This window comes from Cylindrospermum stagnale PCC 7417 (assembly GCF_000317535.1).
Lineage (GTDB): Bacteria > Cyanobacteriota > Cyanobacteriia > Cyanobacteriales > Nostocaceae > Cylindrospermum > Cylindrospermum stagnale.
The window spans coordinates 3,747,501-3,805,171 of the sequence record NC_019757.1 but is presented as its reverse complement, the minus strand read 5'-3'; the positions used below and the strand labels follow the sequence as shown (position 1 = coordinate 3,805,171).

Sequence of the window (57,671 nt, the reverse complement as noted above, 5' to 3'; positions counted from 1 at the left end):
GTTGAGCCAGTCTTCATACCAATCATAAAAACTCAAAGGCTGCTCCTCGTCGCTATCTGGCTGAAAATCCTGATGATCGGCGTCATGAAAATAATGACAAAAATTCCCAGAAGCGGGATATATACCACTATCATTAGTCCGGTCATCTATCCAGATTTTTCCCTGTTGTTCTCCGGTAATAACTAACAGAGCATACATTCCACAGCCATAATTAGCCATAGTGAGAGTTCCCTGGATAAATTTATTGTCTAAGTAAGCATCATTATTAGTTACCGTACCCGCTGGATTTTTAATGATCAAATCCAAATCATTCCATGCTTCTGTCAGCAGAAATGGTTGAGAGAGAATCTCGTAGTTTACTTGATATGGTGTGGTGGCAATTCCATTAGCAGATAAAAGTCCAGGGATGCTGTACAGCCCGTATCCTGGTCCAGCCCCACCATTACCAACTTCTAACAAAAAGTGACAATATTCACTGGGCAGGGTGATATGATGCCTTGCTTCAAAAACTTGAATATCTGCGTCTTGTAAACAAGGTTTGAGGTGATATTGATGTGATTCTGAGCCAAAAACCTCAAAAGTAGCATCTAAAATAGCTAATTGAGTTAACTTCTTCTTTAATTGCAAAACTTTACTCATTATCCCGCTCCCGATTTTCAAGTAGCACAGCTATTCCCAGACAGGGAACGCTTTCTTTGTCTATGCTGAGGCTGATACCAGAGGTAGTATTAAGGAAATGATGAATTAAGCTTTGCTCGTAATGACTCTGGCTGAAACTCCAAATAACACGAATTCTAGCAATCCTTTTCTCACCCTCAACTACGAAAGTGCCTTGGAATCTCTAGGCCACGACTACTATGACGAAGTTGCAGCGGCGGAATTTCCCCAACACATCTTGCGTTGGCGCAATGATGCACTGCTACCCCGTTTGGGACTAAATCCCCAAATAGTCAAAGACGAAGATTTTATTACAGCTTTTGGTCAATTTAAGGGGCGCAAACCCTTGTTAGCACTGCGTTACCACGGCTATCAATTTGGTGAATATAACTCGCAGTTGGGCGATGGTAGAGGCTTTCTTTACGGGCAAGTACGGGCCAGTGACGGACAATTGTACGACTTTGGCACCAAAGGTTCTGGTAGAACCCCTTACTCCCGTGGTGGTGATGGTATGCTCACACTCAAAGGCGGAGTGCGGGAAGTTCTCGCAGCAGAAGCGCTGCACTACCTGGGGGTACGTACCTCCCGTTGTCTAACGATGATTGAAACAGGTTTATCTCTCTGGCGAGGCGATGAACCTTCTCCTACCCGTTCATCTGTGATGGTACGGATGGGCAGTTCCCACATTCGCTTTGGTACTTTTGAGCGACTGCACTTTTTTCAGCGTCCAGATTTAACCAAAAAGCTGTTAGACCATGTAATTGAGCAGTATTACCGACACTTAGTTGCTGACAAAGATAAATATGCCCTGTTTTATGCAGAATTAGTCAAACGAGTAGCGGAACTAGTAGCGCAATGGATGGCAGCTGGCTTTTGTCATGCAGTCCTCAATACTGACAATATGTCAATTACGGGGGAAAGTTTTGACTATGGCCCTTATGCTTTTATCCCTACTTATGATCCCTACTTTACTGCTGCATATTTCGACTATTATAGACGCTATTGTTACAGCCAGCAACCGAGTATTTGCCAATTGAATTTAGAAATGCTCCAAGAACCATTAAAGGCGGTGATTGATCAGAGCAATTTAGAGGCAGGATTAGCTAGCTTTGGGGAATATTATCAGGCTGAATATCGAAGTCTGATGTTGAAGAAGTTGGGGTTTGAGCAGTTGCCATATCCAGAAGCTGATGAGCTTTTGCAGATGACGATCGCCTTTTTGCAAAATAGCCAAGTTGGTTATCATCAATTCTTTTATGAGATGGCTCGCACTTTTTCCCACAAATGGCGAGATGAACCAGCTTTTGTGATGAATGATTCAGATATTGTGCCAGGATTAGGATCTTCAACAGGTTTTGATAATTGGTGCGTACTTTACCATAAAATTCTCAATAATTTTGACCTAGCAGACATGGAAAAAATTGCCAAAAATCTGGCTGTCTATAATCCAAAAACAGCGTTATTAAGACCTGTAATTGAATCAACTTGGGAATCAATTGCCGAGTCGGATAATTGGCAACCTTTTTATGATTTGGTTCAGAAACTTCAGTCAGGATATTAGTCAAAAATTATCAGTACGCGAATAATCAATTATTTGTTATCCAGCAATAATTTATTATACTTCTTACAAAAATCCTGGTTGATTATTTGTAACTACAGAGGCAATACTGCTCGGTTAAGTCTAAAAAATAAAAACCTGTAGGTTGGGTTTCGTTCCTCAACCCAACATTTTCAAGTATTTGTCGGGTTTCGCTCTCGCCTCAACCCAACCTACGAATATTCTTAACCGAGCAGTATTGACTACAGAGGTAGACGCCAGCCAGAAGTCTCAGATCAGGGTACGTAATACCAATTCTGTATAAAGATGCGCTCAATTTAAAGATAAACGTAGACGCGGAGCGGCGTGCCGCAGGCTACCACTCCAGCCGCAGAGGACACAGAGAAGGAGAAGACAAAGTTAGGAAATTCCGCGCAGCCTCATAAAGAAATGGTATAAGTAATAACTGATAAACACAGCCTGAATTCTCTGTATTCATCAGGGCTTACGCATTATCACGGTTTTACAGCGGTTTGGGATTGCGTCGGAAGCCTCGCAAGGAAAGAAATGCGTTAGTTGTGCGTAAGTCCTGCTGATCTGTGGTTCCATTTTTCTCAAATCGCTTATCTGCAACCTCATCAATTGAAATTTTCAGCTACAATCCGGTTTCTCCCTTGCGCTTTGGCAGCATAGAGCGCTTTGTCAGCGATCGCAATTAAGGTATCTGGGCTAATATCAAGATTGGGGACAATAGTTGTAACTCCTATACTCAAGGTTACATATTCATCAACTCTAGATTGAGCATGGGGAATCTGGAGGTTATGTACTTCTTTTCTAATTACCTCTGCTACATACATAGCCCCGTTAGAATTGGTATTTGAGAGAATTACGGCAAATTCTTCTCCTCCATAACGAGCCACTAAATCAGCCGGATGCTTAACCGACAATGCAATTGTTTTAGCAACCTGCTGTAAACAATGATCTCCTGCTAAATGACCATAGGTATCGTTATATTTTTTGAAAAAATCAACATCGCATAATAGTAAAGATAGAGGTAACTTTTCCCGGAAAAGTTGCTGCCATTCAAGACCAAAAAATTCATCAAATTTCCGCCGATTGGCGACTCCTGTCAAGCCATCTAAGAGTGCAAAGAGATTTAGCTGGTGATTGGCTAAAACTAAAGCTTCTTCAGCGCGTTTGCGTTCACATATTTCTTGCTGTAACTGTTGGTTTTGGATGATGAGTTGCTGCTGTTGCTGGCGAATAATCAATTGATTCTTCACCCTTGCTAATACTTCTGACTCTTGAAAAGGTTTTGTGATGTAGTCTACTCCACCAATCTCAAATGCCATAACTTTATCTGTAGTTTGATCTAGAGCACTAATAAAAATTATGGGAATATTGGCAGTTTCTGCTTGAGATTTCAGTTGCCGACAAACTTCATAACCATTAATTTCAGGCATATTAATATCAAGCAAAATTAAGTCAGGAGGTTCTAGCTTTGCTGCCTGGATTGCCATTTTTCCAGAAACAGTTTTTCTAACGTTGAATCCTTGTAACTCTAGCATCTTGGATAGCAAGCGTAGATTGTCTGGGGTATCATCAACAAGCAAAATCAGATTAGATTTATTACTGTTTTTAGATATAGACATACTGAATACTATGGCAAGGAAGTAAGATTAATAATAGTTCCCACATGGAAGTTTTCAACTAAATTTTTTAAGGCATCTGCAAGTTGATGCTGATCTTCGGGTATTTGAGCAAAAAGCTCGTAGAGTTTTGTATCGTCAATTATCAGCGCTGCTTCATGGACTTGAGAAATCCAAGCGGTCGGCATAACCTGCAAATCTGATAAAGTCAATTGTTGATATTGGATTTTAGCTTCAGGCAGCTTTTGTTGATTATTTTCTGCATAGATGTAGCGCAAACTTAGATAGTGTGCCATTTTATCAAACAAAATAGTTTCTTCAAAAGGTTTAGTAACGAAATCATCACAGCCAATTTCTAAGATAGCTTTTCTGTCTTCTTCAAAAGCACTCGCAGTCAGAGCAATAATCTTTAGGTCTTTTCTTTGGGTAATGGCTCGAATTCGCTGAGTTGCTTCACGTCCATCCATCACGGGCATTTGTATATCCATCCAAATGAAGTGCGGTTCCCACTCTTGGCAAATATCAATTGCTTCTAAACCATTTTCCGCAGCACGCACCTCAAACCCAACAGACTTGAGCAGTTTGACGATTAACTGCCGATTTTCTGGGACATCTTCAACCACCAAGATACGGTAGTTAGGTTGCCCTGGTTGCAAACCAATGACTCGTCTTGTAGGTTGTGTGGGATGAAGAACATCAACTGTGTCAACTTGGGTGAGTTGAACTTGACAAGTAAAGGTTGAACCATGACCTAAGATGCTTCTAACTGTAACGTCACCTCCCATGAGTCTGGCAAATTGGCGGCTAATAGCTAGTCCAAGACCTGTACCCTGCATAAACTGTCGCCCACTTTTAGCTTGTACAAATGCTTCAAAGATTAATCCCAAATCATCAATAGCAATCCCAGGCCCGGTATCTTCAAGTTCAAATTCGACAACTATCTTGCCTTGGTCAGTTGCTAAAGATGAAGAAGTGCTGGGATAAGATACTCTGAGAGCTATGTAACCAACAATGGTAAATTTGACTGCATTTCCTATCAGATTAATGAGTATTTGTCGTAACTTGCCCTCATCACCACAAACAAACTGGCTCACGTTTTCAGCAATTTCAGTCACTAAACTCAGCCCCTTATCTGAAGCTTTCAGTGCTAACATTTCCTGAATAGAATAAATTAGACGATGCAAGTCAAAATAGCTTTCGTTCAGGGTTAGTTGACCAGCCTCAATTTTAGACATTTCCAAAACATCACTAATTAAAATCAGCAAATGCTCACCACTACGATTAATGATGTCTAAATTCTCTTGATCTTCTGGAGATAAAGAGCCATTACGGGTTATCAGCTGAGTGAATCCCAAGATAGCATTCAGGGGAGTTCTTAATTCATGACTCATTTTGGCAAGAAAATGGCTTTTGGCGCGGTTGGCAATTTCTGCCTGTTGAGCTGCCTCCTGTAGAGCCATTTGAGAAAACTCTAGTGCTGCCAACATGAGATTATTCCTCATTTCTTGTGCAACTTCAATTGCAAATGGTTGCCAGGGAAGTGATTTCTCTTGAACAGTTTCTTTCCAGAGTTCAAATGATTTCCGTGGAGTTAGACGCAGGTTATTGTCTGAGGTAATAGATGTCGGCTTATTAGGATTACCTGCCCAATGAACAATTTGAATTTGCTCTGGTCGAAACCAGATGATATGGTAAGACCGCTGGTTGAGAATAATTGAAATTGCGAGAATACCGCTGGCTATATCTTGGAAATTTCTGGCATTTGGGTAAAGTTGAGGTAGAGAATCTGTGTAATAAATCTCCTGTTGATTTTGGTTTTGTAGCCAGGTAACTAGCTCCTGAGTATCTGATTCAGAGGGAGTATTACCGATTAATATTAGTTGTCCTTCTAATAAGATGGCAGCACCAGTAGAGCGAACTAAATTCAAGACGCTGGATTCATTACGCTGGAATACATTACCGATGTAGTCTAATTTATTACCTAAATTTTGACTTAGCTGTACCTGAATTAATTTGACTTGTTGGCGGTAAAAGTTCAACAAGCTTTCCTGCTGATGAAGTAACTCAAGAGATGCAAACTGACCGATAAATTCACAAGTTTTGCGAATGTCATAATCAATATACTTGGGAGTGTAATGGTGGCAAGCAATCAAACCCCAAAGTCTGTTTTCATTGATTAGTGAAATGGACATTGAAGCAGCAACGCCCATATTTTGCAAGTACTCAACATGCAATGGTGATATACTCCTCAGTAATGCACCACTTAAGTCAAGAGGTCTATCTGTTAGGGGGTGATTTGTGGGAATTATTTTTACGGGCTGATAATTAATATCTGGAATAACTCGCAGCAAATTTTCATAGTAAAATTTTCTGGCTTGAGTCGGAATGTCAGTGGCAGGATAATGCAATCCTAGGTAACTTTCTAGATTACTTTGCTTATCTTCTGCAATCACAACTCCACTGTAGTCTGCTTCAAACCTGTAGAGCATCACCCGGTCAAACTGGGTTATATTTTTAACTTCTTGGGCAATAATGTGAAATAGTTTATCCAAATTGGATGCATTGCTGATGCTAGAAACTGCTTTTTCCAATTGATGATATTTTTCTAGACATAGACTTGTTTCTGTAGATGAATGAGGTTCCAGTTCCAGAATTAAAACATCATGAGAGCGATGTAACATTCCTAGAAAAGAATGAGGGCTTTTACTAGCCTCAGTTTTAATTTCAAATAAGTGGACAAAAGCCAAGTTATCTTGTGTCAAGGCATCAGTAATAAACTTTATTTGCTCGTGAGATAATAGGCAGGTTAAGTTTTGACCAAGTAAAAATTCTGCTGGAATGCCAAATAATTGATTTGTGTTTTCACTAACTTGTAAGATTTTGAGATGGGGTTCTTGTAAAGCCAGGAGTAGACCATGTGGCTGGATATGACCAGGAATATGGATTTGCTCTTGGTCACAGTTACTAATATCAATTAGTTCTGATATAGTAACTTCTGTGTTTTCCATATTTAAGTATTTTTGTTTTTTTAAAGTTATGTCTAATTTTACTCTTCTATTTATCAGGTGCGATGGCTATAGACTGCACCAAAAGTATGATCGGGATGAATTTCGATAACTAAATCAACGAATGTCGAAGATTTGGCTAAGGGGTTAATGAATAGTTCTGGGTGTAGCGATCGCCAAAAATAATTGACAAATTCTTCCACTGCCAATTCGGTCATTCCCGGTTTGCCAGCCGCAATCATCTGCCGTTCAGCCTGTTTGCGCCACTCTAAAGAACAGCGGTAATCTGTTGGGTAAAGTAAAATTAAGCTGTCTAAGCGCTCCCACAGGGGCAAATAATTTCTGAGTTGAAGATTCAGATCACGGGCAAATTGCCGATTCTCTGGGGTGATAATTGGTGGTGGTGCGATCGCAAATGCCTCTGGATCAATTGGTTGCACACCGACAAACCAACCTTCAAAGAGGACAATATCTACATCTGTAATTATTTCCGGAGTTGTGCGATCGCCTGCGCCTCCATAGGCAGATTTATCAAACCGGGGGACAATCACCGGATTCTCACCCCGACGGATGTGATCTAGGACATTTAAGCCTAAGTCGATATCGTGAGTACCTGGTGGGCCACGCCAAATCAAGCGGGGATCTTGCGCTTTTAAAATTAGGCGATCGCGATAAGTTTTGTATAAGTCATCCAAAGACAAACTCAGACTGCGGTATCCCAACTCTTGGAGAATCAAGCCCAGAACCTGAGACATAGTGGTTTTACCAGTACCTTGTCCGCCTAAAATCCCCTGAATTAAAGGTCTTTCTAAATTTTGGCGCTCTTTTGCTATTTTGATCCCCAAAGGCAGCCATAAGTCCCACAACACCTGCAACATCGTTTGGGGTTGCACCTGGAGGGTAGTTTCACAAAATTGGCTAAATACTGGGAGAACAGATTTGAGTAGGTGCGATCGCTTTTCGATCACCTCAGCCACATTTTCCGGTGTGATGCCAAAAGCTTGGGCCCTGAAAGTATCCGCCAGTGCTGCCTCGCATGCCCACATCTGCCAGGATTCATCTGTTGTATCCGTCGTCAAGTTAATCATCTATGCGCCCCTGTGGTGAGAGATCACGAACCCAGCTTAAAGGCTTCGATAAACAAGCTGTAGATGAAACCAACTTTCAGCAAGTTTAATGATTCTACCCAAAGCGATCGCCTAGCCAAAAAGCCACGACTATAAAATATCCTGCTGGTAACCTCGGTTAATAGGACTAAAAACCCAGCTACCACAATGTCCAATTCTGCCTTTTGTCCAGCGGTGGTAGACACTGCTGTGCCTAGAAAAAAACCAAATAAAAAACTAATTACCAGCAGCGAAAGCCGTCGCCAAGGATTGATAAACCATTGCCCCAATTGCCTAGCAATGGTGTCAAACAAGTTGTTAAGACGAGTATTTTGCATTTTGGGGACTTCTGGCGAAAAGTCAAGATATGTTGAAATATTCCCATATTCAGGATATCGGTTTTAGCATAAGCTTGTTTGATGGTGTCCCAAATTTTCAGTATTTATCAAATTTTATACAACATATCGTCTTGAGAGCAGTACAGATCCCCAAAAGATTTTCGTCCCTAGGGTGGTAACTCATGGCGTAGCAGAGTTATCTTAAAGATGAGGGGTGAAGTACCAAGGATGAACTATAGTTTTTAGATTAATTTGGAGGTTGCTAAAAGAATGCTTTGTTGGCGGGAATACCTGGCTGGTAAAAATTTCTTTTGGTGATTCTACAAATAAATTATTTCCTACATTTATTTTCTCAGGAAAAATGATACTTATGATACATTTTCCCGCCTGATTTTCAGAGAGTCTAAAAATGGGCAACTTTCTTTAATTACCATTTTGGGATCAGCGGCTAAGATTTGGTCAAGCCTAAACAAATAATTATTTCTAAAATCTATCCTTATGAAATCTTCCCTGTTTCGTAACTTTGCGGTTACTGCTTGTTCATTGGGACTGTTGGGATCACTTGTGGGATGCCTTGGTATGAGCGTATCCTTTGAGTCCACAAACCCAGAGGGATCTTCACCAACATCTACAGAGTCACACGAATTGCAGAGAAAAACCGACTCACCTGTTACACCAGCAAATGCAATTTCCGCTAGCGCCTCCACCCCGATTAACCAAGTAGATCTCAGTACGAGAAAGAATTCTCCTGCCTTGTTGGCATATCGTTTTGACTCAGCTGATAAAGCCAAAACTCAAGGAACTTTGCGAATGAGCAACCGAACAAATCAGCCTGTGAGGCTGGCACTATTGGCAAGACAGCCAGCAGTCAAGGGTGGTGACTCTCAAAAAACTCATAATGATATCCCAGCCCATTGGGATTTTGCTCCCCAAGAAGGTAGTCAAAAGGGGCTGGTTCTCTCTCTGCCTCAAGGTAATTTAAAGCTGTCCAAGGGAGATATTTTAGTGGCCTTTGCTCAGGATGGAACGCGTCGCTATTGGGGCCCTTATGTTGTCGGGGAAACTCCATCACCAGCAAGGAACCCCCAAAACCAAGAATGGCAACTGGTACTGAATCCATAGTGAGGACGGAGGACTTGGGACAAGGGAAGGAGCAGGAGAGAAAAATTAATTTTTTTACCAATTACCCAATCCCCAGGTGTGCGTAAATCCTGAGAACAAAATAGAACAACCAAACGACTATTGACTAGTGACTGTTGATTGTTGACTATTGTGAGAAGGACGCGATTAATTGTGTCTCTACGTATCGATTCATGAGGCTGAAATTGAGTGTTCTCCGTGCTGTTGAGCAGTGGTTCAACAATTTAGGAAAGCGTCCAGCCCTTGCTGTGACTGTGTCGATTCTGTGCTTGGTGCTGATTGGCTCTTTAGCTTTTGGGTGGAATTTGGGCAGCATTGGCTTGATTGATGAAACAGAGCCACTGTTTGCAGAAGCTTCCCGGCAAATGTTTGTCACCGGTGATTGGATCACCCCATATTTTAATGGTGAAACTCGTTTTGACAAACCTGCTTTAATTTATTGGTGCCAAGCGATCGCCTATGCAATGATTGGGGTAAATGAATGGGCAGTGCGTCTACCCTCGGCAATAGCGGCAATGGGTGTGATTAGCTTGGCTTTTTACACGGTACAGTGGCATCTGGCACAGAAAGATGAATTAGAGCAAGTGACAAATTCGACTCGTCGCTATTTAACAGCTTTAGTTGCAGCTGCTGTAATGGCACTCAGTCCCTTAATGATTATTTGGGGAAGAACCGGTGTCTCAGATATGCTGCTCACCGGATGTATCGGATCAGCTTTGTTATGCTTCTTTCTGGGGTACGCACAAAAGAAAGGGTCTGGGGACAAGAGAGGACAAGAGAGACAAGGAGAAAATTCTTCCTTGTATGCTCTCAATAGCCAATCCCCATTTCCTAATAAATGGTATTTAGCAAGTTATGTGCTAATAGCTGGGGCAATTTTGACCAAAGGGCCAGTGGGGATTGTCTTGCCTGGACTAATTATTGCTGCGTTTTTGCTGTATTTGGGGAAGGTGCGAGAAGTCTTGCAGGAAATGCGCCTTCTGGTAGGGATACTGATTATTTTAGGTTTATCAGTGCCTTGGTATGCGTTAGTGATATGGCGCAATGGCTGGAATTTTATTAACGCCTTTTTTGGTTATCACAACCTGGAACGTTTTACAGAAGTAGTTAATGGTCACAAAGGCCCTTGGTATTTTTACTTTTTGGTGGTGCTGCTGGGCTTTGCGCCATACTCGGTTTATTTACCAGCAGCAATGGTGAGGCTAAAATTTTGGCAGCGATCGCACTGGCGTACTCAAGAACGCTCTCAACAATTAGGTTTATTTGCTTGGTTCTGGTTTGTGATTGTGTTTGGCTTTTTTAGCATTGCAGTCACCAAACTCCCCAGCTATGTGTTGCCTTTAATGCCAGCCGCAGCTATTTTGGCGGCGCTATTATGGAGTAGCCTGTTGCCAGATAGGGAGACTTCTTTCACCCCATCTCCCCATCCCCCCATTTCTTCCTCTCTGTTCCGAGTAACTGGCTGGGTGAATGTCGCTTTTTTATCAGTTTTGTCAGTGGCACTGTTTCACCTACCCGAAATATTAGGCAGTGATCCTGCTGTACCCAACTTAGACGAATTGATTCAACAGTCGGGTTTAACAACATGGGGAGGTGTAATTTGGCTACTTTGTGCGATCGCGATCGCGGCTCTCCTACTGAGCCATCGCTGGCGTCCGATCATCAGCATTAATTTGCTGGGGTTTGTGGCATTTTTGATGATTGTTTTAATGCCAGCTATATTTTTGATGGATCGGGAGCGTCAGTTACCTTTAAGGGAATTATCTGCGATCGCCGCCCAAGAAAAACAACCAAATGAAGAATTGGTCATGGTTGGCTTCAAAAAGCCCAGTGTGGCTTTTTACAGCCGTGGTCGGGTAAATTACATAAAATTATCTCAAGAAGCAGTAGCCCATATTCAACGCCAGTCCGCCAAGAAATTACAGCCTCCATCGTTGCTGATTCTGACCGAGCAGAAAAGGTTGCTACAAATGGACTTACCTCCAGATAATTACAAGAGTTTAGGCACCAAGGGCGCTTATCAGCTGATTCGCGTTCCTTTGAAGAAAATCAAACCTAAAAACTTGGATATATCTTCATCAAGTTAGGGTAATTGGTAATTGGTAATTGGTAATTGGTAAAAAAATTAATTCTTCTCCCCAATCCCCCCAGTTCCCAATCCCTATTAACATTTTTCATGTTGGGATTTAACAACTAAAGCTTGACTAATCTGGTGTAGCAGATCTTCCATTGATATAGAACGGGGTAATACCTGGATAGCGATACCGCCGTGAGCTGCCGCTAAACTTCCGACAACAGTTTCTATAGACTCAAACCCATTTTTTCTAGACGAATCTATGTCCTGATGAGCAACCTGATTTAATCGCTGGTCAAGTACCAAAATTGGTGGCAAATTGAGAGGTAAATCTCCCAATGCTTTCAGTGCTTTTCGCACCTCTTTAGGTATGGCAGATTCTCCCAAGTAAATCAGCAGTAAGTCAACGCTTTGATGGCGAATCTGTTGTAGCACTTCTGCCCAGCAGCGACCCATCGCCGCTTTGAAGCCAGCAGTTTGTAAGTACTGAATTAAAGCTTGGAACCACTCAGATCCCCGTTCAGAGGATTTTTTTTCTGCCTGATGACCGCTTACCGATTTGCGTCTTACCTGTGGTAAATCGCGCAGCATCGTCAAATCCACCACTAAGATGCTGGGAGGGCAACAGATACCAGAGGCAATTTGCAGCACCGACAGTAAAGCATCTGTTTTTCCATTATGACTGCTGTTATCTCTGCCAAAAGGAGTTAAGTAAGGAAACACCGACAGTCCTGGTATCTGGGAAGCTGCCAAGGTGGTGGCGACATCGCAAGTTACCAGCGGTAGAGCTACCAAGCGGGGATACTTAGCCAACTGTTGCAGGTAAGTTTGAGCAGTGGAAGTTTCCACATCCAGCAAAACTACATCAAACTGCCACACCCGCGCCAAGAGTTCAGCTTGATCTAAATCATCTACTTCAATCACCCGATGTTCTCGAAGTGAAGGGTGGGGGTTAACCGATGCCAACTCCGGATTCACCAACCGGAGAATTCGCAGTGGGATTTTAGTTACATTAATTTCGTTACAGTCTGACCCCAGCTGCTGAACTTCTAATGTTGCCGCACATAACTTTTCTAACAGCGGTGTCAATACCTGATGCTCTACTGGTAAGTTCAAAAAGCCATCGGCCTGATTAGCATAAGCTTGCTCCTTTTCAGCACCCGTTGCTGTCACAATTACAGGAATGTGGCGAGTAGCGACATCAGACTTCAGTAAAGTCAGCACATCCCAACCTGATAGCAGAGGTAGCAACGGATTCAAGAAAATGGCTTTTGGTTGCAAGCGACGGGCTTTTTCTACAGCCTCTGTTCCCGAACGAGCAATCACTACCCGATAACCTAAACCTTTGAGGTGTTCGGTCAAGTCTTCAATATATCGGGCTACTGCCTCTACTACTAACACTAACCGCTGTGAGCTAGTGGGATGATGCTGTGATGGTGTACCGAGATGCCCAGATGATGAGGTAGAAAGTTCCCTGCTGCTGGTAAGGTTCTCCCAGTCTTCTGAGTTTGACCCTTCTGGCGAGCCGTTACCTGTTTTCGGAGGACTGGGCGGCAGGAGTAGCGTAAACTGGCTGCCTTTAGCTTCACGAGACAAGAAGCTGACATCTCCACCGTGGAGGCGAGCCAGGGCCCTGGTTAATACCAGCCCCAGACCAGTGCCCTCAAACTGCCGGGTGAGGGGATTTTCTAGTTGTTGGAATTTTTGAAAGATTAAGTGTTGCTGGTGTTCGGGAATGCCAATACCTGTATCCCACACTGTAAAGGCAATCCACCCTTCCCAACGACTTACCCGCAGCCCAATTTCTCCAGATATTTCTGTAAACTTAAAAGCGTTGGAAAGCAGATGTACCAGCATCTGGCGCAAGCGCAATTCATCCGCCACCATCTGGTCTAAACCTGGTTCAATGGCGAGGTTAAATTGGTGAGATCTTGAGGGTGTACTTTGATCAAGTCCTGCATGGGAGGCAATGCTTGTTTTATTCTGGAGCGTTTTTACTTCCGATAGGGCGCGTTCACACACAGCGCGAATTTTGACCGGAGCTAGCATTAGATCCATCTGTCCGGTTTCCATCCTGGTCAAATCCAAAATGTCATTGACCACACTCATCAAGTGGCGTCCACTTTGATGAATTAATCCGGCATAACGGGCCTGACGCTCGTTGAGTTCTCCCAACTGCTGATCTACAAGTAACCGCGACAAACCCAAAACCGCGGTTAGGGGTGTCTTCAGTTCGTGACTAATACAAGCTAAAAATTCATCTTTTAAACGATTCAGTTGAATCAGATCAGCATTTTTGGCTGCCAGTTCTTTGCAAAGCTGCTGCTGCTCGGTAACGTCAGTCGCTAACACCAACCACAGATCCTCGGTGCTGATTACTGGTTCCTGAGACCTCAGGGTAATTTCTGAATTAGAACTCAAGACTTTCAATTCAGGACTATCTAATGGGATTTTGGCAAACTGCCAGACTCTCTCTTGACCATTTTGCACTTCGACGACGCAGGTACAAGTGCCCAGACGACTATCCAAAAAGCAGCGAGATGCAGTATTTATCGGTAATGGCGACTCTTGAAAGTTGTTCACGACCGGTGGCAAGCCTGTTTGCAGCATTGCTTCACTGCTCACCGACCAGGTATTTTCTCCTGGATGCTGTTGCATCGCCTTGGGTGTATCCTCGTCTTCATTACCTCTGCCATTAGGATGAACTTTGACGGCTTTTTGGCTGGAGTATTCTGGTTGTTTAGCGTTAGCAGGGGCAAGTATGGCCTCTACCTCTTGCCTCACACCTTCTGGATCTTTCAGTACTCCCAATTGTTGCCACCAAGCTGGATTTTGTGTTACCACTTCGCCAGTACTTGTTTGTAGCATCAAAGGCCAAGGCAGTCTTTCTAACAACTGCACCAATGGCTTGTGTCTTACGGGCTGAGGTTCTTTTGGCGATGGGCTAAGGTGGGGCGTAGGTGAACGCATTCTGGAGTGTGTTTTCTCGCCAGCATCATACTCTGTGGCAGTCCCCTGAGGGGAGCGCTGGGCGGTTGAGGCAATTGCTACTTTTTCTTTAGTCAATAATCGCAACAGGCGTGAGCTATCTACTAGCCCCAAAAATTTCTTCTCTGAGTCAATCAGTGCCCAATCTAAATTTCGGTTTTTTTGGGTTTGTTGGTAACGCAACAACAAGCAAAATTTCTCCAGCCGTTCAGCAGCTGGTATTGTTTGTATTGGCTCAACAAGGGCTACGCCCACGGTTGACAGTGGCTGTTGTAAATTGAAAACCTTGTCACCATCGGCGGCTGCCAATAATTTTTGGATTAAACGGGCAGAGTGCAACAACCCGATGGGGCATTGTTGTTGATTAACCACTACCAAGCGATCGCACTGCTCTTGCTCAAAAATCTCCAGCACCACTGCCAGAGTACTTGTTTCTAAGCAGCTGGGCACCGTTGCTAGAAAGTCATAAAGTGGGTACTGTAGCATTGACATAAGGCTTCGGGGGTCATTCTTCCTGTGGGAACCTCCAGCATCACCATCGGCCAAAATGCTGATGGTTTTTGCGCCTGAAGCAATCTCCTCTCAGAAGACTCATATAAGCGATTCTGGTGACAATTTCAACGCCATTGAAACAATGGGCTTTACCTTCACGGACACTTGGTTGCGTCCAATCATTTTCAGAGTGGCAGTGTTTCCCTTTGCCACTCCTCATTTTGAGCGACTATCCTCACCAGTGTCCTACTGGTATTGAAACTCCTCATCGATAGCGACAGCTAAAACAATTATGGCTCCAAAGATTCGCTTTAGAACCTTGAGGAATTATAATGATTTAGAATGCGACAACACTTTAAGTTCGTTTAAGTATCTTATCAAGGAGCGAAATAAAAAAATCTATATTCAGATAGATATACATAATGTAAATTTTAAATTAGCTACTACACCCTATGACCGCCATTTGCGTCATCAACGACCATACAAGTCTTAGCACTCATTCACTGCACCAGGTTGTTGAGTAGCCAGCACTAACCTTTGGCGAGCGAGCCTTAAACACCCAGTCTTGATCTAAAACCGTTTGCCACACTACATCAGCCCACCAGTCTTGGACTGGGTGATTTTCGGAGACATATAAGCAATAGATGTTATTACCCATATTGATTCTGCAACCGGATGTTAAAAAAAAATTAAATCACTCAACGGGCCTGGCCGCAGCACAAAGCTTGATCGGGCAAATGTGGAACCTAATTGATGCTACTATTTACCGATTGCACTACATGCTTGTTGCTACCGCCACACCTGCCAAAATCGGCTATTCACCGAAGTGGGTACCACCAAAACCACATCAACAACTGACTGATAAATATGCCTATGTATTGGCATGTTACAAGCCGAAAAACCAGCAGTATTTTCAGCAGATGAGTCAGATGGAGCGGCAAGAATTGTTGCATAAAATAAAATCAGACTACCGAGATATTCTTATAAATTACTTTACAACAGACAAAACATTAAAAGAAAAAATTGATAAATTTATCAACGCCCTATTTTATGCTAATATTCCTGTGCCGCAAATCATAGAAGTTCATATGGAAGTGATTGACGAATTTTCCAAACAGCTAAGATTAGAAGGAAGAAGCGATGAATCATTACTTGATTACCGTTTGACATTGATAGATATTCTGGCACATCTGTGCGAAATATATAGATCTTCGATTTCTAAATAAATAGAATTCTTTGAAGTTAAAATCGGCGCCAATTGCCGTTGTTAATTTTTTTTAATAGCCCAGCAAACCTTGTATTTATACGTTTACATCTAGCCTGTACCTTATATGAATAAAGCCAGAAAGACCTATGTTCTCAAGCTTTATGTAGCTGGGAACACACCCAACTCAGTACGGGCATTAAAAACACTCAAAAACATTTTAGAGCAAGAATTTCAAGGTGTTTATGCTTTAAAAGTAATAGATGTCCTGAAAAGCCCACAACTAGCAGAAGAAGATAAAATATTGGCTACGCCGACGTTATCTAAAATTTTGCCCCCACCAGTTCGCAAAATTATCGGTGATCTTTCAGACAGAGAAAGAGTATTGATAGGATTAGATTTACTTTATGAAGAATTGAGTGAAGAAGAAGGGCAAGAGTAAAATATTTAGTTAGCCAAATTGATTACAAAGTTTAGTAATAGAGAAACTGGGTTAAATACCCATTTGAGATCAAGCAATGAGTGAAAAAGACCAACCAGAGCCAAACAAAACACCGATTGGGGGTGTAGAAAAAATCCGCACAATGATAGAGGGCTTTGACGACATTAGTCATGGTGGTTTACCGATTGGCAGAACTACCTTAGTCAGCGGTACCTCTGGAACAGGCAAAACTTTATTATCTCTTCAGTTTCTCTATAACGGGATCACCTGCTTTGATGAAGCAGGTGTATTTGTTACCTTCGAGGAATCACCCAGTGACATTATTAAAAATGCCAATATTTTTGGGTGGAATTTGCACCGCCTCATTGAGGAAGGTAAATTATTTATTCTGGATGCATCCCCCGATCCTGAAGGTCAAGATATCGTTGGTAACTTTGACCTTTCGGCCCTGATTGAGCGCTTACAATATGCCATTCGCAAATATAAAGCAAAACGAGTCTCTATTGACTCCATAACCGCAGTATTTCAGCAATACGAAGCTATGGGAGTAGTGCGGCGGGAGATTTTTCGTTTGGTAGCACGTCTCAAACAACTGAGTGTGACAACTATCATTACGACCGAACGTAGTGAAGAATATGGACCAGTCGCTTCTTTTGGGGTGGAGGAATTTGTTTCTGATAATGTCGTCATTGTTCGCAACGTTTTAGAAGGAGAACGCCGTCGGCGCACAATTGAAATTCTCAAATTGCGCGGGACAACTCATATGAAAGGTGAGTATCCTTTTACAATTACCAATGCAGGAGTCAACATCTTCCCCTTGGGAGCGATGCGTTTAACCCAAAGGTCATCCAATGTGCGGGTGTCTTCGGGAGTCAAAACCCTAGATGGAATGTGTGGAGGTGGTTTCTTTAAAGATTCGATTATTTTAGCCACAGGCGCCACTGGTACTGGTAAAACCCTATTAGTCAGCAAGTTTATTCAAGATGGTTGCCTCAGTGGCGAACGGGCGATATTATTTGCTTATGAAGAATCTCGGGCTCAACTATCCCGCAACGCCTCTTCCTGGGGGATTGATTTTGAGGAGTTAGAAGATCAAGGGTTACTCAAAATAATTTGTACCTATCCCGAATCCACTGGTTTAGAAGACCACTTACAAATTATTAAGTCAGAAATTGCTGCCTTTAAGCCAGCTCGTATTGCCATTGACTCCCTCTCAGCTCTAGCTAGAGGTGTGAGTAATAATGCATTTCGGCAGTTTGTGATTGGTGTCACAGGTTATGCGAAACAAGAAGAGATCACTGGTTTCTTTACCAACACAACTGACCAATTTATGGGATCACATTCGATTACGGATTCTCATATTTCCACGATTACTGACACAATTTTGATGTTACAATACGTAGAAATTCGTGGGGAAATGTCGCGGGCTATTAATGTATTCAAAATGCGGGGATCGTGGCATGATAAAGGCATCCGTGAGTACAATATAACAGCGGATGGTCCCGATATTAAAGATTCATTCCGTAACTACGAGCGGATTATCAGTGGTGCTCCTACCCGCGTTAGTATAGATGAAAAGGCGGAACTTTCTCGCATTGTCAAACGTTTTGAAGATAAACAGAGTTCCGATTCTTAAATTTAGTGTAGTACTATATTCTTTCCTAAATTTAGGATTGTGCTATATTCTGTGGTGAAGACAAGTATTCTGCCGCTAGATTGATTTTCGTGTGAGGAGATGCGGTGAAAGGACAGCAATTATTCCATAGCTTCTTACCAGGTGTGACTGCAGCGGTATTAACGACTCAGCCCGCTTGGGCTAGTACTGTAAAAGTAAGTGGGGTACAGCTGGCGTCTTCTCCTACTGTCTCGACTTCTGCTTTTGGTCGAACATTGGCTGCGGAAACCATGAATCCGCAACAGTTTAATACTACAGGCGATAATTCTTCAGCCCTAGTAACTGTTCCTGGTTTGACTAAACTCAGCGTGAACCCTGTTAGCAATCTCAGTTTTCCAGAGATTATGACTGGAAATACTGCTGTACCAACAGAACAAGTATCGAGGAAAGACGAAGGTAGATTTTCCAGCTTGCCACTTACCGCAGATCCTTCCCACATAATAGATGGGAATCGTTCTGTTGAGAGCCAGCAAAAACAAAGTAAATTACCCAGTTATGGGCAGAAATTAGAGAGTTCTAGATCAATTATCTCTTCTGTCCCGAAAGAAACTTCGCGAATGTCTTCTTCACAGCAGCCAGTAGTCCAGAAGCAAAAACCTGATAAACAGTTGCAGACAGTTTTACCAAATTCTGTTACGGGTGCAGGAATAGCAAAGCTTTTGGCGTCGCACAGATGCCTACAGAACGAGAGTCCAAAGCTAACTACTTCTTCTGCTTCTTTGCTCCTAGCTTCAAGGGCCTGCTCACAACAAAATGTCACCGGAAAGAAGCTGGCCCAAAGTAGTACCCCAACGAGATCAGAAAACGTAACGCCTGCACCTGCTGGTTCTGTGACAATTCCGACGACATCAGGAAATGTAACGCCTGCACCTACTGGTTCTGTGCCAATTCCTGAGAATTTAAATCCTAGCCCCAATCCTTTGCAATTTCCTACTAAAACAGAGGAAGTGACGCTTCAGGGAAATCAGCCGATTACTTTGGCCCAGGCTTTGGAGTTGGCAAAGCGGAACAATCGTGATCTCCAGGTGTCAATCTTGGAGCTAGAACGCACTCAAGCGGCTTTACGGGAAGCACAAGCTGCTTTGTTTCCTTCTTTTGACCTAAATACCAATATCTCTCATGGTCGGAGTGCTGGGAATACGCTAACAGCCAAGCAAGCAGATACTACAGCACCTGACAATACGACTTTCACAGGTCAAGCAGAACTGTCGTATAACATCTATACTTCTGGGAGACGAGAAGCAACCATTAAACAGGCTGAAGAGCAGGTTCGTTTCAATGAGTTGGCTGTAGAGAGTAGGTCTGAGGATATCCGCCTGAATGTCGCCAGAGAATACTACGATCTGCAACAAGCAGATGAGCAAGTACGCATAACCCAGTCGGCTGTAGAGAATGCCCAGGCTAGTCTGCGAGATGCACAAGCGCTAGAGCGAGCTGGGGTGGGTACTCGGTTCGATGTGTTGCGATCGCAGGTGAATTTAGCAAATTCCCAACAAGAACTAACTAATGCTCTTGGACAACAGCAAATTGCCCGTCGTCGTTTAGCAACTCGGTTGAGTTTGCCGCAGTCGGTGAATATCAGTGCGGCAGATCCTGTGCAATTAGCTGGTCTTTGGAACCAGTCGCTGGAACAAAGTATTGTGCTAGCTTATCAAAACCGCCCGGAACTACAACAGCAGTTGGCGCAGCGCAACATTAACGAGCAACAGCGAAGGCAGGCACTTGCGGCCCTAGGGCCGCAAGTGAGTTTGGTTGCCAACTACGACTTGCTAGACCAGTTTGATGATGGGTTCAACGTGAGCGACGGTTATTCGGTGGGAGTTAGGGCAACCCTGAATTTGTTTGATGGGGGAGCAGCAAAAGCCAGAGCGTCTCAGGCCAGAGCTAATATTGCGATCGCCGAAACTCAATTTTCCGAGCAGCGTAACCAAATCCGCTTTCAGGTGGAACAAGCCTTTTCTAACCAGCTATCTAATTTAGAGAATGTGCAAACCTCTAATACAGCCCTAGAACAGGCTAGGGAAGCTCTACGTTTAGCGCGTTTGCGATTTCAAGCTGGTGTAGGTACTCAAACCGATGTCATTAACGCAGAAAACGACTTAACAAGATCTGAAGGTAATCGCATTCGGGCTATTTTGGATTACAACCGTGCCTTGACTGATTTACAACGATATGTGACATCAAGGGCATTAAATAAGTAAAAAAACCTTCTCATCTCTACCTGATGTATCTGCCGACTGAGGGATAACCGCTCCTATGCACCCTTGTCCAGTAGACACTAAACATCAGCACGGGTAGATTTGAGAAAGTTTGCTTTTTCAGAATTCCTTCCTTACAGCAGTATTTCTGCTCAAAAGCTCAAATAAGCCTCATTTGGCAGTAATTACACTGCTAAATGGGGCTTTTTGGTCAAAAAAATCTATATTAGATTCGGTCTGGCTCTAACAGCGTTGTTATTTAGCCATGACAGGTCAAACAGTTGAATCAAAATTGAACTAACATAACTGAGTGTTCAACCGCTCTGCTTGTCAAAAACTCATGACTACAGTGACATCGAAAGAAATTGCACAGTTTCGCTCTCAATTAGCAGATGATCCTCAAGCGATGGAAGCGCTGGACTTGATTGAGGACTGTGAGGGAGACTTAGAAGATGCAGCAATGACGCTAGCCATTCGGGCAGGACAGCAACCAGAACGAGCAAATTCAGAGTGGTTAGATGCTTTGGCGAGAAAATGGCGTGCCATCATTTGTGAAGACGAATATCGGCAAGACTTGTTGAATAACTCAATTCTGGGGATGATGGCAAACCTCAAAAGAATGCCGACGTTTCCCAAAATTTTAGCAACACCAGTTTTAATATATATCCTCAAACAAGGTGTGAACAATTTCTGTGAGCCGCTGGATTCGCTCAAGTGAATCCCCAGAGAGGCGACAGTTGGGTATTCTGACTAAAGACTCCAAGGAGCCAGACTGATTCGACCAGGGCTGATACGCTGATAATAAAGCCAAAAAATCTATCAGATAACTATTGTTAAATTAATGAATTACCTTGTTGCCGTATTACCAGACCGCATCCAAGCCGAAGCTGCGTACCTAGCCTTAGAAAGAGAAGGCATCAAAAGTACTATCCTCGGTAGGGGGTACAAAACCGCTGACGAGTTCGGCTTGATTGACCCAAAAGAGCAAGCCAAAAAGCAAGCCCGGCTAATGTCATACTGGCTGGTACCATTTGGCTTTTTTGCCGGGTTTACTTTCAGCGTCATTACTGGTTTGAATACCTTTGCTTGGGCGGGGGAAATTGGCGATCACATCATTGGGGGGCTGCTAGGCGCTGCTAGCGGTGCTATGGGTAGTCTGTTTGTTGGTGGTGGCGTTGGCTTAGTCGTGGGTGGTGGTGATGCTTTACCCTACCGCAACCGTTTGGATCTGGGTAAATACTTAATTGTGGTTCAGGGTACTGAAACTGTCTCTCGGCAAGCTACTCGCATTTTGCGTCAGTTTGAGCCAGAAAATATCCAGGGTTATGCCGATACAACAGGCGGTTAGTGCATGAATAATTCGTGGCAAATCACAACACGGCGTCTGGAGTTGCTGCCTTGTTCTTTGGAGGTAGCCGAAGGTGTGGCGCGCAAAAATAAATCACTCGTAGAGGAGCTTTTAGGGGTGAAGGTTCCTGATGATTGGTATGCTTCTGAGGTGCTAGATTTTTTCCCTATTTATGCTCAGATGCTGTTAAATGATCCATCCCACCTTGGTTGGGGTGTGTGGCTGATGATTCACCTTGAAGATTCAACGCTGATTGGTGATTTAGGATTTGGTGGCAAACCCGATGAGCAAGGAACTGTGGAAATGGGTTATGAGGTGCTGCCGGCGTATCGCCATCAGGGATATGCTTTTGAAGCGGTTGAAGCACTGGTAAATTTTGCTTTTACTCAGCCGGAACTTCAGAAAATTATTTCCTATTGTCCACAGGATCATCCTGCCTCAATTCGGATTCTGGAAAAATTAGGAATGAAAAATTTGGCAAGATTTGATTCACCTGATTATCCATCTGCGCCTATCTTGACATGGGAGATGGAGCTAGAATCAAAAAGTGGCTCTCAGTCATTGACTCAAAATTTATAACTTTTGTGAATGTTACCTAGAGAAGAACTTTTAAAGGGTGTTGAAAATCGAGATACTGTAGCACGTGTGATCGATCAGGCGGAGCAAGCGATCAAAACTTGGGAAGTAGTAGTGACTGATTTTCTGTCTCCGCCGGAGTTGGCGGAAGTTCAGCGGGTGTTCAGTCGGTTAACAGATGTGCAACTGGTGGCCTGGGGTGGATATCCCCAAGCTGAACGCCAAAGAATTGCGATCGCACGTTCGGAACTTCCCCTAGATCAATCCCAAGTCGCTCTCGTCGTTCTGGAGATTGCTGGTAATTTTCTGTTCGATACCGCTACTCACCGCGACTTTTTAGGCGCGATGCTGGGGACGGGAATTATTCGCGAAAAAACCGGGGATGTAATTGTTTTGGGGGAACGGGGTGCTCAAACAATTGTCGCCCCGGAGTTGGCGGAATTTTTGGAAATGAGTCTTCAGCAAGTGCGATCTGTGCCTGTGAAAACTCGGCGGATTGATTTCAGTGAGTTAAAGGTACGGGAACCGAAGAAAAAAGAATTAACCACTGTGGAGGCTTCTTTGCGCTTAGATGCGATCGCCTCCGCTGGTTTTGCCATGTCCCGCAGCAAAATGGTAGATTTCATTGACTCCGGTGATGTTCGCGTTAATTGGAAGGAAGTCACCCAACCTAGCGCCCAAGTTAAATCAGGTGACTTAATCGCTATTCGCAGTAAAGGACGTTTAGAAGTTGGGGAAATCGCTGTCACCAAAAAAGACCGCTATCGGGTGCAATTGACGAGATATATGTAAATTAATTCGCTGATGATTTAAACTGTTTTGCCAAAATATTTACCAGAGATTCTCGTGGTAAAAATCTGTGCATATTGGCGATTAACTTATTTCCCAAACCACCGCTTACCACTGTAGAATCTCCCTTTTCTAAAGCTTGCAGGGCATCGCGTACCACTTCTTCAGGAGTAGATATCTTATTAGTTTTACCCGTTACAGATTTCGGAACCTTAGCTTCAGCAAAAAAGCCTGTTTCTGTTGGACCTGGACAAGCTACCAAGACACGAATGCCATAATCACGATTTTCTACCCATAGTGCTTGACTAAAACTAATAATAAAAGCCTTACTAGCTGCGTAAACAGAAAGGTAGGGCATTGGTTGAAATCCCGTAATTGAGGATACATTAATAATGCTTCCTGCACGGCGCTGCCGCATTAGGGGGAGAAATTTATGGGTTAAATCGACCAATGCCAGAATATTTAATTGAATCATCTTGATTTGCCGTTCTCCATCCCCTTCGGCAAAGTCACCATAGTCACCAAAACCTGCATTGTTAATTAACAAATCAATAGTTAATCCCTTGTCTTTGATAGCATAAAATACGGCATCAGTAGCATTAGCTTCTGTGAGGTCTTTAACTATCACCTCAACTTGAATTTTATATTGCTCTTGTAATTGTTTAGCTAGTTGGTTCAGTTTCTCTGTTGAACGAGCTACCAGCACAAGATTTGTCTTCCGGGCGGCTAGTTCTTGGGCAAAAGCTTTACCAATACCACCAGACGCCCCGGTAATTAAAGCTGTTGACATTCTAAGTATTATCTGATTTATTCCATCATCTTATAAATATTAGCAAGGCAATGCAGAGTTAATAGGCAGACAAATCAAGATTTTGGTCTGAATGATTTCCTGATTTTCATGGCTATAAGCTGGAATTTAGGTGATTTTTACCCAAAAAAAGTGGATTTAAGTCAGTATTAGGTAATACTTAATTCAGTACCAATAATAATTTATGACCTTTTTACACAAAATCTCCCAGAAAATTCTGCGTAAAAATTCTCAAAACAACTCTGGGATTAACCCTACCACCAGCCAGCAACCTGTCGTTCTCCAGGTGGGAGCAATATCACCACAGCAAACGGTTAAAAAAGCGAAGGGGGGTATATTTGGCAAAATTTTCTGGTTAGCAATACTTTTCGGCATTCCTGCGGCTGTGGTTTGGGTGGCAAATTTGCCTTATCCGGTAATTCGCCGTCCTGTGTCTAAGAATGCGCCGATTTTGCTAGCACCCAGCTATGTGAATATGGATAATCACTATCGACTGGCGTTAACTTCTTTGGAACAAGCAGAACAATTGATTGAACAAGCCACGAGTGCAGCGGATTTAGTTTTGGGAGAAGAAAAGCTGAAAGAGACAGAAAAACATCTGAATGAGTTGCCGACTTGGGTTGTTAATGATGGCTTAGAATATAGATATTGGTGGTATGACTCGCGATTTAGTGTTTATGGTTTTAATGCGGCTCGGAGCAAAGTTGGTTTGTTAGCCGCTAAGGTCTTTCAAGAGAAAAATGCTCAAACGTTGCTGACGCACAATACACAGGCGCTGTTGCTGGCAAAACAGGATTATCAACAAGCGACAACTGCAACAAGTAAGGCTTTGGCGATCGCTAATTGGCGAACAGCCCTAAATCAATTAGAGCAAATTCCTAGTCAAACCCTAGCCGGCAAAACCGCCCAAAATCAACTAGAAACCGACAAGCGCGAATTTGAGGAAATTATCGGTTTAGCCGCAGGAAGCGATCGCATCAGTGGATTAATCGCCGCAGCAAGGCAATTTTCTTGGCAAGCCGCTAAAGCTGGGCAAAATCCGCCCCATTCTGTTGTTGAATGGCAACAAATAGAAAATTTATGGTCAGAAGCAATTAAGCGACTCAAAGAAGTTTCTTCAGAAGATGTAGCAGGTTACGCCGAAGCGCAGAAATTATTGGCAACCTATGAAACTAATTTAGGACAAGTGAGAATCCGAAAGCAAGCCGAGGAAGATTCTCTAGCGGCTTTAGAGTCAGCGCAACGGGAAATCCAAAACTTACTCGCTTCCATCCCCAAAGATGCCAAGGATTTAGATCGCAATCGGGTAAGCAGCGATTTGCAAGGAATTATCAATCGTCTGGAAAAGGTGCAAAATGGGACTACAGCTTATCTAAAGGCTCAAGAACTATTACTCTCGGCAAAGAATAAACTCCGCCAGCTACAGCCAAAATAAATAAATTGCCTCTGGCTATTGACTCATTAGCAAAAAATATGCTATATTAGATATTCATTGCTTAAGGACGTATAGCTCAGTTGGTTAGAGCGCTACGTTGACATCGTAGAGGTCACTGGTTCGAATCCAGTTACGTCCATTCACAATTCATATACAGCAAGGGTTTCAGAAATAACTGGATTTGAAAACTTCCAGTTTACACCCTCTATTGACACAAATCTGACTTACTTTTAGTATCAGATTAGTATCCTAATTTTGTATCCTATGGCTAAGGCTCCAGCAGGAACTGTACACATAGAGTGCTTCAGAGACAGGTTGCGCCTAAGATTCACCCACAACAGTAAGCAGCACACTTTAGCTCTTAAACTAGCTGACACTCCAGTTAACCGCAAAGTGGCAGAGGGAATAGCCTCAGAGATAAGCAGAGACTTACTACTAAAGACTTTTGACTCTTCCAAGCTAATTAATTACAGGGGTGATACTAAACAAGATACTAATCAGGAAAGAGTCACTATAGGGGACATGTTTGACTTGTTCACTGCCCACCGCTCTAAAGGTAATGACCCCTTAACCTCTCAGAAATATACAGCAACTCTACGCTACCTAAAAGAGTTTGTTTGTGATAATGGAATAGATGTAGGGTGTCTAGCAGATAAGCCTGCTGAGTTTCTAGGTTCTGTATGCTCTGAGCAGTTTGCAGAGTGGGTTAGGCAAAAGTCAGGTGATAGAGTGTTTAAAGAGAGAATAGGTTTACTTAACGCTTGTTGGGAGTGGGGTAAATCTAAACATTGGGTGGGATCTAATCCTTGGTTGGAGATATACCAATCTATTAAGATTTCCCCTAAGCAGAAACCTAGACCTTTCACCTCAGCAGAAGTCAAGCAAATTATAGAAGCCTTCCAAAATGACCCACACTACAAACACTACTCAAGTTATGTTACCTTTGCCTTTGGTACAGGGATGAGAACTGGTGAGCTTAATGGACTACTTTGGAAGCATATTTCACCAGACTATAAAACTGTATGGGTAGGTGAAAGTTTAGGAAGAGGGAAAATAAGGAAAGCTGCTAAAAATCACAAGGATAGAGTTATCAGATTAAGTCCTAAAATGCAGCAGATATTAATAGAGAAAGGACTTAAGAATCCTGACCCAGAATCCTTTGTTTTCACTACAAGGCAAGGTAACCCTATTGATGATCACAACTTCTGTCAGAGAGCATGGAAAGCAATCTTAACAAGATTAGGTATCAGTTATAGAAAGTTCTACTACTCAAGGTCAACATACATATCTCATGCTTTGACTGCTGGTGTCTCTCCCTTAGAGGTAAGTGAACAAACAGGTCATGACACCAGGACAATGTTAAGGGACTATGCTGCCTGTATAAAGAAGACTGAAATACCAGAATACTTTTAAATTTGTTCTGAATAAAGTACTTAAGGGTAATTAAGTGATTGATTTACTAATCATTCAGTAAGTAGATTAAGCTGATTTAATAAGTAAATTGAAGAGATAAATCACTGAATTATCAGGTTATTAAAGGAAGGGGTAGGTAAATAAGCCTTAAAAAACCTACTTAAAATGGATGGTAGAAGATACCTGAAACCTAGTTAGCATAGGCTGTTGAGCCTTGTAGAGGGTGCTAATGAGAGGGCTGAATTGAGTGAGGTTGAAGCTTACTATATTAAGTTTACTTTGTCAAGTTGAGGGGGTTAAGTTTCCTTAATTTAGTCTGCTCAATTCAGTTTGCTTAAGTTAGCTCTCTTACTTTTTAGTAAGCTTAATTAGTTGATTTAATTTAGTTAGCTGAATTAACCCACTCAACTAAGGCAACTGAATTAAGTTTACTAAGAGTAGAGAGCTAAATCAGTTTACTAAAGGTAAGGAGACTGATAGTAGTTACCCTATGGTTAAAAGTTACCTTATGGTTGTACATGAGGGCTGGAGTATACTGCAATAAAACAAACTGAAGTTGGGTTGGGTCGACTATCAATCGCTAAGGACAATTGAATAATTGATTAGATTTGTAGAAAATTCTCTATAATTTGAGCACATTCTGACACAGTATGTAACAATTAGATATCCACCAGGTTAAGCAAGTAAATAAAATGACTGATAAGAAACCTAACCAAAAGGAGCTACCACCTTTAGAGAATACAATAGAGGAGCTAATTGAGTACTTTAAACCTTATCTAACAAAAAATTATGAAGATTATCATACTTTAGGGGGAAACACCAGTAATAACTGGGTTGATATAGGGGAGGAATCTCTTAGTGGACATATAGAAGAAAAGTCAAAGATTATATTCAATGAATATGGTATGCAAGTACTTTGGATACCAGCCTGGATTGAGGGAATGCTGGCATTAGTAAGAAGTGGAGGCAATGTTGAGGGTGTTTTACAATTCATAAGAGACTGGAAAGGCTACTATCCTAAGCCAAAATGGACTCCTATCCAGAAATAAACTAAATAACTCAAAGTGCCAGTAAAACCCCTTCTAGCAGATAAGGGTTAGATTATTATTACCTCAATTTTAGTTGAACTTAATCAATAGATAACAATAACTTAAGTTAAACCTAGTTAACTGTAAACATTAGTTATTAGTTAATTAACTGTTTTTAATTAATAATGTTTACTGTCACAACTCAAGAATTGCTGACGATTCAGGCGCATTCAGATGTTGTTGACGGTATTGCCTTTAGTCCAGATGGTCAAACTTTAATTAGTGGTAGTCGTGACAAGTCGATTAAATTTTGGGACGTAAAAACTGGTGAACTAAAAGCAACTATTACCGAAGGTTTGGCTAAGGTTTATGGAATTGCGTTGAGTGCAGATGGTCGGTATTTAGTGAGCAGTGATAATCAGAAAACTATTAAGGTTTGGCAGTTATAACTTTACTGCTACCCATTGTGTCACAGTTGCCATTCCCCGCCAACCTAAAAATTTACCAATGGGTTCAGCGCGTTGAATCGTAATTCGGGTGAAATTACCGCCTAGTTTTTCGTACCATTGAAATAAGGTTTGCTCACCTTCAAGAGTGACAACATTCGCCACTATTCGCCCACCTGGACGCAATGCTTCCCAGCAAATATCAAAAAGTCCCGGTGCTGTCACCCCACCACCAATAAAAATAGCATCTGGTTTGGGTAAGTCTTTGAGGACATCTGGCGCTTTACCTGCGATGATTTGCAGATTTGGCGTACCGAGAGATGCTGCATTATCAGCAATATAATTTAGTCTAGATGAATTTTGTTCAATGGCGATCGCACGACATCGAGAATGACTCCGCATCCATTCAATGGAAATTGAACCACAACCTGCGCCCACATCCCATAATAATTCCCCTGGTAAGGGCGCTAAGGTTGATAAAGTAATCGCCCTCACTTCTCGCTTTGTTAGCTGTCCATCATGGTGATAGGCAAAATCTTGCAGTCCTGGTAATCTGGATAAAGCGATAACTCCCGTATCTGCGATACAATCAATGGCGATCGCATTTAAAGCGGCGATTTCTGTCTCTTTCCAAGATGCCGCAAGGCTTTCAACTATCCGTTCCTCAATCCCACCCATCCGTTCCAAGACAGTGATTTTGGTATCACCATAACCGCATTTTGTCAATATCTCCGCCACAATTCCCGGCGTTTCTTTTCCCTCACTCAAAATCAATAATTTCCCACCGGGATAAATGTAAGATTTCAGCAAAGCGGGTGGACGTCCGCATAAACTCAGAGTTTCCACTTCTGTTAATGACCATCCCAATCTAGCGCAAGCGAGGCTAAAGGCTGAAGCTGCGGGGATAATTGTGATTTCTGAGATGGGAATGCGTCGTGTGAGAGTCGCACCAATGCCGTAACACAACGGATCACCACTTGCTAATATACAAATTAATTCACCCCGCCGCTGGATAATTTCTTCTACTGTGGCGCTAATTGGGGATTTCCAGGGGATTTTTAGGCGTTGGTCATTGGGGGGTAACATAGCCAAATGGCGATCGCCTCCCACCAGAATTTTAGCTTGGTTAACTAGAGAAAGTGCGATCGCGCTTAATCCCTTTAACCCATCTTCACCTATTCCAACAATCGAAAGCCATTTCTGCGTCATATCCTCTGTAGTTAGCAATTTGCATTTTGCTAACCATTTTGTTTTATTGTGTTTCCAGCCAAACCGCTAAATCATCCAAACTCACAAAATCTAACAAAGCTTCCCCCAAAGCTTCCAACTGTTCCAGCGATAAACTCGAAATCTGAGAATTTAACTCACTAGAAATTTCACCAAATCGCTTAGTCAGTAAACGTAGAACAAATGTTCTTGCCTCCTCTTGCTTACCCTCTTGCTTACCCTCTTGCTTACCCTCTTGCTTACCCTCTTGCTTGCCCTCTTCTTTGACGTCTTGATAAAATCGAGTTTGCTGTAAAGTGATACCCAACATGGCCTCTATCTCCAAACGACTTAAACGAGTGAACCGATAAGACAGAATCGTGGTGATAATCTCTATTATGGCGTTATTGCCTTCTGCTTCCCGTAATTCCTGCTGGGAACGGTTGAGCAAATACCGCGCTGCTGCTGGTGTTTCCTCCTCTCCTAGGGTTGTTAACACCAATAAACCCACCTCAAGGGGTAAATCTTCAATTTTCCCCAATTCATCCAAATATACCTGATGAACTTGATCACTTTCTAAAAGACATCTGTAGGGTTCAATTTTTCCCTGTTCAGTGCTGCGAGTTGGATAAATCACCACTGCTTGCCAGTTGCGAAACCGCTCCCTGTTACGATAAAAGTATAAAAACAACTCCCCAAACAAACGCTCATACAGTTGTTCATCCTTTTGAAACTGTATTTCACAGAAATAAACAACCCCTGCACCCTCTGTTTCTGGTGGTAGAAAAACACCGTCAATTTCAAATTTAGGTTCTTTTACCGCTACTGAGTCAAAGCGGTAATTAGCCGCATTCTCAGGTGCATCTTCTAGTAAATCAAATAACAGCCTTGGATATTGTTGGAAAAGAGCGTAAAAAATCGAGTCCCGTCGCATATAGCTTGAATCAAACCCTCCCCATCTTTTTCAAATTATCGTGTTTAGGTGTTCGAGAGTTGAAAAATTACTTTTTGCAACATTTAAACCGCTAAATACCTCCTTGTGGTAGACTGCTAAATCTTAGAGTTGGGAAACTCCGGTTAAATTCCGGGACTGTGCCGCAGCTGTGAAGAGAAGGCAAAAAGTGAAAGAAAAGAATTTTCGTTTTACTTGTTAGTTTCTGAGTCAGAATGCCAACGCTAAGAAGTTTATCAAGTTCTGTCTCTGCGTCACACGGGGAAGGAGTTAAAGTTTTGCTGTCTGGTTTTACTAAATGTCCTGGCTTGTTTTACGCCACACCCGCCCAAGATGGTATATTGTCTCGCATCAGAATACCGGGGGGGATTCTTGAGAGTAAACAATGTGATGCGATCGCAGATATAGCAGATCAGTTTGGTGGTGGTTATGTTGATGTGACTAACCGTGCTAACCTGCAAATTCGGGAAATTCATCAAGGGATCAACGCTGAAGTACTCCAGCGTCTACAGGATATCGGCTTAGGTTCTGCTAATCCTGCTGTAGATCATATCCGTAATATTATGACCAGCCCAACAGCGGGTATTGATTCTCAGGAATTAATCGACACTCGTCCTTTTGTCCAAAAATGGAATCAGTATATTGGAGAAAATCCGCATTTATCGGGACTATCAGCCAAATTCAGCGTTTGCTTTGATGGTGGTGGGAAAGTTTCGGTGCGCGATCGCCTGAATGATATCACTTTTGCTGCTGTGTTAGTTGACAGTGATGTCTACTTCCGGCTTTATCTGAGTATTGGTGATTCGGGAGAACTACCCAGGGATATGGGAATAGCGATAGCGAAGCGCTGCTGCTTTCAGCAGATCGCACCAGAGGAATGTTTGCCAGTTTTGGCAGCTTTAGCTGATGTCTATTTAAATCATATCGATTCTAGTAATTCCCGTAAACCACGTTTGCGAGAAGTTGTGAATAGTCTAGGTTGGGAAAATTATCTTCAGGAAGTCAGAAAAAACCTAACCCCCCAACCCCCTTTCCTACCTCTCCCTAACCCTCCCCTACGAGGGGAGGGAAAAGGAAAAACTTTTGTTGCAGGAAAGGAGGAGAGTTTCTCCCCTCTCCGTTTCCCAGAGGAGTTGGGGGAGAGGTCAGATTTTAAGTATCAACATATCGGCATCCATCCCCAAAGTCAGCCAGGGTTATTTTATATTGGTGTTGTCTTACCCCTTGGTCGCTTGGAGAGTTGGCAGATGCGGGGTTTGGCTGATTTAGCTCTAAAATTTGGTAGTGGTAGTCTCAGACTGACTCCTTGGCAAAATGTACTCCTCACCGATATTCCCCAGCACCAAGTTGCTGATGTTGAAAGTCAAATTACTGGCTTAAAGTTAGATTCCGCAGCAACGAGTATCAAAGGTGCATTAGTTGCCTGTTCTGGTAGTCGGGGTTGTGCCGCTTCAGCAACTGATACTAAAGGTCATGCATTGGCATTGACAGAGTATCTAGAAAATCGCATTACCCTAGACCGACCAGTTAATATCCACTTTAGCGGCTGTGTTAAATCCTGTGCCCAGCATAGTCAGGGTGATATTACCTTGCTTGGTGTCAGTGATGAAACTGTTGAAGGTTATCAAGTTTTTATTGGTGATGGTGACAGTAACCAGAAATTTGGGCGTCTACTCTATCAATATGTGACTTTTTCTGAATTACCTGCACTCATTGAGCGACTGTTAAAAGCATATCAAAGTCAACGCCTGAATTCTGATGAGTCTTTTGGAAAATTTTGCGATCGCTTCCAGCGGGGCGTAGCCCATCGCGAACAGCGGGCCGCGTTGCCTATCGCTATGCTTTCACCCAATTAAATCAGATATTAACTACAGTTGCACACAGACCAAAATCTCAAATCTAAATGCCAGACTATATCCGAGATGCTAACGAAATCTACCGTAATTCTTTTGCCATCATCAGGTCAGAAGCGAACCTGGATGTGCTGCCATCTGATGTGGCAAAAGTTGCCGTTCGTCTCATCCATGCCTGCGGAATGACTGATATAGTTAATGACTTGGGTTATTCGCCAACGGCTGTGCAAGCGGGAAGGGCAGCAATGGCTGCGGGTGCGCCGATTTTGTGCGATTGCCGGATGGTTGCCGACGGGGTGACACGGCGAAGACTGCCAGCAAATAATCAAGTTATCTGTACTCTCAATGAACCGCAAGTACCAGAAATCGCCCAGCGGATGGCAACTACAAGGTCAGCGGCTGCCCTAGCATTATGGCGATCGCATCTTCCAGGGTCAATAGTGGCGATCGGCAATGCCCCCACAGCGCTATTCCGGCTATTAGAAATTCTGGATGAGGGGGCGGGACGCCCGGCATTGATTTTGGGCTTTCCCGTGGGCTTTGTCGGTGCCGCAGAATCAAAGGCAGCATTGGCAGCAGACAGCCGAAATGTACCCTTTTTCACTTTACACGGAAGACGCGGCGGTAGTGCGATCGCCGCCGCCGCAGTTAACGCCTTGGCAACGGAGGAAGAATAATCATGAAAAGCGGCGGTCGTCTCTACGGAATTGGTGTCGGGCCAGGAGATCCAGAACTATTAACCCTGAAAGCACTGCGGTTATTACGTGCAGCCCCGGTGGTTGCTTATCAATCGGCAAGCGATCGCCCAAGTATTGCCAGGGGCATTGTGTCACAATATCTGACTGGCAATCAAATTGAAGTACTGTATCATCTCCCCCGCGCCTTAGAACCAGAAAAAGCTAAATCCATTTACGACCAAGCAGTTGAACCAATCGCCGCCCATCTGGCAGTCGGTCGGGATGTAGTGGTACTGTGCGAGGGAGACCCGTTTTTCTACGGCTCATTTATGTATTTGTTCACCCGGTTATCTGACCAGTATGAAACAGAAGTAGTCCCCGGCATTTCTTCCGTCATGGCAAGTCCTGTAGCCTTGGGCTTACCCTTCACCTACTACACCGATATCCTCACAGTTCTACCCGCCCCACTCCCCGCCGAAGTGCTGATCACACAACTATTAGCAACCGATGCCGCAGCAATTATCAAACTGGGTCGCCATTTTACCAAAGTGCGGGATATCCTACATCAGTTAGGGTTGGCATCGCGGGCAAAATATATTGAGCGGGCAACAACGTCACAGCAGCGGATTGTACCTTTAGATGAAGTTAATCCCGATGAAGTCCCCTATTTCTCGATGATCGTCATACCGACCAAAAATAAATTATGAGCACAAGGGTTGCACCCGCCGTCGTGGTGCTGGGTGAGAATAGTGTGGCAATAGGGCGGCAAATCATGCGCGTCTTACCAGGGGCGACTCTCTACGGTTTAGCAGGACGCACCTCAGCAGTTGATGTTAGCTTTACGAATTTTGGCGAGACGCTACGGGAATTGTTCGCAGCCGGAACGCCGTTGATTGGCATTTGTGCCGCAGGTATTCTCATTAGAACACTGGCACCGATGCTGATTGATAAAGGACTTGAACCCCCAGTGTTAGCCGTAGCTGAAGATGGTAGCGCTGTTGTTCCCCTTTTGGGTGGACTCAACGGGGTGAACGATTTGGCACGCCTCATTGCCGAAGCGCTGGATATACAAGCGGCAATTACGACCACAGGCGATTTGCGTTTTCGCACCGCGCTGTTTTCTCCTCCCCCTGGATACCGTTTAGCCAACCCTGAAGATGCTAAAAAATTTATCTCAGATTTACTGGCCGGGGCGCAAGTTAAGCTGGAGGGGACAGCACCTTGGTTGAGTGATAGTCGATTGCCGATTGATCCCAAGGGAGATTTAACTATCCAGATTACAGAACAGTTGCCAAAGATCACAGCCAACTGTCTTGTATATCATCCCGCAACAGTGGCGATCGCTATTAGTGGTGTTGTAGGGCGGGAAAAAGAAACAGTGGCATTAGTGCGGCAGCTACTGACTGATGCTAAACTTTCCCCCGCATCAGTGGCAGGTATATTTGCACCCCTGACTATATCTGCTGAATCGGCAATCCACGCCGTAGCTAATGCCTTGAAAGTACCTACTCGCTTCTTTAATACAACTGACCTAGCAGCGTTTCTCTCCCAAGGTTATAGCCCCGCCCAAGCCGCAGCCCTGGCCGCCACAGGTGCATCTGGGCAACTAATTTTCCCCCCCTCGGACTCTCCATATTCTCCTTTAGCGATCGCCATTTCCCCCCAAATCATCGACCCCAGCACCAAAGGTCAACCACGGGGGCGATTAGCAATTGTTGGCACAGGCCCCGGCAGTCAAGAGTGGATGTCACCCCAAGTAAAAGAGATACTTCAATCAGCAACCGACCTAGTGGGTTACAAAACTTACTTAGATTTAATCGGTTCTCTGGGTGATGGCAAGCGACGCCATGAGTCCGACAATCGTCAAGAAGAAGCGCGGGCAATGATGGCACTGGATTTGGCGGCAGAGGGACGATATGTTGCCGTAGTTTCCTCCGGTGACCCTGGCATCTATGCAATGGCCGCAGCAGTGTTTGAGGTACTAGACCGCCATCCCCGACTGGAATGGCAAACCATCGAAATTCAGGTTGCACCGGGTATTTCTGCCATGCAGGCAGCAGCAGCAGCAATTGGCGCACCTCTGGGGCATGACTTTTGCGCCATTTCCCTTTCTGACATCTTGAAGCCTTGGGAAATTATCAAACAACGCATTGCCGCCGCCGCTCAAGCTGATTTTGTCATTGCCTTCTATAATCCTGTCTCCAAAGAGCGCACTTGGCAACTAACAGAAGCCAAAGACATTTTGTTGCAGTATCGAACACCCGACACTCCGGTAGTGCTAGCAAGGAATCTCGGCAGACCAGGACAGACAGTTAAAGCGATCGCCCTTGAACAGTTAGAACCCGCAGATGCCGATATGCGAACCATCATTCTCGTTGGTTCCACACAAACCCGAAAGATCCGGTGCAGCAATCATAATGTATGGGTTTATACGCCGCGTCGTTATACTGGTGCATAAACTTGATTGGGGTTTGGGGAATTAGGGGTATGGGCATGAGGCAGCGCGTTGCGAGATTCAACATTTCTGCACATGGCGCAAGGGATACCTTTTAGCTTGAAATGCAAATATTTCTGCAAACCCATAACTTCTTAATCTATCAAGAAATTTATTAAAATAGGATATTTCCACCACATTGTGAAAACCATAGCTATCATACATTGTTTCTAACATCTTTAGCATCTTTGTAAGAGGATGGATATGCAAATCATCCTTGTCTGGCAAAACTTTGAGTATTATTTAGATAGCAACTTTAATTTAGTGGCTAAAGTTGTCTCAAAAGCTAACTACTGCATCAAGGAAGCAGTAGAAACATTTTTTTAAGTATTTAAAAAACTTTCCAAACTTAAAATATTAGTTTTCCATTCAGAAATCGATTCTCCCTCATCATTATATTGTTTTCTTTTTGGTATATAATCATACATTTTTTGTATATTAAACGGTTCCACCAAATCTTGTAAAAATAAAACTTGGTTTTGAATATGAACATTTTTAGCATCTCTGTAGAATAACCACCATACTATAAAATTTGCTTCTTGGGGATTATACATTGAAGTTATTAAACAGGAATTGGCAACTTGATTAAGCATCATACGCTGAATGGATCTTCGCCAATGTTCTTGATACTTTTCTTTTGTCCAAAATGACAAAGGAGAGAAAAAAGATTCTTCAAAATCATTAATTTTTATTTTTCCCAAGCAAACTTTATCTTGATATTCTGAACTAAAAAAGGGTGGTGATATAAACTTAATATCAAATTTATTCATAATTCTAATATTATTACTTGCTTATTTTATTAAGAATAGCATCATAAGTTCCTAAACGATTTCCTTTTTTGTCAAACTTTTTCCAAACTCCTCCTTTATATTGATCTACACCAGGACTAATATACTCATTACCCCTTTGAGCTACTGGCTGAAAGTCAGATTTATAATTAGTGTGAGTAAAGCCAAATCGCTTCGCTAGACTCTCATAATCTAGGAACAAAACCCAATATTAATTAGCTACTCAAAATCGAAATAATTGTTGGGTTTTACTTTGTTCAACCCAACTTAGATAATAGTTTATCAATTGTTTGCTCAGTTAATTTCAAGAAAATAAGCGAAACAACTTTGTTGCTGTTTTTGTGAATTTCTTCAATTACTGTTTCCAGATTCATATCAATCTCCTATCGACCAATTAATTTGAGTAATCTTGTTCCACAAATTTTGTCCATCGTTGAGAATGTTACCTGTAAATAAACTCTTAAGTATATCCCAGACCATCACTGCATCTGAAGTCTTGGTGTCCTAGCTGGGGACGGGCGGGGTGTAAGTTTTGAGAAATCTATAAAGCCATCTTTATACTGCTGTGTCTCTTCTCGTTGAGCCTCTTTTGCAGGCGTTTGGTCTTGTTGGGGCGCTACTTCCTCTGTTTTGGGCTGAACGACAAAGCGACGCGGTGCGAATTGATTTGACGCTGGTTTGTTTGAGGAATTGGAAGAATTTTTTGAGGTTCTGTGCTGCCTGCTATACATTTATCCAATCCTCGAAGTAGAAATTTTTACACGTTATTCCCAGATATCACTTTTGATGATTTCCGCCTTTCACCCAACTTACTAGCACCAACAATTACAACCTAACTACAACGACAGCAAGTGGTTAAACTTATAGTTCTCTGCTGCTGACTCACTCAGTTGTTTCAACAGCTTTATAGAGAATATTTTTTAGTCTTATCGCTCAGTATATACTCTATGTTGTTTTTTTATATTTTTCTCTGAGTAAAAGAAAAAAAGCTTCATTGTTGAGTCAATAATCAATGTGATTTTTATAGAGAAAGCCACCCCAGAGGGGCAGCTTGTATGCATTCTTATGTTGAAAGAACGGCTTGTGGATTCAAATACTCATCCATCTCCATATCATGCTGCTTCCAGATTTCATCCTCAGACCCTGGTTCTGCCGTTGGTTCAAGATTTACAGCCTTTGAATGTTCCTTGGCAATGCGATCGCTATGCGGGTGCTGTTGCCCAACCATCCTAAAAGGATGGTTGCATCGTGCCTTTGGCACGATGAAGGCTTGCTGGATACAGCAAGCCTTGGCAACATAAGCACCATCACCTACGGTGGGCGTTTCGCCATCGCACTCTTCAAGCTGTGGCAATGAATTTCGCCTAACCCAAGTCCAAGTAACTTTGTGTTTAGACACAACCTCATCAATTTCTTGCCATAGGTCGAGGTTTACTTTCCGCTGAGAGCTTGCGATCGCTCTCCAAATGTCCTGACTGTTTCAATATCTGTTGATCGTTATATATGGCAAATATTCAAATTCAAAAGACATAAATACAGGATTTTTGTCCCAAAAATAATCGTCGGTGTCGATAAGTTATGTTATCTTTAAATGCTGGTTTAATTTATTTGTAGTTCTAACTATTTATTAGATAATCCTGATTATGAAATTTTCGGATAATTCCCATATTAAAAGATTTTCGTTTTTTAAGAAAAAAGATATAATTTAAGCAATTATGTCTAGTAAGTAGATTAAACAACCTTGATTTTTTCTGGCTAATCATCAACAATAAAAGCAGCATGTTTCATACATGATTGTAGCCAAAAAAAGTGACAGAAGCCCTTATATATGTCCGCGCAAGCGGACATTTTATTTATATATAGAGGCTAAAACCAAACCAAAATATTATTCAGTTCTGGTACGAAAAGCGGTGTAGGGGAAGAAGGTTTGGAATTCAGACTGCCGTTCGGTTAAGGTTTCTGGGGCATAGTTCCAAAGGCTTTCGTAGTAGAAGAAGGCTACACCTAGCCCACGTTCTTGGGCAGCCCGCACCTGAGATTTGATTTGTAGCATGGGGACTGGTTTATTTCTTAACCCTGCCATGATACCGACTCCAGTGGGAATTAACTGTTGTGCTTCTTGCATTTCTGAACGGGAAATGTTGGCGATAAAACTTTGCAGATTAGGACGATAAACTTGGACAATTAGCTCATCCACAATATTTTGCCGTATCCAGGTGAGCCAGTCTTGCAGTTGAAATTTGTAAGCAAAGTCGTAGTAATTTGGGGAAACAGAGAAAATCGCCTGGGGTTTTATTGCCTTCACCGCTTCGTTAAGTTGTACCATGAACGCTGTGATTTTATCTGCTCGCCAACGCACCCATTCTAAATCTTGGGGATTGCTTGGGGGCTTGTTCTGGGTTTCTTGAGTGTATAAGGCAACTGTGTATTGATCGTAACCAAATTCGTGGGGCAAACTCATGTGATCGTCAAACTGAATGCCATCAGCATCATATTGAGTAACGATTTCTAGCACGAGATTGGTGATAAATTGCTGCACTTCTGGATGAAAGGGATTGAGCCACATGACTTCACCAGCAGCACTAATTGAAGTTTGGCTACCATCCTGTTTTTGTGTGAACCAATCAGGATAATTCAATGCCAGTTCTGATGTTGGGGGAGCCATGAAACCAAACTCAAACCAGGGAATTACGAGTAGGTTTTGGCGATGGGCTTTGTCAATCAGGTCTGCAAGAATATCATGTCCATCTGAGCCTCGCAAGACAAAAGGTTGAATACCTGTACTTTTTGCCACGGCACTGGGATACATAACATAGCCAGAATTCCAGACTACAGGATAGATTGTATTAAAGTTCAGCCGCCGCAGTTGGCTGACGGCATCTTGCACTTTGGCGCGATGCTTGAGGGTGTCAAAATCATTATTGGTCATCCAAACCCCGCGAATTTCTTGACGGGGTAGCTGGGCTACAGCAGGGTTGAAGCTTTCCACCAGCAATATTGTGATCAATGATATTAAAAAAAGAACTGGGAGAAGGTGCTTAAGTGATATCTGACGACAAGCCACTGCTTGTCTGTAGCACCAATTGTGAGATCTGAGATTTAATTTCATCGGCTTGAATAATGCGATCGCACCTGTGGATAGCGATCGCAGATTTTTTGTTATGGATTCTACATACCATATACTAGATAGTCTATAAGTATTTATGCTTGATAAAAAACTGGCGATCGCAGCTTGTGAGTAAAATCACAAAAGATATCAGATTACTGAAATAAAATTGACCCTCAATTGCTTGTGACAGAAGAATTGCCGCTCCTGATAAGTAGATGGGCTGAATTAAATATAAGACCTCTCTCCTGCGAGGGGAGAGGCTTTAATCTTACTCCCCTTAAGAGCAACAAAAGTTTTTCCTTTCCCCTCTCCTCTTAGGAGAGGGCTAGGGAGAGGTTGTTGGGGTTGGGGGTTAGGTCTATTTTAGATTTTTTTACGCCCACCTACTTACTGGAGATTGGTTTGAAGCCAATAATGGGAAATCAAAAATTTAGCTCAAAAAAATTACTTGGATGGAAGCGGAGTGCCATCCCACGGGCAGTACTTCCAGGATATATGTGCAGGCTTGCCGTTAGGACATAATGCTGGAACAAACAATGAATTTAGAGGAAGTTCTACTACAGCTTTGGGTTTCTGGATACCAACTTTTTCATCAAAAGAGACTATCAGTTTTCCGGCTTCATATGGTGACACGATATTTTCCCCAGATGAATCAACATTCTTAAATGTAAAGAACCACATTCCTTTACCAAATTGTCCCGCCATTTTTGACAAAACTGGTTTCATTTCTGTTAAGAAACTGTTGACTTCGGCACTTTTCGGCGCTGGTGCTAAGTTTACAGATGCGCCTTTAGAGTCAGTGTATGTAACTTTTAGCCCTCTTTGGGCTTCAGCTTCAGAAGCAAACTTAAAACCATCAGGAGGTACAATCTCTGCCTTGGCAACTGCAACTATCAGTACTGCTTGGGGAGGTGCTCCATATACTTCTAGTGGTAAATACCACACCACGTTCATAGAATTACTGTCTATTTGAACAAATTGCAATGTTTCTTTGACAAACTCCTCGATAGGTAATTCTGAAGTTGAACGTCGTTCTAGAGCACATGTCGGGGCTACACCCAGTCCAAATAGCGTGAGTGCCGCAATCGACAAACTCAAAATCTTACTCTTAGCCATCTGCGAAAGCACCTACTCACTTGTTATAATACTGACATTATATAAACTTTCTCTGTATGTTTACTTGCGGATAAAGTCGCTCCAGCCGAGTTTCAGACAACAAGAGCAGAAGTCTTTGTAGTGACAGTCATCCACCCTTGGTTAAGATGCGATATTCTTAGGGGATAGTGGACAGTAAAAGCGCCAACAATTAATTTTCTTAGGGGAAAATGAAGAGCGTTTGTATTGTCATGCTGCCCTACCTGCTATGCGACGCAAAGAACTCTGAGGATGGTGGGTAGTTGCAAGCTGGTCGCAAGGGTAAAGAAAAAAGGGAAAAGGGCAAAAGGACAACAGTATAAAGGCTACAAACTATGCAGCAGAACACGCAACTCGAAAACCGTTGAAGTTGTACCTGACGCCCGCATCGAAGTTGAAGCGATACGCCGAACGGCAATTTTGAGGATTGAAGAACCATTTAGTCTTTCTAATCTAAAATGATCTCCATTCTCGTATCCTGCTGCCCAGTCTACGATAGCGGTTTTCGCTGCAAAAAGATTGACATAAGTTGAAGGGCGAAAATCATTTGGCATTCCTATTAATTGCGCGACCCTCGTAATCTGAGCCGACTGGGTTAGTTTTTTAAACAGGGCATAAATTTCTTCTAGTGTTATTGGTTCAGCAGTGGGTAGGGAGGCATCAGAAATCATCTGACAACCCCAAGCTTGTTTCACTTCTTGATGCTTAGTTGTGAACTCCTTCTGAGAGAAATTGTGTTTTATCTCTTCAGAAAGAGTATCATACGTTGCTCGATCAACAAAAATCCAGCCAGGGTATGCTCCAGTTTCTAACTCTTTAACTGTTGCAAAGCCCATTCCGACCATTGGATTTATACTCGATGTATCATAATCAATATCATCTGTTGCAGCACCAATGCGAAACACCCACTTATATGTACCAGGCTTTTCGTTACCTTTTTTTACAAGGTCGCAAAATTCTTTTACAAATGAATAGGCATATTCAACAGATTCAAATGTGAGTCTATAACCATCTGCCATAGCTTCAGTTATTCTGTTGAAGTTAGGTTTTTCAGACAAGTTAGTGGGTGGCATTTCAGCGTCAATCACTTCTTTGATGTTATTCTCAGTAATTCGTGTGAATTTAGAGTCAATTTTCAAACTACTAACTGATTCATTAAAAGCTTCAGAGACAACTTTTTCAATATCTTCAATAAAAAGTCTTAGCCCCCTGTTACCCAAATGACTGTGTATGACTTTAATAGATTCTGTAGAATTGACAAGATCTAGTTGGACTGCGGTTAAAGTAATTGACTCGGACGGCATAAAAAATTGCTTGTTTTGAAATGTTTACATCAACTGATTCTCTGAATCAATTTTTTTCCAGTCAATACTGAAAATAAAATTACAAACTCCGATAAATAACTAGACTGGTTAAAACTGAACAGGGAATTACCAAAATAGAAGCAATTAAGATATATATCGCATAAGTAAAAACTTGAAACTTTAGGAAGGCAATTTCGGCGTTAATTGTGATTTGTCCAGCAATGTCCCTGTATTCCTTTTTATAGGCTGGATTTTTATTGAGCTTCCCCTCAAAGTAATGCTCATTCAGCGCATCCAATAGTTGAGTTGAATCATATTTCCGCAAATGTCCAAAATAGTACAAATTATCTTGATCTTGCCGGATTAAATTTGAGTTTTTAGGTGGTTTAGTTCGCAACCATAACAACCGCTCCAAATTTGTTTTAGGCAAAAAAGAAAATGAACAGAGTAAAGAACAAATACAAAGGAGAATAGTTGTTAACAATAAACCCAATTTTAAAGAATTTGGCAGATTCTATGCTGTAGCTAAAAGGGTTATAGTTGCAGTAATACCAGCACCAGAAAAAGCCAGCAGAATCCCGTTCTTAGCCTCTGCAAACTTTAGCCATTCATTAACATTCTGGAAAATTGCTGTGAGCGTAGGAAAAACTTCATCCATAAAAATATTGCTTATACCAAATTGATATGAAGTTGCATGGAATAAGATATGAGAAAGAATTAACCGCAGATAAACGCAGATAAAGATGGATAATTAAATTGATTTTATCATTCTATACAGCATAATTACAAATGTACATAACATCATTACCAAGAGATATTATCACTTAAATCTGATTTTTGGTAGCGCATTTTTATACTCTGGACAGAGGAAAATAGAAAGGTTACTGTTTTCAGGGGGAAAGAATTAAAAGCCTATGATTTGTATCAGGCTTATCGTGCAATGCTATAAGCACATTATCTTAGCAATCCATTTATTATAAGGAGTCATCGTTTTGACAGATGAAATTGATCAACTTTTAGCTGACTGGAAAAATAAAATCAATATTGCTAGTCACAATCTCCTTGAACTACAGGAATTGCCAACATATCAGCGTCTTTGTGGTAGTCCTGGATTTCCCGGAGTGCAGTTGACGGGAATTACGGCGATTCGGGTCAGTCCAGCAATCTCAGCGATGAACGACTTGTTTCAATACTTCGACTTATTGGTGCAGACAATAGATCAGGCTAGCAAGCTAAGACAGCAACTGCCACGCTTTTTGGTGCCTGAACAGAAAGTTGATGAAATTAAACAACTGCTCACAGGAGCCTCTATTCGGTTACCTGCGGTGCAAACGCCTTTAGCACAAAGAGAATTATTGACGATCGCGCAAACAGCTCAGGCGATCGCCCCGGCACAGTTACTGCAAGTGATGAATCATGCCTTCTCTGTGGCTAGAGATGCCGTTCTCGCTGTTGATGCTGCTTGGGCTAATCTGGATGGGATGCTAAAAGATGCCGTCGCTCAAATCCAATCACTGGAAAAATTAGGTGAATCTTTGGGACAAAGTTCTCTGAGTGAAATACTGCTGATTCGTGGGACGATTGCATCTCTCCAGCAACGCATAGAACAAGATCCTTTGGGGGTGAGTGAGGATTTTCAACACCAGATCCAGCCAATGCTGGCACAGCTACAATCAACTTTGGCACAAGCAGCTAAACAGCTTGCTCAAGCGCGGGATAAATTAGCGATCGCACAGGAGACTTTACAACAATTAGAAAAACTCCACTCAAAATCTGTTGCTACTTTTGCGGAAAGCCAAGAAAAAATTGTGGATCACTCAATAATGCAAACTCCATTGCCCCAGGCGCAAATAGATGCTCTTAGCCAATGGCTGACAAAGTTAGAAACTAAATTAGCACAGGGTTTAGTCAATCCAGTTATGGTTGGTTTAGACAATTGGCTGCTCAAAGCCAGAGAGTACATGGTAACAGCACAACGCACAGATACAGCCCATAACAATCTTCTACAAACTCGTCGGGAGTTACGTGGACGCCTTGACGCCCTCAAAGCCAAAGCGCTGGTGCGGAGATTGATCGAAGATGCCATTTTAGCTGAACTAGCACAACAGGCAAAGGAACTGCTATATATGCGCCCGACTCCCTTAGATAAAGCGGCTGAATTAGTTTCCCAATATGAAAAGCGGTTAAATGGTAATAGGTAATGGGTAATGGGTAATTGGCAGAAAAAAGAAAGAGACTTATTCAAAAATTCCCTCAATGCCTAATTACCTTTTTCCCAATTATCAATTATCAATTACCTATTACCAATTACCAATTACCTATTACCAATCCCTAATATGGAAGGCTTACGCTGCTCAAGAAATGGATGCACTGGTACTATTGAAGATGACTATTGCAACGTCTGCGGACTAGCAGCGGTGAAAACTCCAGTAGTTAGCCAAAAGCAAAGCGCAACTATCACGGGTAGGAATTCATCGGTTACCACAAATACCGGTTCTTCACCGCTAACTAACCGTTCCAAGGGTTCACGGCGTACCAGTAGCACCTCTGCCCGCAGTAGCCGCAGACAGTTGGGTGCAGGATTAATCTCTGTGCCAGAACTGCCTTCAACGGAGCCAGAAAAAGCGATAATTCCCAACCCGCAAGTACCAGATAACAAACGATTCTGCGGCAATTGCAATCATCCGCTGCGACGGGAAAAAGGATTTTGTAGCAAGTGCGGACAGAAGTTTTCGTTTATTCCTAGCCTCAAAAGAGGTGATTTAGTTGTCGGGCAATATGAAGTTAAAGGGGCGATCGCATTTGGTGGTTTAGGTTGGATTTACTTGGGTTTTGATCAAACCCTGTCTCGCTACGTCGTCCTCAAAGGACTGCTGAATACAGAAGACGCTTCTAGTGCCGCTGTTGCTGTAGCAGAAAGGCAATTTTTGGCAGCAGTGAAACACTCGAATATTGTGGGGATCTACAACTTTGTTAACCACAATAACGAGGGTTTTATTGTGATGGAGTATGTCGGGGGTCAAACTTTGAAGGAAATTCGTAAGAGTCGGGGCCCCTTACCAGTGGCAGAAGCGATCGCCTATATTCACCGCATCCTCAGCGCCTTTGCTTATTTGCATTCTTTGGGGTTGGTATACTGCGACTTCAAGCCAGATAATATTATGGTTGAGGGCGGCGATGTGAAATTAATTGATTTAGGTGGTGTTCGCCGTCTCGATGACCCCGATGGTGATATCTACGGTACTGTCGGCTATAGTGCCCCCGAAGCCGGGGAAGGTCCGACAATCGTTTCTGATTTATATACTCTTGGTCGAACTTTGGCGGTGTTGCTGACGGAAATTAAGGGTTTTAGCAAAGAACACCTTTATAAATTGCCCAGTCCTCAAGAAGAACCCCTGTTTGCTGAACAAGAATCACTTTATCGGTTTTTAATCAAAGCTACCGCTGAAAATGCTGATGATCGATTTCAGTCAGCAGATGAAATGGCAGATCAGTTATTGGGTGTACTGCGGGAAGTGGTGGCGATCGCCACGAATATTCCCCGTCCTTATGCTAGCAACTTATTTGGTGGCGATATGCTGGCTCTCACCAATAGTGGAGATTTTGAATTAATTACCGCCGACTATCGGCAATTGCCTATACCGTTGTTAGATTCTAGCGATTCTGGCTTTAATGCTGTACTCAATGCCAGTGCGATTGCCGATCCTGTCAAGCGATGTGTGAGTTTAGAGGTTGTTGTCCAGCAATATCCTACATCCAAGGAAGCATGGTTGCGTTTGGCAAATAGCTTAATTGACGCGGGTGAATACAATGAAGCAGAACAAGCGATCGCTAAAGTTGAGGCTAAAGATCCTTGGGACTGGCGAGTTTTTTGGTATCGGGGGCGATCGCTCATGGCACAGGGTAAACTCCAAGAGGCACAGCAAACAATCGACCAAGCTTATTTTGATTTACCGGGGGAGGTAGCGCCGAAACTAGCTTTGGGACTAGCAGCAGAACAGGCGCAAAATTACCAACTAGCAATTAAGATGTATGACTTAGTATCCCGCACCGATCCTGGTTATGTATCGGCGTCGTTTGGATTAGGGCGTTGTCTTTGTGCGACAGGCGATCGTCTGGGTGCGGTGAAGGCGTTAGAACGGGTACCGCCAACTTCTAATTTGTTTACGCGATCGCGTGTAGAAATTGCCCGGAGTTTAATTGATAGCGATCGCACGATGCCAGGAACCCAAGAACTTAAAGCAGCTTCAGCAGCAGTTGAAACCCTTACCTTGGAAGGTATTGACCGCTATCGCCTAACTAAACAAGTCTTGGAAACTGCCCTAAAATTGCTGACTTCACGCACCTTAAAAGCCGCCGCCGATTTGAAGATTTTGGGACAGCCATTTGAGGAAAAGCCTCTGAGGTGCGGCTTAGAAAAAACTTTGCGCGACATGGCACACCTAGCAAGTGGAAATGAGAAAATTCCCTTAGTTGATCAAGCAAATCGAGTACGTCCCAGAACCCTGTTTTAATAATTCAAAATTCAAAATTCAAAAATGACTAATTATTAATAATTTATGATGCAATGTTCAAACTGCGGTGCTGCCGTTGTAGTAGGTGACAAGTTTTGTGAAGAATGCGGGGCATCTCTGACATCTTTAGCTTGTGAAAAATGCGGTGCAGGAATTAAAGCGATTGATCCTGAGGGGTATTGTTCTCAATGTGGATTTCGCCAAGTTCCTGTAGAACGTGAGCACCTCGAAGTGATAATTAACTCGCATCTGGCAGGTGTTAGCGATCGCGGACTCAGACACCGACGTAACGAAGATTTCCTCGCCCTACAACTTGTATCTGGCACTCAGGCGTATATTCTCGTAGTTTGCGATGGCGTTTCTAGTTCCGATCAACCAGACTTAGCAGCCCAAACCGCTGCTCTCAATGCCTGTCAGTCCGCAGCTACTGCCTTAAAGGGGAACAATCCAGAATCAGCAACCAAATTAGCCTTTACCACTGCCTTGGCATCAGTATGTAATATCCCTTATAAATCAAGTGCCAATTTAGATCCCCCCTCAACCACCATTGTTACTGCCATTGTTCAAGAGGGCACTGCTACTATTGGCTGGCTAGGCGATAGCCGTGCTTATTGGATTTCTGCCAATAGCTCCCAGCAGTTAACTAGAGATGATTCCTGGCTAACTGAAGTGGTAGCAGAGGGTAAAATAACCGCAGCAGAAGCTAGCCAATCGCCTCATGCTCACGCAATTACCCGTTGGTTAGGGGCAGATGCAATGGAAGATGCCATTCCCTCGATTGTCAACTTTACTATTCCTGGTTCAGGATATCTGCTGCTGTGTACCGATGGATTGTGGAATTATGCCCCAGAAGCAACGCAGCTGGCTAACTTGGTACAGCAGTCATCAGGTAAAGATGCGATGCCTACGGCGGGCTATGCCTACGCCATCTCTCACTCACTTGTCGAGTTTGCGCGTAACTGCGGCGGACATGACAATATTACTGTTGCGGTTTTGTCTATTTTATGAAAAGCAAAAAACCAAATCTATTAAAAATGAAGATAAATCAAGGGAGAAAACCTGAATGTCTAACCAATTTAAAGCCGAAGTCTTTCAAAATCAATACCTTCCCCAAGGAGAGAGAGAAGTTCACGCCATCATGACTGTCAGCGTTGAAGCAGGTGAAGGAGTAGCGGCAACGAATAGTACTACCAGACTCTTTGGCATTATTTGTGATACCTCTGGTTCAATGGGAGGCGGCAAGATTCATGCTGCTAGGGATGCCATAGTTAAAGCTGTTAATTTGCTGCCAGAAGATGCCCACTTCTTTATCGTTACTGGTGCGGCTAAAGCTAGCGTGGTGTTTCCGGTGTCTCCAGCGACATTTGAGAAAAAGCAGCAGGCGATCGCATCGATTAAAAATATCTTAGCTAACGGTGGCACTCTCATGTCTACCTGGCTAACTGAAGGGCTGACACAGTTTAAAAAAATGCCTAACGCAGTCCGTCAAGCATTACTGCTCACAGATGGACAGAACGATGATTCTGATGAGCAGCAACTGAATCAGGTTTTACAGCAGTGTGAAGGGGTTTTTCAATGTGATTGTCGGGGTGTGGGCACTGACTGGCGAGTAGCTCAACTCCAGCTAATTGCAGGCAAACTCCTGGGTACAACTGATATTATTCCTAACGCAGACATGATTGCCGCCGACTTTCGGGCGATTCTCGAAAAAGCGATGAGCAAAGATGTGAGCGATGTTGCTATGCGTCTATGGACACCCCAAGGAGCAAAAATCCTGTTTTGCAAACAAGTGAGTCCCGATATTGTAGACCTTACCCATCGCGCCAAATCAGTTAAACCTCAAGTTGTTGATTACCCCACCGGTGCTTGGGGTGTTAAAGAGTCCCGTGATTACCACTTCTGCATTGAGGTAAATCCGGGTAATGTTGGGGATGAGATGTTAGCAGGTAGAGCCAGCCTAGTGTATACCCTCAACGGCACTGAAACCAAAATCGCCGAAGCCCGAATTTTGGCGACTTGGACAGATGATGATGCCAAATCTACCAAAATTGACAGGCGGGTTGCTCATTACACCGGACAGGCAGAACTAGCACAGTCTATTCAGGAGGGATTAGAGGCTCGCGCTCAGGGTGATATTGAAATGGCAACTGCGAAGTTAGGCAAAGCTGTAAAATTGGCTCATGAATCGGGTAACGAGGCAACTGCTAAACTTCTAAAAACCGTAGTTGATATCCAGGATGCGCCAACGGGTACAGTGCGGCTCAAGCGAGAAGTGGCAAAAGAAGACGCGATGGCGTTGGAAACTCGTTCTACTAAAACCACTCGCATTCCTAAATCTTAGTCAACCCCCTTTGGGGGAATTCAAAATTCTTTCATGCAAAATTCAAAATGAAGAATCACCAAAAAAAATTTAGTTGCTCCCACGCATGGCTCCAATCCAAACGATTAATTCAAAATTTCTGAATTTAAAATTATTTAATTATTTTGGAATTTTGATTTGGAAGTAACTATGTCTACATACAGATGTCCTAAAGGACACAAATCAACAGAATCGGATTTTTGTTCAGAGTGCGGCGCCAAAATTCAGGGGATACCTGAACTACTAGAGTTAGCTAAAAATGCCATCGCCTCAAAAGTAACGCCAGAAATCTGCCCAGCTTGCAGCGCTCCCCGTGAGCCTGATACTGGAGATTTTTGTGAGATTTGCGGTTACAACTTTGTCAGCGGAGCACATGGCGAAGTTCCGATTACCATTAGTTCTCCCCCCGTGCAATTTGTAGAGCAGCAGGGAAAATCTCCGATAGTTGGCTGGGAGGTTGTGGTGAAAATAGATTCATCTCTGCGTCATCCCAACAGCCCAGAACCACCAATCAATCAAGAAGCGATCGCATTTCGCCTCAATAAGGAAACTAACTTGATTGGGCGCAATAGCCAAGTCCGGGCAGTTAACCCAGAAATTGCCCTAGATTTTGATGGTGCTGTATCCCACCGCCATGCTGTATTAAACTTGCAAGCAGACGGGGGGTTAACTCTGCGCGATATTGGCTCTTCTAACGGTACACAATTCAAGGGCGTGGAATTAGAACCAATGACGGATGTACCACTGCAAGACGGTGACGAATTTACCCTAGGGCACTGGACTCGAATCATTGTTCAAGCTATCCGCCAATTATCCTAAAGTAGCAAAAATATGAGTCAGATTATCACCTTCTCAAATAAGGCAGTTAGCAACCTCACAACCCCGCAACTGCTCAAGGGTGGTTTATACCTCACTTGGGCAGCAAGTTTACTATTGCTAGTTACGACAATTAGCGGAGTTCAAAAGCAGAGACACGCTATCAAAACAGTTGGTAATGATGCAACTCCAAGTATCGTTACTGCTCAACGCCTCAAAGATGCCCTTGCAGGTATGGATGCCAATGCCGCTAATGAACTACTAGTTCCCCCTGGACAAAACCAAGAAGCCGCTAAGGGTTATCGAGAGCGATATGAAGCAGTGGCTGAAAGGCTGGTGACTGCTGCGGAGAATATCAGCTATGGGGATAAAGAGCGAAAAGCGATTGAGACTATGCAACTGGGGCTAGGGGACTACATCGCTAAAATCCAGCAGGCGCGGGACTTCCACGCTAGGGGTGAGACTAATGCCATGCTATTTGCTTACCGAGCCGCTGGGGAAATCATGGATAAGACATTGTTGCCGGCATCGGATGAGTTGGACAAGATTAACCTGCAAGCTTTAGAGGATACCTACGCCGAGCAAAAGTTGGCTGCTAGTAAATCTTTAATGTTGATTTTTGTTTCTGGTGTGGCATTAATCAACGTTTTGGTGGGGTTGCAAATATTTCTCAGTCTGCGGATGCGCCGCACCTTAAATCCGGGGTTGTTGGGGGCAACTGCGATCGCCATTATCTTTTTATATTATACAGGAGGGGCGTTGCTCTCAGCTTCCCAAAATTTGCGGGTTGCGAAGGAGGATGCTTTCACTTCTATGCATTCATTGCGCCAAGCCAGAGCCGCTGCCTATATCGCTAATACTACTGAAAGCCGCTATTTACTAGACTCAGCTTTTTCCAGAAACCACGAACAAGCTTTTATTAAAAATATTACCCAAATCGCCCAACTGCCTAATGGACAAACTTTTGAGTCAATTGCCGCAGCCTATAGCGCCCAAGGTAAAAAGGTAGATGGGTTCAAAGGTTATCTAGCTGAGGAACTGAACAATGTCACCTTTGACGGTGAGCAAAAAGCTATGGTAGAGAACCTCTTGACGTTGGGCAAATATGTAGCCATTGATGGGCAAATCCGCCAATTAGAGCGCAGTGGCAAACATCAAGAAGCGATCGCTTTATGCTTAGGTATGAAGCCAGGAGAATCAAACTGGGCCTTTGATGAGTTCAGAAACGCTAATCAAAAGGCTTTCGACATCAATCAGGACGCTTTCGACAAGGCGATTAAGCAAGGCTTCCAAGATGTATATGGTTTTGAGATGATTACTCCAGTAGCCCTAAGTGCGATCGCTCTTTTGAGTCTGTTTGGGTTGCTACCACGTCTTAAAGAGTACTCAGCCTAGAATGGATTTTAGCGATCGCTCCAGCATCAAATACTCATAAATTATCCCAGTAAGGGACTTCCAAATCAAAAAATATCCCAAAACTGACGCAAAAATCCTCTCTATTTCTCCTCCCTCAGTGTTCTTTATGTCTCTGCGTTAGCCTAAAGCACGACTTTTGGTCTACGTTTATTTGGATAATTTATTTCTTGGAAATCCCTAAACATCTGAGATTAATCCCCAGATCCTACCAGCAGGCTTTGATTTTTCTGCGTGGGTAAAAGCTGCCAAGTGGAATCGCCTCGTAATTCTAACAATAATTTGTGATATTTCATCAAACTAGAGCGATGTCCCACACTAATAAATGTCGTGTGCATTTGTTGTAATTCTTGATAAAGCTGCTCCTCGTTTTTCATATCTAAAGCACTTGTGGCTTCATCTAAAATTACATAACGGGGACGCATTAATAACAGTCGCGCAAAGGCAATACGTTGTTGTTCACCTAAAGATAAAACATTATCCCAATCTAGTTGTACATCCCAACCGCCGATTCTATCAGGTAATTCTGCTAAATTGACTTTTTCTAAGGCTTTATTGAGTTCTGCATCTGTGAAATTATGAATGCTTCGAGGATAAAGTAATTGATCGCGTAGCGTTCCCAAAATCATGTAAGGACGTTGAGGTAAAAACATTATTTCTGCTAAATCAGGACGGTAAATCTTACCTGTCCCTGCATTCCATAACCCAGCTAAAGAACGCAGTAAGGAACTTTTACCACAGCCACTATTCCCCATAATTAACATACTCTCACCATCGGCGACCACTACTGATAAATCTTTGACTAAGGTGCGTTCGTAATTGGGAGTTTGTAAGGTGATATTTTGAAATTCTAAATGATTGTCAGTGACGAATTCAATGGTTGATTCAAAGTTAATTTGCGCTTGTGGTGCATCTAAAGCTTGAGAGAAGCTACCTAAACGATTAATTACTGCTGCAAAAGCACTTAAACTTTCAAATTTACTGACAATAACTGATAGCGCACCTAACACCTGATTACAAGCAATAGTAGCTTGAGTAATCACACCCAGTTCGATTTTGCCGTCTAAATATAAAGGTGCAACGACTAAATACGGAATAATCATAATTAAATATCGGTATCCAGTGGTAAAAAACTCCATGTTACGCTGCCATTTAATCATGTGATTAGTGTTTTGCATAGCATGATTAAATCGCTGTTTAACTTGGCTAGCTTCTTGCTGTTCACCACTATAAAAAGCGATGGATTCGGCATTATTGCGGACATGAACTAAGCCGTAACGGAAATTAGCCTCACATTTTAGTTGGTCATAATTGAGGATAATTAATTTTTGACTAAAAATTGCAGTAACAACATTACCAACAATCGAGTAAACAATTAAAATCCCTACCAGTAATTTAGAAATAGACCAAAGAATCCCACAAAAAGCTATTAAATCAATAATTTGATTGAGAACAGTTAAAAATAAGTTAATACAGTTTTGGGTAAAAGAGCCAATTTCTAAAGAAATGCGTTGGTCTGGGTTATCTATATCGGGGTTAGAGTTAATGTAATAATAGGCTCGCTTTTGAAAATATTTTTGAAGAAAGTAATTAGTCAACCGGTTGAGCCAATGTATAGCTAACTTCTTCCTGAAATATTGGGAAATAACTACAATAACTGTAGTGACAATCAAAACACCAGCGTAGATGAATAATAACCGAAAATATTCAGGTGAATTTTTATTGGCGATCGCAGTTACTAAATCACGTCCAACATAGCTTCCAACTACGTTAATGGCACTCACATATGAAATAATCAATAGCAGTCCAGCTAACATTGACCACGCCCGCCAATGATATTTTAGATATTTCCAATAATAGGCAAAGACGATGAGGGGAATAAGACAAGCTAATCTAACAAGATGAATGACAGGAGAGTTAATATTTTGGTGAATAAATTCTGGTAACCCAGGCGCGAGATTGTTTAAAAGTTGAGGAAAATATTGTTCACCAATTAAACCGAATGCTCCTATAGATCCAAAAAACGCCCCAAATACAAACACTACTAACAGGAACACCAGCATTAAAAAAGATTTACTACCAGCATTAAGAGGAAACCAGTAAGGTTGTGCGACTGTTAAAAATTGCTGCCAAAATCGAGATTTTATCTTGTCCATTGTCTAAATTTATTGAATATCTGATAGTTCGTAGTCAGGACTTTAGTCCTGACTACGAACACAAACTAGTTTAGGAGTAAGCGACTAATTCCCTTTGCTCATCAAATTCTGAAGCAACTACCTGCTGCGGTGGAGTATCCAGCAGTAACGGAGAAGGAACACGCTGAGGATAAGCTAGGCGTAAGAAGTGCATCCCAATACCTGATAACCCAGTCATTAAATCAGGTAAGATATCGCTACCACCAGCACCGCAAGTCCAACGATGTGCGTGTTCAAAGTTACGCCATTGTGCTGTAGCTTGGACGTTAGCTTCCATTTGCAGATATGGTTCATTTTTGAGTAATGCAAACCGTAATAATAACTCTGAGTTCCCTGACTTACCATGACAAAGGGAATCATCAGTTAAACGGTTAAAGCTGCGGAGCGTAATATCTAAGGCTTTGTGTGCTTCTCCTAAAATATTAGAGTCAGTTTTACCCAATATTGCCCAACTATCAATGCGACTTAGGCCAATACCAGCTGCTCCATTACACCAAAAATAACCAAACTTCGGGCCCGGTGCTTGTTTCGTCATTACGGACGTGCGTAAATCATACCAGTTACCTTCTGTGGTGTCGAATTGGGTGGCTTCGTAAGCAAAGGCTTGCAAACCGGCTGTGATATATTTGGATTCGTTGGTGTATGCACCTAAACGAATTAATGCCCAACCCATACCTGCATTACCATGAGCAAAGCCTGTGAAATATCCTCGTGCTGATTCTGGGTTATAAGGCCAAGCCAAGGTATCACCGACTTGAACAGCGTTTTGCAACAGGTGTTCAGCACTGGCGATCGCACACCGCATGGCTTTGTTAGAATGGGAATTCGCCTCAGCTAGTCCCAACATTACAGGAATTACCCCAGACACCCCATTAATCATGTCGTAATAAGTATCTTGACTAATGAGAGGATAGATTTCATCACACAATTCATCAGCTAATTCTAAAAGTTGTGGTTGCTGCCATAATTGAGCTAAATGTGTCAGCGTGTAGATTAACCCAGTTTTCTCTTGATAAGCTCCGATCATCTCCCGATCACCTACGGTGGGGCGTAGCCCATCGCCTTCTTTGATAGCATGATCTAAAGCTTGTTCTGCGGCTAGGCGAAATTCTGGGTGTGGTCGGATAGCATCCAGATAAGCTAAGTACAATGCAATACCAGCAGAACCATTATAAAGTGATGAACCAATATCAACTAACTTTTTACCTGTAGCAGAGAAATCAATAGTTTTCCACGGTGCGGCGGCTGAGGTATCTTGTTTGAGTCTACACAACTCTCTCCCTATCTCATAGGCGTAATTTACCGCCGAATCAATAAAGTGTTGGTTGTTAATCTCTCCAGTAGACAAGCTGGTGTAAATATATTGATTCTGCCGCATTTGGCTATCTTCTGATAACCTGTTAATCCTAGCGATGGCGTTTTCTAGTGGGGAAACTGCTAAAGAATCAGATAACTGCTGCTGATAGTTGAAAATCAGTTCTTTGCTATCGGCTTTAGTAGTAAAAATGGGAATGTCTAATTGCCATAAAGCTTGAATTTCTAACTCCGCCAGCTTACCTGCATCATCCCACATCCGGGGACGCTCGATTAAACTGTGATAAACCAAATCAACTTCTAGAGGTTCAGCCAAACATTTAGGATGGCGTGCAGAATTCAGGATATGTACGTAAAGTTGCGTAGCGCGGTTGACAAAACGCACCGCAGAATCTGCAAATAATTTTTCCAATAGAGCGATCGCTTTGGTACGATTTTGCAGTACCCAGCGATAAACTTGGTTAAATCCGTCCACAATGCTCTCTTTATAAGCGTGTGGATGTACTATCTGACCTTGGTAATATATCCGATTTTTCCCTTTTACTTTCACCTCCACTCCAACTTCATGTTCCACCGCTAAAGCCAAGGACATCCGGTTGTTAATTTGGGCAATAGCAAAAGGTACTTTGTAAGACTCACCGCCACCATAACCACTTAAGCTAATGCGCCCTTCCGCCTCTGGAGTATTATTAGGTAGTGGCCAATCTAGCATCCCCGTGCTAAATACAGAATCAAACATCGTATCTGGTGATTTTGTCATCCGGCGTGGTACTACTTCTAAAGCCATTTCGCAGTCACAGATAAAAGCATTGCAATTAGAAACCAAAATATTTTCAAAATGCAAGTCACTACCGCCCAAAATGTGGAAGATAGCTAAATAACCACCGAGTTGCTGATAAAAAGTTTCCACAACTTCCTGGCTATCGGTATGGTTCTGCACTTTCAAAAATTCTGCATAACCATAATCTGATTTACACAACAGGCGATAATTACCAAACCTGACGACTTTTTCTTCAGTTAAAGTTGCCAATAAACCTTGCATTGCTGCTTCTGATTTAATACAGCGTGGTTTGTAAACAATAGTTTCTGATTGACCATTAGCCAATGCTAAATCTACCATAACTACAGTGTGACCACCAGCATGGGCATCAGAATTACCCATAGCAAAACCCATAATTTGCTGTATGGGAGTGCCATTAAAGAAAGTAGCACTAATTTCACTGCGATCGCTACTCAAGCGCTGGATTAATTCTTCCCCAATTTTGCTTAAAAAATAAGTAACTTGGGTTAATTGCCGAGCCAACACAGGAAACTTACAATAAAAACTGTGATAACTTTGTTCACCATTAAACGTAATATCTATATAATCAATATAAGCCTGAGCTTCAGTTGATTTATCGATATTGTATTGGTGACAGTACAAATTAATATCAGCTTCTAAAGCATGAGCCAAAGCTCTTTCAAAACGATAGAGTAAATCTAGTTGAATATCAGTTATTACCTGTGGATTAATTATGTGATTGGCTTGAGCAATTGGTTCTAGACTTTGTTGCAACCAACGTAAAAACGGCTCACAAACTTTAGCAAAACGTCGGTAGTAAATATCTGGATTATACCAAGCACTATTAGCAAAATCAGTTGCAGATAAATCTAGGCTAGCTAACGCCTCTGCATAAACTTGTAACCATGTAGCATGAGGTTGGGTAAACTCTGCCCTTTCTGACATTGAAAAATTCGCTAAATTCAGTTCATATAGTTTATAGTCTATGAGTAGTTTTTCTAAGTTGCTCTTGGTAGGTATTCTCGTAGCTAATTGTTGATATATCTGCTGTTTAACTTGCGTAGCTGCTAACTTTCCAGATATTTTCTTAATTGCCCAGCTATCTAATGGTGTTAGCTGATTTGTACAATCTTCTAAAATATTACCAAAAGCTAAATTGTTAGTGATTGTTAAACGCTCAGATAAATTGCTAGCGCGACAAGCCAATTCAGTTAAAGCTAAATTATCAAGCATGGTAAAACTCCTCCAAAGTGGTATTTTGGTTTCAAAATAGATTTGTATTTAGAATCAGTGGTGAGTGCTGTTAGCAGTAGCAAGGCGTTGAGCCAGTGATCAGTATTAAGTGATAAAACAATGAGCAAGGTTAATAGTTTTTTATTTTTTCACCTATACCACTACACCCCCATAAGGCCAAAATCCCATATATGCTTTAGCTTCTAAAGGTAATCCTGGCTGGTAAACAATTTTGGTGCAGAGTGTGTAATTAGCAGATTTATCTTGTTTTGAAAACTCTGGCCAAGCCAGAACCGCTTTACTTTTATCAGGACTGCATAAACCTTGGCTAATTAGGTAATCATAGAAGGAGTACCAACGTTTATTATGTTGTGGTAGACCTAAAAGATAGCATTCTAAACCGATTCTTGGTAAGACGCGATCGCCGACATCGAAACTCAGAACAATATTATCTGTAAAAGACGAAATATTCTTAATAACTTGATCTAGTTCATCAACCGAACCCATCCAACCAACATTAGCTAAATAATGACTAATTTGATGAGGTGCTAACCCACTAACATTTAACCTTAAAAGGTCATGACAACGCGACAACATCGCCGCTACAGAAATTATGTTTGCACCTTCAGGTAAAGTATCGAAACAAGTTTTTATATTCTGGGATATTGAAGGCGTAATTTGTGGTTTACCAAGCAAATGCTGCGCTATTTTTAACAACAATTGAGGATTCCAATTAACCACGAGGTTTAATAATAGAAATAGTCCGGGGATTGGTACATTCGCAACGTTATTATCTACATCAAATTCCAGACATATTTCCATCAATCTCTGATTTAGGACAGAATTAGCTGTATCCCACTCCTGACATATATCCTGAAATCGCTTCCAGACAGGATGGCTCAGGAAATGCTGAGGTAGATGGACATCAGGATTAAAAATCATCGTGGAAAAATCTACTTGAGGTTGGTTTGCAACCAAACGACATTCTAAAATTGCATTACCAATGGGAGGAAGAGTTTGAACTAAAGTATCAATATTAGAGAAAGTTTCGCCGGAAATTACCTCAGAACCAAGTTTTGAAGCTAACACTTTCAGGTTACTTTGTACAGAAACAATCATCATTTCTATTCCATATTCGCAATAATCTGCCAGCAAAAAGGCTATTTCCTGCTGGCAAATTT

At 42.5% G+C, this 57,671-nt stretch carries 47 protein-coding genes, 1 tRNA gene, 1 pseudogene and 1 riboswitch (1 of these 50 only partly in view); of the genes and pseudogenes, 27 read left to right on the top strand and 22 right to left on the bottom strand.

The window, feature by feature from the left end:
* On the bottom strand, window positions 1–639 hold the 5' portion of the coding sequence (locus tag CYLST_RS15790) for an SMI1/KNR4 family protein (RefSeq protein WP_015208724.1). 33 nt of this gene lie to the left of the window's left edge; the window shows 639 of its 672 coding nt (coding positions 1–639); its start codon is at window positions 637–639; the stop codon falls past the left edge of the window.
* A 121-nt stretch (window positions 640–760) separates the two neighbouring features.
* Here CYLST_RS15790 and CYLST_RS15785 point away from each other — a divergent pair, with 121 nt between their 5' ends.
* Entirely contained in the window at window positions 761–2,218 is a 1,458-nt protein-coding gene (locus CYLST_RS15785; protein WP_015208723.1) for a protein adenylyltransferase SelO, read from the top strand.
* A 614-nt stretch (window positions 2,219–2,832) separates the two neighbouring features.
* Here CYLST_RS15785 and CYLST_RS15780 read toward each other — a convergent pair.
* From CYLST_RS15780 to CYLST_RS15765, 4 genes are read right to left on the bottom strand one after another with little or no spacing between them, the layout of a single operon-like run.
* Window positions 2,833–3,846, bottom strand: a complete 1,014-nt coding sequence (locus CYLST_RS15780; protein ID WP_015208722.1) for a response regulator — start codon at window positions 3,844–3,846, stop codon at window positions 2,833–2,835.
* 8 nt (window positions 3,847–3,854) lie between these two features.
* Window positions 3,855–6,851, bottom strand: a complete 2,997-nt coding sequence (locus CYLST_RS15775; protein ID WP_015208721.1) for a response regulator — start codon at window positions 6,849–6,851, stop codon at window positions 3,855–3,857.
* Window positions 6,852–6,904: 53 nt separating this feature from the next.
* A complete protein-coding gene (locus CYLST_RS15770; protein ID WP_015208720.1) occupies window positions 6,905–7,936 on the bottom strand; it encodes a kinase in 1,032 nt (343 codons plus the stop codon).
* 23 nt (window positions 7,937–7,959) lie between these two features.
* Complete coding sequence (locus CYLST_RS15765) at window positions 7,960–8,292, bottom strand: DUF565 domain-containing protein (protein ID WP_015208719.1); 333 nt, start codon at window positions 8,290–8,292, stop codon at window positions 7,960–7,962.
* 498 nt (window positions 8,293–8,790) lie between these two features.
* On the opposite strand from CYLST_RS15765, the gene CYLST_RS15760 reads away from it, so the two are divergent.
* Window positions 8,791–9,414, top strand: coding sequence for a hypothetical protein (locus tag CYLST_RS15760; protein ID WP_015208718.1), 624 nt, complete (start codon window positions 8,791–8,793; stop codon window positions 9,412–9,414).
* A gap of 191 nt (window positions 9,415–9,605) precedes the next feature.
* Window positions 9,606–11,519: an ArnT family glycosyltransferase gene (locus CYLST_RS15755; protein ID WP_015208717.1), complete on the top strand. Its 1,914-nt coding sequence runs from the start codon at window positions 9,606–9,608 to the stop codon at window positions 11,517–11,519.
* 77 nt (window positions 11,520–11,596) lie between these two features.
* On the opposite strand, the gene CYLST_RS15750 is transcribed toward CYLST_RS15755, so the two are convergent.
* Window positions 11,597–14,986, bottom strand: a complete 3,390-nt coding sequence (locus CYLST_RS15750) for an ATP-binding protein (protein WP_015208716.1) — start codon at window positions 14,984–14,986, stop codon at window positions 11,597–11,599.
* A gap of 496 nt (window positions 14,987–15,482) precedes the next feature.
* Window positions 15,483–15,644: a hypothetical protein gene (locus tag CYLST_RS34560; RefSeq protein ID WP_157162591.1), complete on the bottom strand. Its 162-nt coding sequence runs from the start codon at window positions 15,642–15,644 to the stop codon at window positions 15,483–15,485.
* On the opposite strand from CYLST_RS34560, the gene CYLST_RS15745 reads away from it, so the two are divergent.
* From CYLST_RS15745 to CYLST_RS15710, 8 genes are all read left to right on the top strand, one after another.
* Complete coding sequence (locus CYLST_RS15745; protein ID WP_015208714.1) at window positions 15,631–16,212, top strand: KaiA domain protein; 582 nt, start codon at window positions 15,631–15,633, stop codon at window positions 16,210–16,212. The genes CYLST_RS34560 and CYLST_RS15745 overlap by 14 nt on opposite strands.
* Before the next feature lie 105 nt (window positions 16,213–16,317).
* Window positions 16,318–16,632, top strand: a complete 315-nt coding sequence (gene kaiB / locus CYLST_RS15740; protein WP_015208713.1) for a circadian clock protein KaiB — start codon at window positions 16,318–16,320, stop codon at window positions 16,630–16,632.
* Window positions 16,633–16,708: 76 nt separating this feature from the next.
* Window positions 16,709–18,268 carry a circadian clock protein KaiC gene (gene kaiC / locus CYLST_RS15735; protein WP_015208712.1) on the top strand — a complete coding sequence of 520 codons (1,560 nt, stop codon included), beginning with the start codon at window positions 16,709–16,711 and terminating at the stop codon, window positions 18,266–18,268.
* 104 nt (window positions 18,269–18,372) lie between these two features.
* Complete coding sequence (locus CYLST_RS15730) at window positions 18,373–20,508, top strand: TolC family protein (protein WP_015208711.1); 2,136 nt, start codon at window positions 18,373–18,375, stop codon at window positions 20,506–20,508.
* Window positions 20,509–20,845: 337 nt separating this feature from the next.
* Window positions 20,846–21,223, top strand: coding sequence for a hypothetical protein (locus CYLST_RS15725; RefSeq protein ID WP_015208710.1), 378 nt, complete (start codon window positions 20,846–20,848; stop codon window positions 21,221–21,223).
* A gap of 123 nt (window positions 21,224–21,346) precedes the next feature.
* Entirely contained in the window at window positions 21,347–21,853 is a 507-nt protein-coding gene (locus CYLST_RS15720) for a hypothetical protein (RefSeq protein WP_015208709.1), read from the top strand.
* A 3-nt stretch (window positions 21,854–21,856) separates the two neighbouring features.
* Window positions 21,857–22,432 carry a GNAT family N-acetyltransferase gene (locus CYLST_RS15715; protein ID WP_015208708.1) on the top strand — a complete coding sequence of 192 codons (576 nt, stop codon included), beginning with the start codon at window positions 21,857–21,859 and terminating at the stop codon, window positions 22,430–22,432.
* 9 nt (window positions 22,433–22,441) lie between these two features.
* Complete coding sequence (locus tag CYLST_RS15710) at window positions 22,442–23,221, top strand: photosystem II electron transport protein, Sll1252 family (RefSeq protein WP_015208707.1); 780 nt, start codon at window positions 22,442–22,444, stop codon at window positions 23,219–23,221.
* Window position 23,222: 1 nt separating this feature from the next.
* On the opposite strand, the gene CYLST_RS15705 is transcribed toward CYLST_RS15710, so the two are convergent.
* Window positions 23,223–24,008 carry an SDR family NAD(P)-dependent oxidoreductase gene (locus tag CYLST_RS15705; RefSeq protein WP_015208706.1) on the bottom strand — a complete coding sequence of 262 codons (786 nt, stop codon included), beginning with the start codon at window positions 24,006–24,008 and terminating at the stop codon, window positions 23,223–23,225.
* Window positions 24,009–24,210: 202 nt separating this feature from the next.
* Here CYLST_RS15705 and CYLST_RS15700 point away from each other — a divergent pair, with 202 nt between their 5' ends.
* The 5 genes from CYLST_RS15700 to CYLST_RS15680 all read left to right on the top strand — a co-directional run bounded on the left by CYLST_RS15700 (window position 24,211) and on the right by CYLST_RS15680 (window position 28,351).
* Window positions 24,211–25,461 carry an ATP synthase subunit B family protein gene (locus CYLST_RS15700; RefSeq protein WP_015208705.1) on the top strand — a complete coding sequence of 417 codons (1,251 nt, stop codon included), beginning with the start codon at window positions 24,211–24,213 and terminating at the stop codon, window positions 25,459–25,461.
* A 65-nt stretch (window positions 25,462–25,526) separates the two neighbouring features.
* A tRNA-Val gene (locus CYLST_RS15695) sits at window positions 25,527–25,600 on the top strand.
* Window positions 25,601–25,725: 125 nt separating this feature from the next.
* Window positions 25,726–26,874, top strand: a complete 1,149-nt coding sequence (locus CYLST_RS15690; RefSeq protein WP_015208704.1) for a tyrosine-type recombinase/integrase — start codon at window positions 25,726–25,728, stop codon at window positions 26,872–26,874.
* Between the two features lie 692 nt (window positions 26,875–27,566).
* Window positions 27,567–27,923 carry a hypothetical protein gene (locus CYLST_RS15685; protein ID WP_015208703.1) on the top strand — a complete coding sequence of 119 codons (357 nt, stop codon included), beginning with the start codon at window positions 27,567–27,569 and terminating at the stop codon, window positions 27,921–27,923.
* A gap of 164 nt (window positions 27,924–28,087) precedes the next feature.
* Window positions 28,088–28,351, top strand: a complete 264-nt coding sequence (locus tag CYLST_RS15680; protein ID WP_015208702.1) for a WD40 repeat domain-containing protein — start codon at window positions 28,088–28,090, stop codon at window positions 28,349–28,351.
* On the opposite strand, the gene CYLST_RS15675 is transcribed toward CYLST_RS15680, so the two are convergent.
* Both CYLST_RS15675 and CYLST_RS15670 read right to left on the bottom strand, forming a co-directional pair.
* Window positions 28,346–29,557 carry a bifunctional cobalt-precorrin-7 (C(5))-methyltransferase/cobalt-precorrin-6B (C(15))-methyltransferase gene (locus tag CYLST_RS15675; RefSeq protein WP_015208701.1) on the bottom strand — a complete coding sequence of 404 codons (1,212 nt, stop codon included), beginning with the start codon at window positions 29,555–29,557 and terminating at the stop codon, window positions 28,346–28,348. The two genes, CYLST_RS15680 and CYLST_RS15675, sit on opposite strands and share 6 nt — an antisense overlap.
* 43 nt (window positions 29,558–29,600) lie before the next feature.
* The gene (locus tag CYLST_RS15670; RefSeq protein ID WP_015208700.1) at window positions 29,601–30,488 is read right to left on the bottom strand and encodes an Rpn family recombination-promoting nuclease/putative transposase; all 888 of its coding nucleotides are present in this window, start codon (window positions 30,486–30,488) and stop codon (window positions 29,601–29,603) included.
* Between the two features lie 89 nt (window positions 30,489–30,577).
* Window positions 30,578–30,747, top strand: a riboswitch (cobalamin riboswitch).
* On the opposite strand from CYLST_RS15670, the gene cobG reads away from it, so the two are divergent.
* The 5 genes from cobG (at window position 30,722) to CYLST_RS36355 (ending at window position 35,857) form a co-directional block, all read left to right on the top strand.
* A complete protein-coding gene (gene cobG, locus CYLST_RS15665) occupies window positions 30,722–32,362 on the top strand; it encodes a precorrin-3B synthase (protein ID WP_015208699.1) in 1,641 nt (546 codons plus the stop codon). It overlaps the preceding riboswitch by 26 nt.
* A gap of 47 nt (window positions 32,363–32,409) precedes the next feature.
* The gene (locus CYLST_RS15660) at window positions 32,410–33,036 is read left to right on the top strand and encodes a precorrin-8X methylmutase (RefSeq protein WP_015208698.1); all 627 of its coding nucleotides are present in this window, start codon (window positions 32,410–32,412) and stop codon (window positions 33,034–33,036) included.
* A 2-nt stretch (window positions 33,037–33,038) separates the two neighbouring features.
* Entirely contained in the window at window positions 33,039–33,743 is a 705-nt protein-coding gene (locus tag CYLST_RS15655; RefSeq protein WP_015208697.1) for a precorrin-2 C(20)-methyltransferase, read from the top strand.
* Entirely contained in the window at window positions 33,740–35,494 is a 1,755-nt protein-coding gene (gene cobJ / locus CYLST_RS15650; protein WP_015208696.1) for a precorrin-3B C(17)-methyltransferase, read from the top strand. Before CYLST_RS15655 ends, cobJ begins: the two co-directional genes overlap by 4 nt.
* A 240-nt stretch (window positions 35,495–35,734) precedes the next feature.
* Window positions 35,735–35,857: a hypothetical protein gene (locus tag CYLST_RS36355; protein WP_015208694.1), complete on the top strand. Its 123-nt coding sequence runs from the start codon at window positions 35,735–35,737 to the stop codon at window positions 35,855–35,857.
* On the opposite strand, the gene CYLST_RS15645 is transcribed toward CYLST_RS36355, so the two are convergent.
* The 9 genes and pseudogenes from CYLST_RS15645 to CYLST_RS36935 form a co-directional block, all read right to left on the bottom strand.
* Window positions 35,854–36,300 carry a hypothetical protein gene (locus CYLST_RS15645; protein ID WP_015208693.1) on the bottom strand — a complete coding sequence of 149 codons (447 nt, stop codon included), beginning with the start codon at window positions 36,298–36,300 and terminating at the stop codon, window positions 35,854–35,856. The genes CYLST_RS36355 and CYLST_RS15645 overlap by 4 nt on opposite strands.
* A 13-nt stretch (window positions 36,301–36,313) precedes the next feature.
* Window positions 36,314–36,520, bottom strand: a complete 207-nt coding sequence (locus CYLST_RS36795; RefSeq protein WP_041233126.1) for a toxin C-terminal domain-containing protein — start codon at window positions 36,518–36,520, stop codon at window positions 36,314–36,316.
* A 277-nt stretch (window positions 36,521–36,797) separates the two neighbouring features.
* Window positions 36,798–37,049 (bottom strand): hypothetical protein, encoded by a 252-nt coding sequence (locus tag CYLST_RS15635; RefSeq protein WP_015208690.1) that lies wholly within the window; start codon window positions 37,047–37,049, stop codon window positions 36,798–36,800.
* 332 nt (window positions 37,050–37,381) lie between these two features.
* A complete protein-coding gene (locus CYLST_RS15630; RefSeq protein ID WP_041233125.1) occupies window positions 37,382–37,717 on the bottom strand; it encodes a hypothetical protein in 336 nt (111 codons plus the stop codon).
* Window positions 37,718–38,203: 486 nt separating this feature from the next.
* Complete coding sequence (locus tag CYLST_RS15625; RefSeq protein ID WP_245587522.1) at window positions 38,204–39,382, bottom strand: glycoside hydrolase family 10-like protein; 1,179 nt, start codon at window positions 39,380–39,382, stop codon at window positions 38,204–38,206.
* Window positions 39,357–39,497, bottom strand: a complete 141-nt coding sequence (locus CYLST_RS35970; protein WP_245587547.1) for a hypothetical protein — start codon at window positions 39,495–39,497, stop codon at window positions 39,357–39,359. The genes CYLST_RS15625 and CYLST_RS35970 overlap by 26 nt, the downstream gene beginning before the upstream one ends.
* 374 nt (window positions 39,498–39,871) lie before the next feature.
* Window positions 39,872–40,543 carry a hypothetical protein gene (locus CYLST_RS15620; protein ID WP_015208688.1) on the bottom strand — a complete coding sequence of 224 codons (672 nt, stop codon included), beginning with the start codon at window positions 40,541–40,543 and terminating at the stop codon, window positions 39,872–39,874.
* Between the two features lie 344 nt (window positions 40,544–40,887).
* Complete coding sequence (locus tag CYLST_RS15615; protein WP_015208687.1) at window positions 40,888–41,865, bottom strand: hypothetical protein; 978 nt, start codon at window positions 41,863–41,865, stop codon at window positions 40,888–40,890.
* A gap of 79 nt (window positions 41,866–41,944) precedes the next feature.
* Window positions 41,945–42,523: pseudogene (locus CYLST_RS36935) on the bottom strand (Pycsar system effector family protein).
* 334 nt (window positions 42,524–42,857) lie between these two features.
* Here CYLST_RS36935 and CYLST_RS15605 point away from each other — a divergent pair.
* The 6 genes from CYLST_RS15605 to CYLST_RS15580 all read left to right on the top strand — a co-directional run bounded on the left by CYLST_RS15605 (window position 42,858) and on the right by CYLST_RS15580 (window position 50,949).
* On the top strand, window positions 42,858–44,066 hold the full coding sequence (locus tag CYLST_RS15605; protein ID WP_015208684.1) for a hypothetical protein: 1,209 nt from the start codon (window positions 42,858–42,860) through the stop codon (window positions 44,064–44,066).
* A 135-nt stretch (window positions 44,067–44,201) separates the two neighbouring features.
* Window positions 44,202–46,379 carry a serine/threonine-protein kinase gene (locus CYLST_RS15600; protein WP_015208683.1) on the top strand — a complete coding sequence of 726 codons (2,178 nt, stop codon included), beginning with the start codon at window positions 44,202–44,204 and terminating at the stop codon, window positions 46,377–46,379.
* Window positions 46,380–46,424: 45 nt separating this feature from the next.
* Window positions 46,425–47,387, top strand: coding sequence for a PP2C family protein-serine/threonine phosphatase (locus tag CYLST_RS15595; protein ID WP_015208682.1), 963 nt, complete (start codon window positions 46,425–46,427; stop codon window positions 47,385–47,387).
* 55 nt (window positions 47,388–47,442) lie between these two features.
* Entirely contained in the window at window positions 47,443–48,720 is a 1,278-nt protein-coding gene (locus CYLST_RS15590; RefSeq protein ID WP_015208681.1) for a vWA domain-containing protein, read from the top strand.
* Window positions 48,721–48,888: 168 nt separating this feature from the next.
* Window positions 48,889–49,557, top strand: a complete 669-nt coding sequence (locus CYLST_RS15585; RefSeq protein WP_015208680.1) for an FHA domain-containing protein — start codon at window positions 48,889–48,891, stop codon at window positions 49,555–49,557.
* Window positions 49,558–49,569: 12 nt separating this feature from the next.
* Entirely contained in the window at window positions 49,570–50,949 is a 1,380-nt protein-coding gene (locus tag CYLST_RS15580; RefSeq protein WP_015208679.1) for a hypothetical protein, read from the top strand.
* Between the two features lie 212 nt (window positions 50,950–51,161).
* Here the strand turns inward: CYLST_RS15580 and CYLST_RS15575 are convergent, their stop codons facing one another.
* The 3 genes from CYLST_RS15575 to CYLST_RS15565 form a co-directional block, all read right to left on the bottom strand.
* Window positions 51,162–53,123 carry an ABC transporter ATP-binding protein/permease gene (locus tag CYLST_RS15575; RefSeq protein WP_015208678.1) on the bottom strand — a complete coding sequence of 654 codons (1,962 nt, stop codon included), beginning with the start codon at window positions 53,121–53,123 and terminating at the stop codon, window positions 51,162–51,164.
* 70 nt (window positions 53,124–53,193) lie between these two features.
* Complete coding sequence (locus tag CYLST_RS15570) at window positions 53,194–56,490, bottom strand: type 2 lanthipeptide synthetase LanM family protein (protein ID WP_015208677.1); 3,297 nt, start codon at window positions 56,488–56,490, stop codon at window positions 53,194–53,196.
* A 153-nt stretch (window positions 56,491–56,643) separates the two neighbouring features.
* Window positions 56,644–57,612: a hypothetical protein gene (locus tag CYLST_RS15565; protein ID WP_245587390.1), complete on the bottom strand. Its 969-nt coding sequence runs from the start codon at window positions 57,610–57,612 to the stop codon at window positions 56,644–56,646.
* Window positions 57,613–57,671: the final 59 nt, after the last annotated feature.

Bases quoted from the DNA above. Each gene is read 5' to 3' on its own strand.
- CYLST_RS15685 (WP_015208703.1), top strand. From the start codon at position 27,567: ATGACTGATAAGAAACCTAACCAAAAGGAGCTACCACCTTTAGAGAAT.
- CYLST_RS15570 (WP_015208677.1), bottom strand. From the start codon at position 56,490: ATGCTTGATAATTTAGCTTTAACTGAATTGGCTTGTCGCGCTAGCAAT.
- CYLST_RS15575 (WP_015208678.1), bottom strand. From the start codon at position 53,123: ATGGACAAGATAAAATCTCGATTTTGGCAGCAATTTTTAACAGTCGCA.
- CYLST_RS36355 (WP_015208694.1), top strand. From the start codon at position 35,735: ATGCAAATCATCCTTGTCTGGCAAAACTTTGAGTATTATTTAGATAGC.
- cobJ (WP_015208696.1), top strand. From the start codon at position 33,740: ATGAGCACAAGGGTTGCACCCGCCGTCGTGGTGCTGGGTGAGAATAGT.
- CYLST_RS15765 (WP_015208719.1), bottom strand. From the start codon at position 8,292: ATGCAAAATACTCGTCTTAACAACTTGTTTGACACCATTGCTAGGCAA.
- kaiB (WP_015208713.1), top strand. From the start codon at position 16,318: ATGAATAAAGCCAGAAAGACCTATGTTCTCAAGCTTTATGTAGCTGGG.
- CYLST_RS15590 (WP_015208681.1), top strand. From the start codon at position 47,443: ATGTCTAACCAATTTAAAGCCGAAGTCTTTCAAAATCAATACCTTCCC.
- CYLST_RS15615 (WP_015208687.1), bottom strand. From the start codon at position 41,865: ATGCCGTCCGAGTCAATTACTTTAACCGCAGTCCAACTAGATCTTGTC.
- CYLST_RS15775 (WP_015208721.1), bottom strand. From the start codon at position 6,851: ATGGAAAACACAGAAGTTACTATATCAGAACTAATTGATATTAGTAAC.
- CYLST_RS15645 (WP_015208693.1), bottom strand. From the start codon at position 36,300: ATGAATAAATTTGATATTAAGTTTATATCACCACCCTTTTTTAGTTCA.
- CYLST_RS15785 (WP_015208723.1), top strand. From the start codon at position 761: ATGACTCTGGCTGAAACTCCAAATAACACGAATTCTAGCAATCCTTTT.
- CYLST_RS15620 (WP_015208688.1), bottom strand. From the start codon at position 40,543: ATGGCTAAGAGTAAGATTTTGAGTTTGTCGATTGCGGCACTCACGCTA.
- CYLST_RS15710 (WP_015208707.1), top strand. From the start codon at position 22,442: ATGTTACCTAGAGAAGAACTTTTAAAGGGTGTTGAAAATCGAGATACT.
- CYLST_RS15750 (WP_015208716.1), bottom strand. From the start codon at position 14,986: ATGTCAATGCTACAGTACCCACTTTATGACTTTCTAGCAACGGTGCCC.
- CYLST_RS15690 (WP_015208704.1), top strand. From the start codon at position 25,726: ATGGCTAAGGCTCCAGCAGGAACTGTACACATAGAGTGCTTCAGAGAC.
- CYLST_RS15705 (WP_015208706.1), bottom strand. From the start codon at position 24,008: ATGTCAACAGCTTTAATTACCGGGGCGTCTGGTGGTATTGGTAAAGCT.
- CYLST_RS15580 (WP_015208679.1), top strand. From the start codon at position 49,570: ATGAGTCAGATTATCACCTTCTCAAATAAGGCAGTTAGCAACCTCACA.
- CYLST_RS15715 (WP_015208708.1), top strand. From the start codon at position 21,857: ATGAATAATTCGTGGCAAATCACAACACGGCGTCTGGAGTTGCTGCCT.
- CYLST_RS15585 (WP_015208680.1), top strand. From the start codon at position 48,889: ATGTCTACATACAGATGTCCTAAAGGACACAAATCAACAGAATCGGAT.
- CYLST_RS15670 (WP_015208700.1), bottom strand. From the start codon at position 30,488: ATGCGACGGGACTCGATTTTTTACGCTCTTTTCCAACAATATCCAAGG.
- cobG (WP_015208699.1), top strand. From the start codon at position 30,722: ATGCCAACGCTAAGAAGTTTATCAAGTTCTGTCTCTGCGTCACACGGG.
- CYLST_RS15720 (WP_015208709.1), top strand. From the start codon at position 21,347: ATGAATTACCTTGTTGCCGTATTACCAGACCGCATCCAAGCCGAAGCT.
- CYLST_RS15600 (WP_015208683.1), top strand. From the start codon at position 44,202: ATGGAAGGCTTACGCTGCTCAAGAAATGGATGCACTGGTACTATTGAA.
- CYLST_RS15595 (WP_015208682.1), top strand. From the start codon at position 46,425: ATGATGCAATGTTCAAACTGCGGTGCTGCCGTTGTAGTAGGTGACAAG.
- CYLST_RS15565 (WP_245587390.1), bottom strand. From the start codon at position 57,612: ATGATGATTGTTTCTGTACAAAGTAACCTGAAAGTGTTAGCTTCAAAA.
- CYLST_RS35970 (WP_245587547.1), bottom strand. From the start codon at position 39,497: ATGGTATGTAGAATCCATAACAAAAAATCTGCGATCGCTATCCACAGG.
- CYLST_RS15700 (WP_015208705.1), top strand. From the start codon at position 24,211: ATGACCTTTTTACACAAAATCTCCCAGAAAATTCTGCGTAAAAATTCT.
- CYLST_RS15770 (WP_015208720.1), bottom strand. From the start codon at position 7,936: ATGATTAACTTGACGACGGATACAACAGATGAATCCTGGCAGATGTGG.
- CYLST_RS15725 (WP_015208710.1), top strand. From the start codon at position 20,846: ATGACTACAGTGACATCGAAAGAAATTGCACAGTTTCGCTCTCAATTA.
- CYLST_RS15680 (WP_015208702.1), top strand. From the start codon at position 28,088: ATGTTTACTGTCACAACTCAAGAATTGCTGACGATTCAGGCGCATTCA.
- CYLST_RS15660 (WP_015208698.1), top strand. From the start codon at position 32,410: ATGCCAGACTATATCCGAGATGCTAACGAAATCTACCGTAATTCTTTT.
- CYLST_RS15755 (WP_015208717.1), top strand. From the start codon at position 9,606: ATGAGGCTGAAATTGAGTGTTCTCCGTGCTGTTGAGCAGTGGTTCAAC.
- CYLST_RS34560 (WP_157162591.1), bottom strand. From the start codon at position 15,644: ATGGGTAATAACATCTATTGCTTATATGTCTCCGAAAATCACCCAGTC.
- CYLST_RS15655 (WP_015208697.1), top strand. From the start codon at position 33,039: ATGAAAAGCGGCGGTCGTCTCTACGGAATTGGTGTCGGGCCAGGAGAT.
- kaiC (WP_015208712.1), top strand. From the start codon at position 16,709: ATGAGTGAAAAAGACCAACCAGAGCCAAACAAAACACCGATTGGGGGT.
- CYLST_RS15675 (WP_015208701.1), bottom strand. From the start codon at position 29,557: ATGACGCAGAAATGGCTTTCGATTGTTGGAATAGGTGAAGATGGGTTA.
- CYLST_RS15745 (WP_015208714.1), top strand. From the start codon at position 15,631: ATGTTATTACCCATATTGATTCTGCAACCGGATGTTAAAAAAAAATTA.
- CYLST_RS15760 (WP_015208718.1), top strand. From the start codon at position 8,791: ATGAAATCTTCCCTGTTTCGTAACTTTGCGGTTACTGCTTGTTCATTG.
- CYLST_RS15635 (WP_015208690.1), bottom strand. From the start codon at position 37,049: ATGTATAGCAGGCAGCACAGAACCTCAAAAAATTCTTCCAATTCCTCA.
- CYLST_RS15780 (WP_015208722.1), bottom strand. From the start codon at position 3,846: ATGTCTATATCTAAAAACAGTAATAAATCTAATCTGATTTTGCTTGTT.